42 protein-coding genes, 1 pseudogene and 1 riboswitch (1 of these 44 cut by a window edge) are annotated in these 48,409 nt (G+C 73.3%); of the genes and pseudogenes, 27 read left to right on the top strand and 16 right to left on the bottom strand.

Features of this window, described 5'->3' with window-relative positions:
* The 3 genes in view from recC to recD are tightly spaced (at most 49 nt apart) and all read left to right on the top strand, a layout consistent with a single transcriptional unit that may run on beyond the window.
* Positions 1-1,223: the end of an exodeoxyribonuclease V subunit gamma gene (recC, locus tag ETU37_RS21950; RefSeq protein ID WP_129989455.1), read on the top strand. The gene continues 2,221 nt to the left of window position 1, outside the view; only the last 1,223 of its 3,444 coding nucleotides appear in the window; the start codon falls outside the window, past its left edge; it ends in the stop codon at positions 1,221-1,223.
* The gene (locus tag ETU37_RS21955) at positions 1,220-4,624 is read left to right on the top strand and encodes a UvrD-helicase domain-containing protein (protein ID WP_165372641.1); all 3,405 of its coding nucleotides are present in this window, start codon (positions 1,220-1,222) and stop codon (positions 4,622-4,624) included. The genes recC and ETU37_RS21955 overlap by 4 nt, the downstream gene beginning before the upstream one ends.
* Positions 4,625-4,673: 49 nt before the next feature.
* Positions 4,674-6,431 (top strand): exodeoxyribonuclease V subunit alpha, encoded by a 1,758-nt coding sequence (gene recD / locus ETU37_RS21960; protein ID WP_129989456.1) that lies wholly within the window; start codon positions 4,674-4,676, stop codon positions 6,429-6,431.
* Positions 6,432-6,451: 20 nt separating this feature from the next.
* Here recD and ETU37_RS21965 read toward each other — a convergent pair whose 3' ends face one another.
* From ETU37_RS21965 to pepN, 3 genes are all read right to left on the bottom strand, one after another.
* Positions 6,452-6,859, bottom strand: coding sequence for a hypothetical protein (locus tag ETU37_RS21965; protein WP_129989457.1), 408 nt, complete (start codon positions 6,857-6,859; stop codon positions 6,452-6,454).
* 35 nt (positions 6,860-6,894) lie between these two features.
* Positions 6,895-7,003, bottom strand: a riboswitch (SAM riboswitch).
* Positions 7,004-7,033: 30 nt separating this feature from the next.
* Positions 7,034-7,531 (bottom strand): VOC family protein, encoded by a 498-nt coding sequence (locus tag ETU37_RS21970; protein ID WP_129989458.1) that lies wholly within the window; start codon positions 7,529-7,531, stop codon positions 7,034-7,036.
* 55 nt (positions 7,532-7,586) lie between these two features.
* Complete coding sequence (gene pepN / locus ETU37_RS21975; protein ID WP_129989459.1) at positions 7,587-10,055, bottom strand: aminopeptidase N; 2,469 nt, start codon at positions 10,053-10,055, stop codon at positions 7,587-7,589.
* Positions 10,056-10,169: 114 nt separating this feature from the next.
* Here pepN and ETU37_RS21980 point away from each other — a divergent pair, with 114 nt between their 5' ends.
* The 4 genes from ETU37_RS21980 (at position 10,170) to ETU37_RS21995 (ending at position 14,062) form a co-directional block, all read left to right on the top strand.
* Positions 10,170-11,795 (top strand): nuclease-related domain-containing DEAD/DEAH box helicase, encoded by a 1,626-nt coding sequence (locus tag ETU37_RS21980; protein ID WP_129989546.1) that lies wholly within the window; start codon positions 10,170-10,172, stop codon positions 11,793-11,795.
* A gap of 119 nt (positions 11,796-11,914) precedes the next feature.
* On the top strand, positions 11,915-13,285 hold the full coding sequence (locus ETU37_RS21985; protein ID WP_129989460.1) for a T3SS (YopN, CesT) and YbjN peptide-binding chaperone 1: 1,371 nt from the start codon (positions 11,915-11,917) through the stop codon (positions 13,283-13,285).
* Positions 13,282-13,479 (top strand): hypothetical protein, encoded by a 198-nt coding sequence (locus tag ETU37_RS21990; protein WP_129989461.1) that lies wholly within the window; start codon positions 13,282-13,284, stop codon positions 13,477-13,479. Before ETU37_RS21985 ends, ETU37_RS21990 begins: the two co-directional genes overlap by 4 nt.
* A gap of 31 nt (positions 13,480-13,510) precedes the next feature.
* The gene (locus tag ETU37_RS21995) at positions 13,511-14,062 is read left to right on the top strand and encodes a hypothetical protein (protein WP_129989462.1); all 552 of its coding nucleotides are present in this window, start codon (positions 13,511-13,513) and stop codon (positions 14,060-14,062) included.
* A gap of 10 nt (positions 14,063-14,072) precedes the next feature.
* On the opposite strand, the gene ETU37_RS22000 is transcribed toward ETU37_RS21995, so the two are convergent.
* Positions 14,073-14,600, bottom strand: a complete 528-nt coding sequence (locus ETU37_RS22000) for a ScoMcrA-related endonuclease (protein WP_129989463.1) — start codon at positions 14,598-14,600, stop codon at positions 14,073-14,075.
* Between the two features lie 64 nt (positions 14,601-14,664).
* On the opposite strand from ETU37_RS22000, the gene ETU37_RS22005 reads away from it, so the two are divergent.
* Together ETU37_RS22005 and ETU37_RS22010 are read left to right on the top strand one after the other, a co-directional pair.
* Positions 14,665-16,029, top strand: coding sequence for a M20 family metallopeptidase (locus ETU37_RS22005; protein ID WP_129989464.1), 1,365 nt, complete (start codon positions 14,665-14,667; stop codon positions 16,027-16,029).
* Between the two features lie 52 nt (positions 16,030-16,081).
* The gene (locus ETU37_RS22010; RefSeq protein ID WP_129989465.1) at positions 16,082-17,695 is read left to right on the top strand and encodes an AbgT family transporter; all 1,614 of its coding nucleotides are present in this window, start codon (positions 16,082-16,084) and stop codon (positions 17,693-17,695) included.
* On the opposite strand, the gene ETU37_RS22015 is transcribed toward ETU37_RS22010, so the two are convergent.
* On the bottom strand, positions 17,696-18,643 hold the full coding sequence (locus ETU37_RS22015; RefSeq protein ID WP_240755888.1) for a pirin family protein: 948 nt from the start codon (positions 18,641-18,643) through the stop codon (positions 17,696-17,698).
* 108 nt (positions 18,644-18,751) lie between these two features.
* On the opposite strand from ETU37_RS22015, the gene ETU37_RS22020 reads away from it, so the two are divergent.
* From ETU37_RS22020 to ETU37_RS22065, 10 genes are all read left to right on the top strand, one after another.
* Entirely contained in the window at positions 18,752-19,768 is a 1,017-nt protein-coding gene (locus ETU37_RS22020) for an Lrp/AsnC family transcriptional regulator (RefSeq protein ID WP_129989466.1), read from the top strand.
* Complete coding sequence (locus tag ETU37_RS22025) at positions 19,768-20,694, top strand: polysaccharide deacetylase family protein (RefSeq protein ID WP_129989467.1); 927 nt, start codon at positions 19,768-19,770, stop codon at positions 20,692-20,694. The genes ETU37_RS22020 and ETU37_RS22025 overlap by 1 nt, the downstream gene beginning before the upstream one ends.
* Positions 20,691-21,998, top strand: a complete 1,308-nt coding sequence (locus tag ETU37_RS22030; RefSeq protein WP_129989468.1) for an MFS transporter — start codon at positions 20,691-20,693, stop codon at positions 21,996-21,998. Before ETU37_RS22025 ends, ETU37_RS22030 begins: the two co-directional genes overlap by 4 nt.
* The gene (locus tag ETU37_RS22035) at positions 21,995-22,804 is read left to right on the top strand and encodes an SDR family NAD(P)-dependent oxidoreductase (RefSeq protein WP_206054115.1); all 810 of its coding nucleotides are present in this window, start codon (positions 21,995-21,997) and stop codon (positions 22,802-22,804) included. The genes ETU37_RS22030 and ETU37_RS22035 overlap by 4 nt, the downstream gene beginning before the upstream one ends.
* Positions 22,801-23,814: a ketopantoate reductase family protein gene (locus tag ETU37_RS22040; RefSeq protein WP_129989469.1), complete on the top strand. Its 1,014-nt coding sequence runs from the start codon at positions 22,801-22,803 to the stop codon at positions 23,812-23,814. Before ETU37_RS22035 ends, ETU37_RS22040 begins: the two co-directional genes overlap by 4 nt.
* A gap of 48 nt (positions 23,815-23,862) precedes the next feature.
* Positions 23,863-25,422, top strand: coding sequence for an AbgT family transporter (locus tag ETU37_RS22045; protein WP_129989470.1), 1,560 nt, complete (start codon positions 23,863-23,865; stop codon positions 25,420-25,422).
* Positions 25,419-26,588, top strand: a complete 1,170-nt coding sequence (locus ETU37_RS22050; protein WP_129989471.1) for a M20 family metallopeptidase — start codon at positions 25,419-25,421, stop codon at positions 26,586-26,588. The genes ETU37_RS22045 and ETU37_RS22050 overlap by 4 nt, the downstream gene beginning before the upstream one ends.
* A 91-nt stretch (positions 26,589-26,679) precedes the next feature.
* A complete protein-coding gene (locus ETU37_RS23525) occupies positions 26,680-27,306 on the top strand; it encodes an excalibur calcium-binding domain-containing protein (protein ID WP_206054116.1) in 627 nt (208 codons plus the stop codon).
* A gap of 13 nt (positions 27,307-27,319) precedes the next feature.
* Positions 27,320-28,363: a DUF4236 domain-containing protein gene (locus ETU37_RS22060; protein WP_129989472.1), complete on the top strand. Its 1,044-nt coding sequence runs from the start codon at positions 27,320-27,322 to the stop codon at positions 28,361-28,363.
* A 45-nt stretch (positions 28,364-28,408) separates the two neighbouring features.
* Positions 28,409-28,690: an excalibur calcium-binding domain-containing protein gene (locus ETU37_RS22065; protein WP_129989473.1), complete on the top strand. Its 282-nt coding sequence runs from the start codon at positions 28,409-28,411 to the stop codon at positions 28,688-28,690.
* Here ETU37_RS22065 and ETU37_RS22070 read toward each other — a convergent pair.
* A pseudogene (locus ETU37_RS22070) lies at positions 28,630-29,049 on the bottom strand (substrate-binding domain-containing protein); the annotation flags it as partial. The gene ETU37_RS22065 and the pseudogene ETU37_RS22070 sit on opposite strands and share 61 nt — an antisense overlap.
* Before the next feature lie 95 nt (positions 29,050-29,144).
* Positions 29,145-30,485: an ROK family transcriptional regulator gene (locus ETU37_RS22075; RefSeq protein ID WP_338068639.1), complete on the bottom strand. Its 1,341-nt coding sequence runs from the start codon at positions 30,483-30,485 to the stop codon at positions 29,145-29,147.
* 75 nt (positions 30,486-30,560) lie between these two features.
* On the opposite strand from ETU37_RS22075, the gene ETU37_RS22080 reads away from it, so the two are divergent.
* The 4 genes from ETU37_RS22080 (at position 30,561) to ETU37_RS22095 (ending at position 35,006) form a co-directional block, all read left to right on the top strand.
* Positions 30,561-31,844: an ABC transporter substrate-binding protein gene (locus tag ETU37_RS22080; protein ID WP_129989475.1), complete on the top strand. Its 1,284-nt coding sequence runs from the start codon at positions 30,561-30,563 to the stop codon at positions 31,842-31,844.
* Positions 31,845-32,008: 164 nt separating this feature from the next.
* Positions 32,009-32,923 carry a carbohydrate ABC transporter permease gene (locus ETU37_RS22085; RefSeq protein ID WP_129989476.1) on the top strand — a complete coding sequence of 305 codons (915 nt, stop codon included), beginning with the start codon at positions 32,009-32,011 and terminating at the stop codon, positions 32,921-32,923.
* Positions 32,920-33,807 (top strand): carbohydrate ABC transporter permease, encoded by an 888-nt coding sequence (locus ETU37_RS22090; protein ID WP_129989477.1) that lies wholly within the window; start codon positions 32,920-32,922, stop codon positions 33,805-33,807. The genes ETU37_RS22085 and ETU37_RS22090 overlap by 4 nt, the downstream gene beginning before the upstream one ends.
* Entirely contained in the window at positions 33,804-35,006 is a 1,203-nt protein-coding gene (locus ETU37_RS22095; protein ID WP_129989478.1) for an AGE family epimerase/isomerase, read from the top strand. Before ETU37_RS22090 ends, ETU37_RS22095 begins: the two co-directional genes overlap by 4 nt.
* A gap of 56 nt (positions 35,007-35,062) precedes the next feature.
* Here the strand turns inward: ETU37_RS22095 and ETU37_RS22100 are convergent, their stop codons facing one another.
* The 6 genes from ETU37_RS22100 to ETU37_RS22125 are packed head-to-tail and all read right to left on the bottom strand — an operon-like array spanning position 35,063 to position 40,659.
* Positions 35,063-36,250, bottom strand: coding sequence for an acetate kinase (locus ETU37_RS22100; RefSeq protein WP_129989479.1), 1,188 nt, complete (start codon positions 36,248-36,250; stop codon positions 35,063-35,065).
* The gene (gene pta, locus ETU37_RS22105; RefSeq protein ID WP_129989480.1) at positions 36,247-38,331 is read right to left on the bottom strand and encodes a phosphate acetyltransferase; all 2,085 of its coding nucleotides are present in this window, start codon (positions 38,329-38,331) and stop codon (positions 36,247-36,249) included. Before pta ends, ETU37_RS22100 begins: the two co-directional genes overlap by 4 nt.
* Before the next feature lie 9 nt (positions 38,332-38,340).
* Entirely contained in the window at positions 38,341-38,700 is a 360-nt protein-coding gene (locus tag ETU37_RS22110; protein ID WP_206054117.1) for a DNA polymerase ligase N-terminal domain-containing protein, read from the bottom strand.
* Entirely contained in the window at positions 38,697-39,746 is a 1,050-nt protein-coding gene (locus ETU37_RS22115; RefSeq protein WP_240755891.1) for a zinc-binding dehydrogenase, read from the bottom strand. The genes ETU37_RS22110 and ETU37_RS22115 overlap by 4 nt, the downstream gene beginning before the upstream one ends.
* Positions 39,747-39,760: 14 nt before the next feature.
* Positions 39,761-40,282: a 2'-5' RNA ligase family protein gene (locus ETU37_RS22120; RefSeq protein ID WP_129989482.1), complete on the bottom strand. Its 522-nt coding sequence runs from the start codon at positions 40,280-40,282 to the stop codon at positions 39,761-39,763.
* An 8-nt stretch (positions 40,283-40,290) separates the two neighbouring features.
* Entirely contained in the window at positions 40,291-40,659 is a 369-nt protein-coding gene (locus ETU37_RS22125) for a winged helix-turn-helix transcriptional regulator (protein ID WP_129989483.1), read from the bottom strand.
* A 131-nt stretch (positions 40,660-40,790) separates the two neighbouring features.
* On the opposite strand from ETU37_RS22125, the gene ETU37_RS22130 reads away from it, so the two are divergent.
* From ETU37_RS22130 to ETU37_RS22140, 3 genes are all read left to right on the top strand, one after another.
* Positions 40,791-41,669, top strand: a complete 879-nt coding sequence (locus ETU37_RS22130; protein WP_129989484.1) for an SDR family oxidoreductase — start codon at positions 40,791-40,793, stop codon at positions 41,667-41,669.
* Positions 41,670-41,768: 99 nt separating this feature from the next.
* Entirely contained in the window at positions 41,769-43,499 is a 1,731-nt protein-coding gene (locus ETU37_RS22135) for an NAD(P)/FAD-dependent oxidoreductase (RefSeq protein ID WP_129989485.1), read from the top strand.
* Positions 43,492-44,868, top strand: a complete 1,377-nt coding sequence (locus ETU37_RS22140; RefSeq protein WP_129989486.1) for an adenylate/guanylate cyclase domain-containing protein — start codon at positions 43,492-43,494, stop codon at positions 44,866-44,868. The genes ETU37_RS22135 and ETU37_RS22140 overlap by 8 nt, the downstream gene beginning before the upstream one ends.
* A 10-nt stretch (positions 44,869-44,878) precedes the next feature.
* On the opposite strand, the gene ETU37_RS22145 is transcribed toward ETU37_RS22140, so the two are convergent.
* Both ETU37_RS22145 and ETU37_RS22150 read right to left on the bottom strand, forming a co-directional pair.
* Positions 44,879-46,066 (bottom strand): SpoIIE family protein phosphatase, encoded by a 1,188-nt coding sequence (locus ETU37_RS22145; RefSeq protein ID WP_129989487.1) that lies wholly within the window; start codon positions 46,064-46,066, stop codon positions 44,879-44,881.
* Positions 46,063-46,875: an alpha/beta fold hydrolase gene (locus tag ETU37_RS22150; RefSeq protein WP_129989488.1), complete on the bottom strand. Its 813-nt coding sequence runs from the start codon at positions 46,873-46,875 to the stop codon at positions 46,063-46,065. Before ETU37_RS22150 ends, ETU37_RS22145 begins: the two co-directional genes overlap by 4 nt.
* A gap of 191 nt (positions 46,876-47,066) precedes the next feature.
* On the opposite strand from ETU37_RS22150, the gene ETU37_RS23385 reads away from it, so the two are divergent.
* Positions 47,067-47,213: a hypothetical protein gene (locus ETU37_RS23385; RefSeq protein WP_165372642.1), complete on the top strand. Its 147-nt coding sequence runs from the start codon at positions 47,067-47,069 to the stop codon at positions 47,211-47,213.
* Between the two features lie 81 nt (positions 47,214-47,294).
* Here the strand turns inward: ETU37_RS23385 and ETU37_RS22155 are convergent, their stop codons facing one another.
* Entirely contained in the window at positions 47,295-48,197 is a 903-nt protein-coding gene (locus tag ETU37_RS22155) for a glycerophosphodiester phosphodiesterase (protein ID WP_129989489.1), read from the bottom strand.
* Positions 48,198-48,409: the final 212 nt, after the last annotated feature.

Genomic DNA, 48,409 nt, shown 5'->3' on the forward strand with positions numbered 1-48,409 from the left:
GGGCGGAGCGGCCGCCCGCCGTACCCCTCGGCGAGCTGCTCGACGCCCTCGACACCACGGCGGCCACCGGCGAGGTCTCGACAGGCTCGACCGGCCGCCGGGTCCGCGACCACGTGGTCGTGCACCACCCGCTGCAGCCGTTCGACGCGCGCAACCTCGAGGCCGGTGCGCTGGTGCCCGACCGCGCGTTCAGCTTCGACCGGGCCGCCCTCGACGGGGCCACGGCCGCCCGCCGTCCGCGCGTGGCCGTCACCCGGCTCGTCACCACTCCGCTGCCCGCGGCGCCGAACGTTGACGTCGCCCTCGCCGACCTGCACGCCTTCCTCGCGCACCCCGTGCGCGCGTTCCTGCGCCAGCGGCTCGACGTCACCGCGCCGCTGGAGGCCGACGAGACGCTCGACGCCATCCCGATCACCCTCGACGGCCTGCAGACCTGGTCGATCGGCGACCGCCTCCTCGACCAGGTCCTCGCCGGGGTCAACCCGTTCACGGCCGCCCACGCCGAGCGGCTGCGCGGCGTCGTCCCGCCCGGTCCGCTCGGTGAGCGCACGCTCGTCGACGTCGACGCCAAGCTCCGCCCGATCGTGCGCTCCGCGCTCGGCCTGCGCCAGGGAGAGCCGCGCACGCTCGACGTCGACATCGACCTCGGCGACGGCCGCCGGCTCACCGGCACCGTCGGCAACGTCTGGGGCAACCGCCACGTGACCGTCACCTACTCCCGCCTCGCGGCCAAGCACCGGCTCGCCTCCTGGCTCGACCTGCTCGCCCTCAGCGCCGGGCGCCCCGACGAGAGCTGGACCGCCCACGCCCTCGGCCGGGGCCGCGCCGCGACGACCGTCGCCGAGGCCGGCCCTATCGACCACCGCGCCGAGACCTGGTTGCGCGAGATCGTCGCCCTCTACGACCGCGGCATGCGCGAGCCGCTCCCGCTGCCGGTCAAGACCGCCTGCTCCTGGGCCGAGGAACGCCTCAAGGGTGGCGGCCAGGAGTGGAAGGCGAAGCGCGACTGGGTCACCGACCGGTTCAGCCCCACCGGCATCCCCGGCGAGGACGCCGACCCCGCCCACGTCCAGGTGTACGGCGAGCACGCGCCGTTCGACGTCCTGACCGAGCCGGCGCGCCCCGACGAGGACTGGAGCAACGCGCCGCACAGGCTCGGGCAGTACTCCCTGCGTCTCTGGGGACCGCTCCTCGGCGGCGCCGAGCGGGTGAGCCACCTGTGAGCGACGAGAGCCAGGTGCCCAGCGTCTTCGACATCCGCGACCCGCTGCCCACCGGCACCACCCTGCTGGAGGCCAGCGCCGGCACCGGCAAGACCTGGACCATCGGCGCGCTGGTCACCCGGTTCGTCGCCGAAGGCGAGGCGCGATTGCCGGAGATGCTCGTCGTGACGTTCGGCCGCGCCGCCAGCCAGGAGCTGCGCGAGCGCGTCCGCGCCCAGCTCGTCGAGGCCGAGCGAGCCCTCGCCGACCCGGCGTCCGTGACCGAGCCGAGCGACCTGGTCGAGCTGCTGCTCGACGCCGACGACGCCACCCGCGAGAGCCGCCGGCTGCGGCTGCGCCAGGCGCTCGGCGACTTCGACGGCGCCACGATCGCCACCACCCACCAGTTCTGCCACCTCGTGCTGCGCAGCCTTGGCGTCGCCGGCGACACCGACGCCAACGCCACCCTGGTCGAGGACCTCGAGGACCTGCTCGGGGAGGTCGTCGACGACCTCTACCTCGCCCGCTACGGCGCGCGCGACACCGACCCGCCGTTCGACCACGCCTTCGCCCGCAAGCTGGCGCGCGCGGCGGCCAACGACCCGCAGGCCCGGCTCGAGCCCACGGACGCGCCGCAGGACCACACGGCGGGGGAGCGGGTCGCGTTCGCGTCTGCCGTCCGCGCCGAGCTCGACCGCCGCAAGCGGCGGCTCGGCGTCCTCTCCTACGACGACCTCCTGTCCCAGCTCGCGCACGCCCTCGCCGACGACGACGCCCCCGCGCGGCAGCGGATGCGCCGGCGCTGGAAGGTCGTCCTGGTCGACGAGTTCCAGGACACCGACCCGGTGCAGTGGCAGGTGCTCGACCGCGCGTTCACCGGCCACGCCCGGATGGTGCTGATCGGCGACCCCAAGCAGGCGATCTACGCCTTCCGCGGCGGCGACGTCACGACGTACCTCCAGGCCGCCGCCACCGCCACCACCCACCAGACCCTCGGTCGCAACTGGCGCTCCGACGCCGACCTGATCGCGCCGCTCCAGCTGATGCTCGGCGGTGCCGCGCTCGGCGACGAGCGCATCGTGGTGCGCGACGTCGAGGCCGAGCACCCCGGCACCCGGCTCGCCGGCGCCGGCGCACCGTTCCGGCTGCGGGTCGTGCGCAAGGACGTGCTCGGCGCCCGCAAGGACCTCACCGTCGCGCAGATCCGGCCGCACCTGTACGCCGACGTGGCCCGCGACATCAAGCGGCTGCTCACCTCCGGCGCCACCTTCGACGGCGCCCCGCTGCAGCCCGCCGACGTCGCGGTCATCGCCTATCGCAACAACGACCTGCAGGCCGTCCAGCGTGCCCTCGCCGACGTCGGTGTCCCGGCGGTGGTCGCCGGCAGCGGCAGCGTGTTCGCAACCCCGGCCGCGACCGAGTGGCTGCGCCTGCTCGAGGCGCTGGAGCAGCCGCACCGGTCGTCCCGCGTGCGCAGCGCCGCGCTCACGTCGTTCTTCGGGTACGACGCCGCGACGCTCGACAGCGGCGGCGACGAGCTCACCGACCGGGTCGCCGAGACCGTGCGCGACTGGGGCGAGCTGTTCTCCGCGCGCGGGGTCGCGGCCGTCCTCGAGGCCGCCGTCACGCACGGCCTCACCGCACGGGTGCTCGCCCGGGTCGACGGCGAGCGGCTGCTCACCGACCTGCGTCACGTCGGGCAGTCGCTGCACGAGGCGGCGACCGACGACCGGCTCGGCCTGCTCGCGCTGCTCACCTGGCTGCGCGAGCAGATGGCCGACGACAAGCTCGAGGTCGCCTCCGACCGCACCCGGCGCCTCGACAGCGACGCGGTCGCGGTCCAGCTCGTCACGATCCACGGCAGCAAGGGCCTGGAGTACCCCGTCGTCTACCTCCCGACCCTGTGGGACCGCTACCCGCAGGAGCCCGACGTGCCGCTGTTCCACGCCGACGCCGACGACCCCGAGGCGCCGGGCCGGCGCTGCATCGACGTCGGTGGCAGCGGGCCGCAGTGGTCCGCCAACGTCGCGCGGGCCAAGGCGGAGGACGACGGCGAGTCGCTGCGGCTGCTCTACGTCGCGATGACCCGCGCCCGCTCCCAGGTCGTGGCGTGGTGGGCGCCCGCCCCCAAGAACACCCCGCGGTCGCCGCTCCAGCGGATGCTGTTCGGCCGCCGCCCCGGCGACCTCACCGTCAAGCCGGCGCAGGACCTGCACGACGAGGCCGACGTGGTCCGGATCCTCGACCTGGTCCGCCAGCTCGGCGGCGCCTGCTGGGAGGAGTCGCGGCTCGCCGACCTCCCCGACGCCGACCTCCCCGTCGACACCCGGCCGCTGACCGTGCGCTCGTTCACCCGTGAGGTCGACACCGCGTGGCGGCGCACGTCGTACTCCTCGCTCAGCGCCGCCGCCGCGACCGAGCCCGTGGCCGGCCGCGCGGCCGCCACCAGCGAGCCCGAGGAGCCACCGCGCGACGACGAGCCCGACCTCGCCGTGTCGGTCGCCGACGGGTCCGGCGAGCAACCGGGTGCGGCGCAGGGCGTGCCGTCGCCGATGGCCGACCTGCCGGTGGGCGCGACGTTCGGCTCGCTCGTGCACGCCGTGCTGGAGCATGCCGATCCGGCCGCGCCCGACTGGCGGGCCGAGCTGCGCGCGAGGATCGACGAGCAGTGGGTCTTCTGGCCGGTCGAGCTCGACCGCGACGAGCTGGCCGACGCGCTGGTGGCGGTGTGCGACAGCCCGCTCGGCCCGCTCGCCGGGGAGGCGACGCTGCGGCAGATCGGGCTGGGCGACCGGTTGCGCGAGATGGAGTTCGAGCTGCCGCTGTCGGGCGGCGACGTCCGCGGCTACGCACGCGGATCCGGCGGGTCCCGCGACGCCGTGGTGCTGGGCGACCTGGCGCCGCTGCTGCGCAAGCACCTGCCCGAGGGTGACCCGCTGCTCGGCTACGCCGACGCGCTGGCCGACCCGGCGCTCGGCGGCCAGGACCTGCGCGGCTACCTCACCGGCTCCGTCGACGTCGTGCTGCGCGTGCCGTCGGGTCGGGGCGCCGACGGACACCGCTACCTCGTGGTCGACTACAAGACCAACTGGCTGGGCGGGGTCCCGGGCGAGGCCGGCGACGACGGACCCGTGCTCACCTCCGACGACTACCGGCCGTCGGTGCTCGCGGCCGCGATGGGGCACTCCGACTACCCCCTCCAGGCGCTGCTGTACGCCGTCGTGCTGCACCGGTTCCTGCGCTGGCGGCTGCCCGGCTACGACCCGGCGAGGCACCTCGGCGGCGTGCTGTACCTCTACCTGCGCGGCATGTGCGGACCCGACACCCCGCGGGTCGACGGTCATCCGTGCGGGGTGTTCGCGTGGCAGCCCCCGGCGGCGCTCGTGGAGGCGTTGTCCGACCTGCTGGACGGTGAGGGATGAGCACCCCACCACGCCACTCGCTGCGCTCGCGCCGCGTCGGGGACCCCGCATGACCGACCTCTTCGAGCCGCTCGACACCGCCGACCGGCGGATCGCCCTGTCCGCCGACGGCGTGCTGCGCGCGTTCAACGACGCCGGCGTGCTCGAGGCCGCCGACGTGCACGTCGCCATCCAGGCCGGCCGGCTGACCGGCGAGACCGACGAGCGCGCGCTGCTGGCGGCCGCGCTGGCGGTCCGGGCGGTCCGGCACGGCTCGGTCAGCCTCGACCTGACCGCCCTCGACGACCTGGTGGCCGCGGCGCCCGGCCTGCCGTGGCCCGACGCCGGTGACTGGCCGACGGCGGTCTCGGACTCCCGGCTGGTGGCCGAGGGCGTGCTGCGGTGGGAGCACGACCTGGTGTACCTCGACCGCTACTGGCACCAGGAGCGCCAGCTCGTCGCGGACCTCGACGCGCGCCTGACCCGCCCGGCGCCCACCGTCGACCCCGTCACGCTTGACGCCGGCGTGCAGCGGGTGTTCCCCGGCGAGACCTACGGCGAGCAGCGCACCGCCGCCCGCCGCGCGGCCGCCGCCTGGACGACCGTGCTGACCGGCGGACCGGGCACCGGCAAGACCACCACGGTCGCCGGTCTGCTCGCGCTGCTGGCCGAACAGGCAGCACGCGTGGGACATCCGCGGCTGCGGATCGCGCTCACGGCGCCCACCGGCAAGGCGGCCGCCCGGCTGCAGGAGTCCGTCGCGCGCGAGCTGCGCGCGCTGCCGGCGGAGGACCAGGCGCGGGTCGGCACCGTCCAGGCCGTGACCATGCACCGGCTGCTCGGCACCCGGCGCGACAACGGCACCCGGTTCCGGCACCACCGCGGCAACCGGCTCCCGCACGACGTCGTGGTGGTCGACGAGTCGTCGATGGTGTCCCTGACGATGATGACCCGGCTGGTCGAGGCGGTGCGCCCCGAGGCGCGCCTGGTCCTCGTCGGCGACCCCGACCAGCTAGCGTCGGTCGAGGCCGGCGCCGTGCTGTCCGACCTGGTGGCCGGCCTCGCCGACCGCGACGACAGCCCGGTCGTGCGACTGGCGACGACGCACCGGTTCGGGGCCGAGATCGGCGCCCTGGCCGACGCGCTGCGAGCGGGCGACGCCGATCTGGTGATGGAGCGGCTGCGGGCGGGCGGATCCGGGGTGGAGTACGTCGAGAGTGACGACCCGGCGGCGCACGTCCAGGCGCGCGTGGTCGACGCGGCGCTCGCCGTACGCCGGCACGCCGAGGCGGGCGACGCGACCGAGGCCGTGCGTGCGCTCGACGCCCACCGCCTGCTGTGCGCGCACCGCGACGGGCCCTACGGCGTCGCGCACTGGAACCGCCAGGTCGAGCACTGGCTGGCCGAGGCCACCGGCGACCCGCTGCACGAGCGGATGTACGTCGGCCGGCCGCTGCTGGTGACGGCCAACGACTACGGCCTCGGCGTCTACAACGGCGACGCCGGCGTCGTGGTCCGTTCCGCCGAGGGCACGCGGGCGGTGATCGACGGGGCGCAGGGGCTGGCCGACTTCGCGCCGAGCCGGATGGCCGACGTCGAGACGATGTTCGCGACCACGATCCACAAGAGCCAGGGCAGCCAGGCGCGCGAGGTGACCGTGCTGCTGCCGCCCCCGGAGTCGCGGCTGCTCACGCGCGAGCTCTTCTACACCGCGGTGACTCGGGCGCAGGACACCGTCCGCGTCGTCGGCACCGAGGAGGCCGTGCGCGCCGCCGTCGGGCGACGCGCGCTGCGGGCGAGCGGGCTGCGCCAGCGACTGGGCTCCTGAGCCCGCGCGACCTCAGCCGCTCACGGCCCGTCCGGCGCGTCCGGGACGTCGCGCACCCCGCGTCCGGTCGCCAGGTCGGCCACCACGACCGGAGCCGGTGTGTGCTGGCGCAGCCAGGCGTCGACGTCCTCGGGTGCGGGCACGGGTCCGACGCCGTCGGCCAGGGCGACGTTGAGCACCGCCGCGCCGGTCTCGAGCGCGTGCAGCCCCTCGTGCAACCGCACCGGGTACCCGACCGGCAGGTGGTCCAGCGCCTCGTGGTGCCACAGGGTGGCATCGCCGCCGTCGAGGTACGCGACGACGACGACCTCGCGGCCGAGCACCTCCGCCACGGTGCCCGCCCGCCAGCCCCAGGGCCGGCGGCCGAGCTCGCGCAGGTGCAGGAATTGCACCTGGTGGCCGGGTCCGTAGTGTGCGCAGCGACGCATGGTGACCTCCGGGTCTCGTGGACCCGCGCAGGGAGGGTCCGCTGTTCCGCGGCCGGGCGGCCGCGGCGGGTCGTCCTCCGGGGCACCCGCAGCGGTGCGGGTTGCCGCCCAGCCAGCCGGGGCTTCGCGCTGGGGCTCGTGACCTGGGGAGAGGCTAGCGGTGACCGGGGACGGTCATAGGACGACGAGGTCGTACATCTCCCCGAGCGGGTCCGCGATCAGCTCGATCCGGGCACCGTCGGGGTCGGTGAAGTACATCGACGTGCCGCTCTCCAGCACGTACCCGACGCCGGCCTCGTCGAGCTTGCCGCGCAGGTGCTCCCAGCGTTCGGGCTCGACGGAGATGGCGAGGTGGTGCAGGCCGCCCAGCACCTCGGCGTAGGGCCCGAGGTCGAGGCCGGGCAGGTCGAAGAACGCCAGCAGGTTGCGGTTGCCGATGTCGAAGAAGAAGTGCGTGGAGCCGGGGTAGTCCCGGTTCTCGACGACCTCGGTCAGCGGGAACTCCAGCACGCCCTGGTAGAAGCGGATCGTGCGCGCGACGTCGGCGCAGATCAGCGCGGTGTGGTGCAGTCCGCGCGCCGAGGACGCCGGTCGGTCGTCGGTGCGGAGGTGCTCGTCGCGCAGCCGGGTCCGGTTCCGCGCGAGCTCGTCGAGGTCGGCAGGGGTGAGCATGCGTCACGGTCGCACCCCGGAGCGGGTCGGCGGAATGGCCCGATCGAGCGGGTCGTCACCGACCGATCGCCCGGGCCGCCAGCATCCGCCGTACGACGTCGGCGCGCTCGCGCACGCGGTTGCGCACCACGTCGAGGACATCCGGGCGCGCGGCGGCGTCGAGCAGCCGGTCGAGGTACGCCGCGTCGACGCCGACGACCGGGAACAGCGTGACGGTGATGAACCCGGCGTACTTCGAGCCGAACCGCGCCAGCCCCGGCAGCGCGGCGAGGAACTCGTCGGGCAGGCCGGCCACCGCGGGCTCCTGGCCCGCCACCCACACGGCGTGCGCCACGGCGCGGACACCCGGGAAGCCCAGGCGGGTCGGGTCGGTGAGCACGGCTTCCCAGCCCTCCCGCTTCGCCGCGGCGGCGGGCCGGCTGACCCGCGCGACGAGGGCGGACTGCCACGCGTCGGGGTTGCGGTCGCGACGCTCCAGCGCGTCGGCCTCGGTGAGGTCGAGCCGGCCGAGCTCCGCCAGCCGGGTGAGCCGGCGCCACTGGAGGTCGACGTCGTCGGGGCGGTCGGCGGCGACGCGGTCGAGGGTGGCGAGCTGCTGCTCGGTGGTCGCGGTGGCGGCCAGGCCGCGGGCTGCCGTCTGCCGGTGGTCGGGATGGTCGAGCAGACCGGTCGAGGCGTCGGCGAGCAGGGTGGTGAGGCGCGCACGGTCGGGTGCGGGCGCCCACTGCTCGGCGGTCTGGCGGGCGAGGGTGAGGACGGGCTCGACGACGCTGCCGGCGGTCTCGGTGCGGAGCACGCCGGCCGCGGTGGTGACGACGGCGTCGGCGCCGAGGAGCGCTCGGTTCATCAGGCCCCAGGCGGTGGTGACGGCGAGCGCGCGGTCGACGGGCCGGGGGAGTGCGCCGGCGTGCCGGGTGAGCAGGGCCAGCGACGAGTCGTCCGGTTGGGTCGCCGCGAAGGTGTGGTCGCCGGCGTTGAGCAGCACCAGCGCGTCGGTGGGTACGTCGTCGATCCGGACCTGCCCGGACAGCTCCACGTCGTGCCGGGCCCGGAGGGTGAGCACCTCGTCGCGGACGTCGTACACCGCGACGTCGAGGCGGTGCGTGAGCGGCCCGCGGCCGGCCGGTGGCTCGACCTCCAGGGCGACGCTCTCGCCGTCCCGACACGCGACCACGAGGTCCGTGCCCGCGGTGCCGAGCCAGCCGTCGACCCAGGGGGTCAGGTCGCGCCCGGTGGCGTCCTCGACCGCGCCGACCAGGTCGTCGAGCGTGGTGTTCTGCCAGGCGTGCTTGGCGAAGTAGCCCTGCAGGGCGGCGACGAACGCGTCCTCGCCGACCAGGTGCACGAGCTGGCGCAGCACCGAGGCGCCCTTGGGGTAGGTGATGGCGTCGACGGTGCTGCGGGTCGCCTCCACGTCGGGGATGTCGCGCTGGATCGGGTGCGTGGTGGGTGCCAGGTCGGCGGCGTACGCCCGGACCTTGTCGTTCACGGCGTCCGCGGCCCACACGTCGGCGAACTCCGTGACCCGCTCGGCGGCCCAGTGGCAGGCCCACTCCGCGAACGACTCGTTGAGCCACAGGTCGTCCCACCAGCGCATCGTGACCATGTCGCCGAACCACATGTGCGCCATCTCGTGCAGCAGCACCCGGGTGCGTCGCTCGCGCTCGGCCGCGGTCGGCGGGGTGCGGTAGAGGAACGTGTCGACCCAGGTGACCGAGCCGTAGTTCTCCATCGCGCCCGCGCCGAAGTCCGGCACGAACACCTGGTCGTAGCGGCGCTGCGGGAACGGCAGCGCGAACTGCTCGCCGAAGAACGTCAGCCCCGCCGCCGTCGTCGCGAACAGCTCCTCCGCGTCGCGCTCCAGCGCCTCGACCAGGGAGCGACGCGAGAACAGGCCGAGGTCGTAGCCGCCGCGTTCGCTGCGCAGCTCGTGGAACGGGCCTGCGTTGCAGACGACGTTGTACGTCGACAGGGGCGGCGTGTCCGCGAACCGCCAGGTGCGCGTCGCGCCCTCGCCCGTCACCTCGGCGGCGCCGCTGTTGCTCGTCGCGACCCATCGCTCCGGCACGACGGCCGTGACGGCGAAGACGGCCTTGAGGTCCGGCTGGTCGAAGCAGGCGAACACCCGCCGCGCCTCGTCCGGCTCGAACGTGGTCCACACGTAGACCTCCCCGTCGACCGGGTCGACCACGCGGTGCACACCGAGCGCGCTCGACGTCTCGCGCTGGACCGAGCGGACCACCAGCTCGTTGTGCGCGGCCAGGTCGGTGAGCCGGATCCGGTCACCCTCCACGGCGCCGGCCGGCAGCGGTGCGCCGTTCAGCGACGCATCGACGACCTCCGCCTGGCAGTCAACGAACGTCGTGGCGCCCGGGGTGGCCGCGAACGTGACGCGCGCCGTGGTGCGCAGCGCGTCCCCGTCGAGCAGGTCGGTGAAATCGAGCTCGACGTCGTACCTCCCGACGTCGAGGCCGGCGGCGCGCTCCGCCGCCTCGGTCCGCTTCAGGCTCGTGGGTGCGCTCACCCGGCCGAACCTACGCGAGCCGGTTCACCGGACGCCGGCCGGTCGCGGCCGGTAGCGTCGGCGGTCCGCGAGGACGGGCCTCGCGACGGGGGAACGAGGTGGGTCGTGCCGATCATGGTCCCGGAGGCGCCGTCGTTCACGACCTCCAGCGAGCGCGAGGTCTGGGAGCTGCTCCGCGAGCAGCTCGGCGACGACGACCTGCTGATCAGCGGGCAGCGGATCTCGGCGCGCGACAAGGACCACGAGATCGACATCTGCGTGGCGTTCGCCGACGCCGGCATCGTCGTGGTGGAGGTCAAGGGCGGCCAGGTCTGGTACGACGACGGCTGGTGGATCGACCGGCGCGGGCGCGAGGACCGCATCGACCCGATCACCCAGGCCCGCGAGGCGCAGTACGCCCTGCGCGGCTGGCTCGACCGCGACCCCCGCTGGGGCTCCCGGTCCGGGCTGCGCTGGGGCCACGCCCTGGTGCTGCCGCACACCAAGATCGCCGAGGACTTCGGCACGCCCGACGCGCAGCGCTGGCAGGTCGCCGGCCGCGACGACATGGACGGCCTCGCCGACTTCCTCCGTCGCGTGGTCACCGGGCAGACCAACAACAAGCGGATGCTGACGTTGGACGACGTCGACGCGCTCCGCGAGGCGCTGGCCGGTCGCGGGCTCCCGCAGCGCGACCTGATCGGGTTCGCCGCCGAGCGCGACGACGAGGTCGAACGGCTCAGCGCCGAGCAGGCGGTGATCCTGAGGGCGGCCCGGCTGCTGAACCGGGTCGAGGTCCGCGGCGGCGCCGGCAGCGGCAAGACCTGGCTGGCCGTCGAGCAGGCGCGGCGGCTGAGCCGGGAGGGCAAGCGGGTCGCGCTCACCTGCTACTCCCGCGGCCTGGCCGCCTGGCTCGAGCGCCGGGTGGCCACGTTGCCGCGCCGGGAGCGTCCGGCGTACGTGGGCACCTTCCACAACCTCGGCGTGGAGTGGGGCGCGCCGACCGGCAGCGAGGACGACAGCCACTTCTGGGAGGTCGAGCTGCCCACCCGGATGGTCGACCTCGGCCGCGAGCAGCCCGAGGGCCGGCTCTACGACGCGCTCGTGATCGACGAGGCGCAGGACTTCGCCGACCTCTGGTGGCCGGCCGCGCTGGCCGCGCTCAAGGACGAGGAGACCGGCGGCCTCTTCGTGTGCACCGACGAGGGGCAGCGGGTCTTCTCCCGGTACGGCGGCCCGCCGCCCGGCCTGGTCCCGCTGGTGCTCGACCAGAACCTGCGCAACACCCGCCAGATCGCCGAGAGCTTCTCGACGCTCGCGCCGATCCGGATGCGGCTGGGCACCGCCAACGGTCCCGACGTCACCTTCGTCGAGTGCCCGACCACCGACGCGCTGGACGTGGCCGAGGACCACGTCGACTGGATGCTCGACGCGGGCTGGCGGCCCGAGGACCTCGCCCTGCTCACGACCGGGTCGCGCTCGGCCGAGCAGCGGCTCCGGCAGGAGGCCGGTGCGGACGCCTACTGGAGCACCTTCTGGGACCACGAGCAGGTGTTCTACGGCCACGTGCTCGGGTTCAAGGGGCTCGAGCGGCCGGCCGTGATCCTCGCGCTCAACGAGACCACGATCAGCGAGCGGTCGAAGGAGCGGCTCTACGTCGGGCTCTCGCGGGCCCGCGACCAGCTGCTCGTCGTCGGCGACCCCGACTTCGTCGCCGAGGTCGGAGGGCCGGCGGTGCTCCGGCACCTGCGCGGCGGCTGACCCGCTGACCCACCCCGTCCACGGTCGGCCCGCCTGCCCGAAACTGTCGGTGGTCGGGCCTACGGTGTAACCATCAGGGCCGGTCGGGGGGACCGGCCCGGGGTCGATCGGGGGGATCGATGAGCGTTTTCTGGACCCTGGACGGTGCCGGCGACGACGCCTGGGCGGCCTTCCGCCGGCGGCTGGCCGACCACGTCGCCGCGATGGCCGACCACGACATCCTGGTCGTCGAGGCCGAGCGCGGCGAGGACGTGCCGTTCGCCGACGACCTCGGCGGGGCCGAGCCCTACGTGCAGTTCCTGGGGCACGGCGACGGCCGGGTGCACGCCGAGGTGTCGTCCAACGCCTGGCTCCGCCCGGGGCGGCTGCTCGACGCGGCGTCGGTCGACGCGCTGGTCGCGCTCGGCTGGACGGCACCCGGCGACGAGGACGACGCCAACTTCACCGAGGACGCGCCGACCGGCGAGGCCGACCGGCTGGCGGTGATGGCCGTGGCGGCGCTGCGCGACGTGTTCGGCGTGCCGCACCCGGCCTTCCTGCTGGCCGAGGGCCTGGAGGTGGAGCGGGGCGCGACCCGGTACGTCGAGCACGACCCCGACGACGTACCCGCGACGGGCGACGAGCCGACGGCCACCCGTCCGGCCGACCGCGACGAGCTGGTCGCGCTCGTCGACGGCGCGCTCACGCCCGTGTTCGGACACGAGCCGCACCGCGACGACGACGGTGACATCCCGGTGACGGCCGGCACCGCGACGGTGTTCGTGCGGGTGCGCGACGACATGCCCGTCGTGGAGATCTTCTGCCGTGTGGTGCACGGGATCGAGGACCACGACGCCGCGCTGTTCGAGGTCAACGAGCTCAACAACGAGCACCGGCTGATCTCGTTCGCCGTGGTGGGCGACGCGGTGATGGCCGAGATCCTCGTCCCCGCGCTGCCGTTCGCGCCCGCGCACCTGCGCGACATGCTCGAGGTGATGTGCGGCACCGTGGACCGCGTCGCGCCGGCCCTCGCGCGCCGGGTCGGCGGCGGCGTCGAGCGCGAGCCGGAGGCCGAGGCGGACCCGGAGCTCGAGCCCGACGACGGCCTGACCGACGACGTCCTGCTCGACGAGGACGTCCTGGCCGACCTGTTCGACCTCGCGCCGCCCGAGCCCGAGGCGGTGCGGCTGCTCCGGCAGCTCGACCTCGACGCGCCCGGGACCCTCACGCCGAGCCTGGTCGCCGAGGTGTGCGACTGGGACCGCTCCACCGTGCTCGCGGTGATCGAGTGGTGCGAGGCGTCCGAGGACGACGAGGCCGCCGCGTGGCTGCGGCTGCTGCGGCGCACCCTTCGGCACGTCCTCGAGCGCCAGGCGGCCCGCCGCACCGGCGACCGCCCGCGGCGCCACCGGCAGCCCGACGTGACGCTGCCCGGCCTCGACGACGTGTCGCCCGAGGGGCCCGGCCTGTTCGGCGCGGGCACCACCTGGTCCGAGGGTGGTCGCGCGTGACCGAGTGGCCGCTGCCCGGCAGCTGTCCGGCCTGCGGCAGCGGTGACGTCCACGTGCTCGCCTTCGGGATGCCGCTCCCCGAGGAGGTGGCGGCCGCCCCACCGTGGGTGTGGTTCATCGGTTGCGTCGTCGACGGTCCCGAGGACCGGCACTGCCTGCGCTGCCGCAACCGCTGGGTGGCGTCACCGGCCTGATCACGGCGCATCCGCGGATTAGGGTCGACACATGGCCGGGCGCGACGACGAGGAACGGATCCGTCGTGCCCGCGAGCAGGCCGACCGCATCCGCGGGCGGGCGTCCCGGCGCGAGCGGGTGCCCGGACCGGAACACAAGGCCCGCGACCTCCCCGACGGCTGGTCGCGCGTCCGGGTGACCGCGGCGCAGCGACGCGCGGCCCGGGTCGACCAGGTGCTCGTCGGGCCCGGCGGCGTCGTGGTCGTGGCCGAGGCGCAGCCGTCGTTCGCGGCGCATCCCGACCTCGGGCACGAGCCGGTCACGACGTGTGCGGCCACCGACCTCGGCTCGACGCTCGCCGGCTTGCCGGCGGTGCTGGACAAGGCCCACGTCGAGGCGGCCCGGGTGCGCGTCGAGGCGGCCCTGCGGTCGCTCGACACCGGGTTCGCCGACCACCGCGAGAGCGCGACGGGGCGGTCCGCCGACGAGACCCGGTCCCGGGTGCCGGCCGTGGTCGCGGCCGCGCTGGTCGTCGTGCTCGTCGCGCTGATGGCGCTGGCCGCGTCCGGGCTCGCCGACCGGGTCGGCGAGCTGACCGGTTGACCGGCCGACGTCAGTCGCAGTTGTCGCAGATGCCGGTCGCCGGCAGCGCCATGAAGCAGGTCGGGCAGATCTTGGCCGGCGCGTCCGCGGGCTTGGCCCGCTTGGGGGCCGCGGGCGCCGCCGTGCGCGTCGCGCGGGGAGCACGCGGGGTCTTGGCAGCTCCCGACGAGGCCGACCCGCTCGCCCGGCCGGACCCGCCGGACCCGCTCGACCCCGTGCTCGACGACGCGCGCCGGGTGGGGCGGGGCAGGTTCGCCATCGCGTCCTCGTCCACGACCACGTCGAAGCCGAGCGTCTTCAGCACCTGGGCCGCGGCCGGCTCGTCGAGGTCCGCGGCGTCGACCCCGCGCCCGGACGCCTGGACGTACGCGACGCCCAGCACCGCGATCGGGTCGAACTCCTGCCCGCCGTACCAGAGGGTCGACGCCTTGGCCCGCCGGAACCGGTAGCGCGCCAGGAACTCCGACGGCCCCAACCGGACGCCCTCGGCGAGGACGGCGGCGACGTGGGAGCGGGCGACGAGGGACCAGTCGGGCATGGTCCCCAGCCTAGGTCGGGCGGACGGGTGGCGGTTCGGCGGCATCTCTCCTAGCGTGGCGGCGATGTCCGACCACGAACTCGGCGTGCCGGCACCGCTCGCCCCCTCCACCGCCTACCTCGACCGCGTCGAGGAGGAGACCGCCCGCCGTGCCGCGCGCACGGCGCCGCTGACGTCGCCGCACGCCGGCGCCCCGGAGCCGCTGACCAAGGCCGTCGCGGGCCACGTCGACGACCTGGCCGCGGACCTGCACGCACTGGTCCACGCGCTGCACGCGGAGCCGGAGACGGCGTTCGCCGAGCACGCCTCCGCCCGGCGGATCGCCGACCTGCTCGGGCGGCACGGGATCGACGCGACGGCCGGGGTGCACGGGCTGGAGACCGCGGTCCGCGCCGAGGTGACCAGCGCCGGGTTCGACCCGGCCCGGCACCGCACCGTCGCGGTGCTGGGGGAGTACGACGCCCTCCCGGAGATCGGCCACGGCTGCGGTCACAACGTGATCGCCGCGACCGCGGTCGGCGCGACCATCGCGCTCGCCCGGCTGCTCGACCAGGACCCGTCGGCGTTCCAGGGCCGGGTGGTCTTCCTCGGCACGCCCGCGGAGGAGGGCCACACCGGCAAGGAGTACCTCGCCCGCGAGGGCGCGTTCGACGGCCTCGACGCCGCGATCATGGTGCACCCGTACGGCGAGGACGTCGCCGAGCAGGTCTGGCTCGGCCGGCGCGTGCTGACGGCGACGTACACCGGGGTCTCGGCGCACGCCAGCGCGCAACCGTTCATGGGACGCAACGCCCTCGACGCGGCGAGCCTGGCCTACCAGGGCATCGGCGTGCTGCGGCAGCAGGTCCCGCCGGTCGACCGGGTGCACGCGATCGTCACCGAGGGCGGCGCCCGTCCCTCGGTGATCCCGCGGACCGCCCGGATGGACCTCTACGTCCGGTCGAAGTACGCCGAGACGCTCAAGGACCTCAGCCGCCGGGTCGAGGACGTGCTGCGCGGCGCGGCCCTGATGGCCGGGGTCGACGTCGAGATCGACTGGGACACCCACCCGCCCTCGCTGCCGGTCCGCGCGAACGACCCGCTGACCGAGCGGTGGGCGCTGACCCAGCAGGCGCGGGGCCGCGCGCCGCTGCCCGCCGGCGTCATCTCCGAGACGATCGCGGCCTCGACCGACTTCGGCAACGTGAGCTACCGGGTGCCCGGCATCCACCCGCTGATCAAGATCGCCGGCCTCGACACCGCGTTGCACACCCCGGAGTTCGCCGAGGCGGCGGGCTCCCCGGAGGCCGAGCGGGCCGCGACCGACGGCGCCTACGGGCTCGCCGTCACCGCCCTCGACCTGCTTCTCGACGACGACCTGGCCACGGCAGTGAAGGAGGAGTTCGACAGCGCCGGCGGCGCCATCGACGTCGCCCACTACTTCGACTGACCCTCGACTGGCAGTCGACTGACGCACCGCATCCATCTCGGGAGACGCGCACATGTCAGACACACGCTTCAACCAGTCCGGCCCGGACACCGAGCCGAAGGTCTTCGGCGACCGGTTCCTCTCCGCCCTCGAACGCGCGGGCAACCGGCTGCCGCAGCCGTTCAACCTGTTCCTCTACCTGTTCCTGCTCGTCGGCGTCGTCTCGACGGTGCTGGCCTGGGCCGACGTGACCGTCACCGTGCCCGGCACCGACGACCCGGTCGCGATCCAGGGGCTGTTCACCGGCCCCGGCCTGGCCTGGTTCACCGCGAACCTCGGCCCGAACTTCATCGAGTTCCCGCCGCTGGTCACCGTCGTCACGATCCTGCTGGCCATCGGCATCGCCGAGAAGACCGGCTTCCTCTCCGCCGGCATCCGCACCGCGATCGGCGCCTCGCCGCGCTGGATGCTGCCGTACGCCGTCGGCTTCGTCGGCGTGGTCGGCTCGATCATGGCCGACTCCGCGTTCGTGGTGGTCCCGCCGCTGGCCGCGATGGCGTTCAAGGCCGCGGGCCGGCACCCGATGGCCGGCCTGCTCGGCGGGTTCGCGGCCGTCGGCGCCGGCTACTCGACCAGCATCTTCCCGACGTCGCTCGACGCCCTCTTCGCGGGCATCACCACCGCGGTCGTGCCGACCGTCCCGCTGCTCGAGCAGTTCGCCGCGCCGGTGAACCCGCTCTCGAACTACTTCTTCAACGTCGTCGCCTCGGTCGTCCTCGCCCTCGTCGCGGGGCTGCTGATCGACCGCGTGCTGGAGCCCCGGATGACGCGGCTCGACGTGCCCCGCGACGAGATCGTCGACGAGGACGAGGACGGTACGGCGATCCGCGACACCGACGAGGTCACCACCACGCTCACGCGCGAGGAGCGCCGTGGGCTCGTCGCGGCCGTCGTCGCGCTCGTCGTGGTTGCCGTGGTCATGGTCGTCGCGGTCCTGCTGCCGATGTCGCCGTGGCGCAACGAGGACGGCAACTACCTGCCGGAGTCACCCCTGCTCGACTCGATCGTCTTCGTGGTCTTCACGTTCTTCGCCGTCGGCGGCTTCGTCTACGGCAAGGTCGCGCGGACGATCGACGGGCTGGGGGACGTGCCGCGGCTGATGGGCGCCGCGGTGAAGGACATGGTCCCGTTCATCGTGCTGGCCTTCATCCTCGGCCAGTTCATCGCGCTCTTCGACTGGTCGGGCGTGGGGTCGGGCATCGCCGTCGCGGGCGCCGACGGCCTGCAGTCGATCGGGCTGACCGGCGTACCGGTGATCCTGCTGTTCGTCCTGCTCTGCTCGGTGCTGAACCTGTTCATCGTGTCCGGGTCGTCGATGTGGACGCTGATGGCGGCGGTGTTCGTCCCGATGTTCGGGCTGATCGGCTACGAGCCGGCGTTCGTGCAGGCGGCGTTCCGGATCGGCGACTCGGCGACACAGATCATCACGCCGCTCAACCCGTACATGATCGTGCTGCTCACGTTCGTCCGCCGCTACGAGCCGGATGCCGGGCTCGGCACGCTGATGGCGCGGCTGTTCCCGTTCGTCATCCCGTTCTGGGTGGTGTGGGCGGTGATCCTGCTGGTCTTCTACGGCTTCGACCTACCGTTGGGGCCGGGCAACGACATCCACGTGCAACGCGGCTGATCAGCCCCAGGCGCTCGCGTCCGTCGCGGCCGGGTGCAGCTCGCGCGGCTTGAGCCGCACGCCCGGCAGCGGGGGAGCGGGCAGCCGCTGGGTGCCGCCGACGTACCCCTCGACCCGGCCGAACCGGTCCGACTCGCTCTCCCAGTCCTCACGTGCCTGCACGACCTCGTCGTGGGAGCCGCCGACGAAGTTCCACCACATCACCAGGTCGTCGTCGTACGGCGTCCCGCCGAGCAGCAGGGCGCGGGCCGGCTCCGGCCCGTCGTTGGCGACGGTGAGCCGGTCCCGGCCGGCCGGCAGGTAGCCGAGCTGGGCGCGCTCCAGGGTCGTGTCCTGAAGCCGCACGTCGTCGCCGGCGTCGACCAGCAGCCCGTGCTCGAAGGCCGGGTCGACCTCGAACGTCACCGCCGCGGCCGGCGGCAGCACGAGCTCCGCGCCCAGCAGCGGCGAGTGCGTCGGCACCGGCGACGTCGAGCCGGCCAGGCTGCCGAGCAGGACGCGCACGGTCACGCCGTCGACCTCGAGGGCCTGCGGCACGTGGTGCGCGAAGTCGCGCTTCACGCCGCGGGCCGCCGCAGGCAGGGCGAGCCAGAGCTGGACGCCGTGCAGCACCGTCGTGCCCGCGGTCGACACCTCCGAGTGCGCGACCCCGTGCCCGGCGGTCATCAGGTTGAGCTCGCCGGGCCGGACGGTCGCGACCACGCCGACGGTGTCGCGGTGCTGGATCTCGCCGGTGAACAGCCAGCTCACCGTCTGGAGGCCGGTGTGCGGGTGCGGCGGGACGTCCATGCCGCCGGTGGTCGCGACGTCATCGGGACCGTAGTGGTCGACGAAGCACCAGGCGCCGATGAGCGACCGGGCGCGCTGCGGGAGGGTGCGGCGCACCGTCATCGCGCGTGGCCCGCCGAGGGGCACGTCGCGGGCGGTGAGGATCTCGACGTCGTCCACGCGCCCATCGTGGCACGGCGGTGGCACGCCTCAGTCACGGAGGGCCGCGCGACGATTTCCCGCATCTGAGCATTGACAATGGGGATTCCAGTCACCCAAGGTAAAGAGATGCCCGGTTATCCCCACCTGGACGCCGCCGATCGGCAGATCGCGGCGGCGCTGCAGGTCAACGGCCGCGCGTCGTGGCGCCGGATCGCCTCCGCGCTGCACGCGCCGGAGTCGACGGTGACCCGGCGCGGCCAGCAGCTGCTCGCCGACCGGGCGGTGGCCGTGACCGGCGTGCTGGACCACCTGCGCTGCGGCCTGGGGGTGTCGGTCTACGTCCGGCTGCGGGCCCGGCCCGGTCGCGCGCTCGAGGTGGCCCGCGCCGTCGCGGCGCACCCGCGCCCGCGCTTCGTCGCCGTGGTCACCGGCTCCTACGACGTCACCGCCGAGGTCGTGGTCGACAGCCACCGCGACATCCTCCGGGTCATCGGCGAGTTCGAGGCGATCGACGACGTCGTGGAGACCGAGTCGGTCCTCGTGATCCGCAAGTTCAGCGCCTTCGAGGAGTGGTCGCCGCACCTGCTCGACGGCGCAGCCGTCGACGAGCTGCGCGCCGGCCGGGAGGTCGTGGACTACGCGCACCGCGCCTGGACCGAGCCCGAGCGGCTCACCGAGTCCGAGCTGGCGATCGCCCACGTGCTGGCCGCCGACGGGCGGGCGAGCTACGCGACGATCGCCCAGCAGGTCGGGGTCAGCGAGTCCACCGCCGCACGCCGGGTGGAGTCGCTCGTCGAGCGCGGCTGCCTGCGCTTCCGCACCCTGTTCGAGTCGCCGGTCCTCGGCTACGACGTCGAGTTCCTGCTCTGGCTCACCGTCGACCCGGCCCACATCGAGGAGGTCGGCGAGCGCCTGGCCAAGCACCCCTCGACCCGCTACGTCTCCGCCGCCACCGGCCGGCACACGCTCATCGCCCAGGGCGTCCTGCCTGGGTACGGCGACCTCTACCCGTACACCACCGAGATCGTCGGCCGGCTGCCCGGCGTGCAGGCCGCGGACCTGACCCTCCACGTCCAGGCCCTCAAGCGCGCCTGGGTGCCCATCGACGACGACGGCCGCCCGCGGCCCGAAGGGGTGCACTGATGACGAGCGACTCGGCGACGCGCGCGGAGCCCTGGCAGTGGGACGAGCCGACCTGGCGCGGTCACGTCGAACGCGTGCGCGCGGGTGCCTCGCTGACGCCCGACCGCTGGCCCGGCGACACCTCCGTGGCCGTGGCGATCTCGTTCGACTCCGACCACGAGACCATTCCGCTGCGGGACGGCGAGACCAGCCCCGGCCTGCTGGCGGCGGGGGAGTACGGCGCCCGCGCCGCCGCGCCGAGGATCCTCCGCCTGCTCGCCGAGCTCGAGGTGCCCGCGTCGTTCTTCATGCCGGGCGTGTCCGCGCTGCTGCACCCCGCCGAGGTCGAGGCGTACGCCGCCGGAGGTCACGAGGTGGCGGTGCACGGCTGGATCCACGAGCGCAACACCCTGCTCGGCCACGCCGACGAGCTGGAGCTGACCGGTCGCGCGATGGACACCCTGGAGCGGCTCTCCGGCACCCGGCCGACCGGGATCAGGACGCCGAGCTGGGACTTCTCGGACCACACGCTCGACGTGATCCGCGAGCTCGGCTTCACCTACGACTCGTCGCTGATGGCCGACGACGAGCCCTACCTCATCCTCGCCGACGGCCAGGACACCGGCGTCGTCGAGATCCCCGTCGAGTGGATCCGCGACGACGCGCCGTACTTCATGATGCAGCGCTACTCCGGCCTCCGGCCCTACATGCCGCCGCGGTCGGCGCTGCAGATCTGGATCGACGAGTTCGACGCCGCCCGCGCCGAGGGCGGCCTCTTCCAGCTCACCCTGCACCCGCACGTGATCGGGCACCGGTCCCGGCTCGTCGTGCTGCGTGCCCTGCTCGAGCACATCCGTGCCCACGACGACGTCTGGTGGGCGACCCACGCCGACGTCGCCGACCTGCTGCGCCCCGGTCCGTCCACCTCGGGAGGAGACCCGTCATGACCACGCAGTCCACCGCGCCCGCGGCCGCCAGTCCCAAGCTCACCGGAGAGCAACGCAAGGCGATCGTCGCCGGCTCGATCGGCAACGCCGTCGAGTGGGTCGACTGGGCGCTCTACGCCACGCTCGCCCCGGTCTTCGCGAGCCAGTTCTTCGGCAGCGACGACCCGGCCGTCAACCTCCTGTCGACGCTGGCGATCTTCGCCGTCGGCTTCGTGATGCGCCCGATCGGTGGCGCGGTGCTCGGCGCCTACGCCGACCGCAACGGCCGCAAGAAGGGCCTGACGCTGACCATCGCGCTGATGGCCGGCGCCGCGCTGGTGATCGCCGTGGTCCCGACGTACTCCGCGATCGGCATCGCCGCACCGCTCGTCCTCCTGCTGGCCCGCCTCGTGCAGGGGTTCTCGGCGGGTGGCGAGTTCGGGTCCTCGTCGTCGTTCCTGGTCGAGTCCGCCGCCCCGGGACGCCGGGCCTTCGCCGGCTCGTGGCAACAGGTGTCGGTGGCCTCCGGCGTGCTGATCGCCTCCGGCACGGGCTACGTGCTCACCTCGACGCTGAGCGAGGAGGCGATGGCGTCGTACGGCTGGCGGATCGCCTTCGCCGTCGGCGGCCTGCTCGGCCTGGTCGGGCTGTGGCTGCGGGTGTCCGTCTCCGAGACCGAGAGCTTCACGCGCGCCTCCGAGTCGGGGCGCACGCAGCGGAAGCACCCGCTGGTCGGCATCCTCAAGGACCACCCGCTGGCTGCGCTGCGCGTCGTCGGGATCACCATCGCCGGCACGCTGCTGTACTACATCTGGCTCAACTACATGCCGGGCTACGCCAGCACCACCGGTGACGTCGAGCTGCAGGAGGGGCTGGCCGCCAACTTCATCGCGGTCGCGTTCTTCATGGTGCTGCTGCCGTTCGTGGCGCTGCTGTCGGACCGGATCGGTCGGAAGCCGACGATGTTCGGCTTCGCGTTCGGGTTCCTGCTGTTCGCCTACCCGGCGTTCCAGCTGCTCGACGGCGCCGGCTTCGGCACGCTGCTCGTCGTCGAGCTGATCGGCGTCGCGCTGCTCACCGGCTACTCCGCCAACTGCGCGGTGATCATGTCCGAGCAGTTCCCGCCGGAGGTGCGCTCGACCGGCATCGGTCTGCCGTACGCCGCCGCCGTCGCGCTCTTCGGCGGGACCGCGCCGTACATCACGACCTGGATGGCGGAGAACGGCTACCGCGACCTGACCTGGATGTACGTCGCGGCCGCGGCGCTGATCGGGTGCGTGGTCTACGCGACGATGCCGGAGACGAAGGACGAGGAGTTCGCGTGAGCACCCGCGTGACCGTCGCGAGGCACGTGCTGGTCACGGGCGCCGCGGGCGGTGTCGGCGCGGCCTGCGCCGCAGCCTTCGGGGCGAACGGCGACCACGTCACCGGCGTCGACGCGCGGGCCGAGCAGCTCGAGGCGTTGATGGCACGCCTGGCGTCGGAGCACGGAGTGCGCACCGCGGCGGAGGTCCTCGACCTGGCCGACCCGGAGTGCGGCGCGGTCGTGGCGCGGGCCGCCGAACGGCTCGGCCCGGTGGACGTGCTCGTCAACGCCGCCGGCATCTACCCCGCGACGCCGCTGGCGGACATGACGGCCGCGGCCTGGGACCGGGTGCAGCAGGTCAACGTCCGTGCGCCGGTCCTGCTGACCGTCGCGTTCGCGGCGCAGGGCAGGGGCGGTGCGGTCGTCAACATCAGCTCGGGTGCCGCGACCCGGGCCCGTCCCGGCGCCGCGCACTACTGCACCTCGAAGGCGGCCCTCGAGATGGCGACCAAGGCGTGCGCCGTCGAGCTCGCGTCCTCCGGGATCCGGGTCAACGCGGTCGCGCCCGGCTTCATCACGGTGGACAGCCCGGTCAACCCGGTCACCGACGCCTACCGCGACGCCGTGTCGCGCAACCCGCTCGGCCGGCCCGGTGAGGCCCACGAGGTCGCCGCCGCCGCCCTGTGGCTGGCGTCCGACGCGGCGTCGTTCACCACCGGGGCCGTGCTCCGCGTCGACGGGGGAGCGACGGCCGGCACCACCGACCTGCCCCTGCACCACGACCACGCGACACCCCTGCAGGTCGGAGGTGAGCTCGCCTCGTGAGCCATCACGACTACGCGATCGTCGGAGGCGGTGCCATCGGCGGGACCCTCGGCCACCACCTGGCCCGGACGGGCCACCGGGTGACCGTCGTCGACGCCGACCCGGGGCACGTCGCGGCGATCCGGGAGCACGGGCTGGCGATCGTCCGCGACGGCGAGCGCTCGGTCGTGCCCGTCGCCGCCGCCGTCACGCCCGACGAAGGCGGACCCGAGGTCGTCGACCGGGTGATCCTCGCGGTGAAGGCCCAGGCCACCGACGCCGCTCTCGCGTGGGTCGTCCCCCGGCTGTCCGCCGACGGCTTCGTCGTGTCCCTGCAGAACGGCCTCAACGAGGCCGCCATCGCCGACAGGGTCGGCGCCGACCGCACCGTCGGAGCCTTCGTCAACCTGTTCGCCGACGTCACCGGTCCGGGGGAGATCCGCGACGGGGGACTGGGTGCCCTCGTGATCGGCGAGCTCGACGGCACCGGGTCGGCACGGGTCCGGTCGGTCGTCGACGACCTCCAGGCCTGGGGGCCGGCCCGCGCGACGGGCAACGTCCACGGCTTCCTCTGGTCCAAGCTCGGCTTCGGCGCCATGCTCACCGCGACCGCGCTCGCCGACGCCCCGATGGCGGACCTCATCGACCGGCACCGCCCGGTCATGCACGCACTCGCCGCCGAGATCTTCGCGGTCGCCGCTGCGGAGGGCATCACCCTCGAGCAGTTCGACGCCTTCGACCCCGCGTCGTACGCCGGGAGCGACGCCGGCGCGCGGGAAGCCGCCACCGACCGCCTCGTCGCCTGGCTGCGCACCCAGTCCAAGGACCGCAGCGGCATCTGGCGCGACCTGGCCGTGCGGCGCCGGAGAACCGAGGTGCCGACGCACTACGGCGAGGTGATCCGGGTCGCCGGCCGGCTCGGGGTTCCGACCCCGCTCACCGAGCGGCTGCTCCGGCACATCCGCGAGCTCGAGGGCGGCGGCCCGATGGGCGAGGACCGCCTGGTCGACCTCGCCGCCCACCTGGGCTGACCGCCCACCGCCCCTCAACCTGCACACCACATCTCGGGAAGGACGTGCATGTCCACCACCACTGCCACCGAACCGCAGTCGCGGGCGATGCGGGCGGCGTTCCGCTCGTTCAGCGCGATCGAGCGGGTCGGCAACAAGCTGCCGCACCCGTTCTGGCTGTTCTGGCTGCTCGCCGTCGTCGTGATCGCACTGAGCTGGCTGCTCGCGTCGCTCGACGTGAGCGCGACCGCGCCGGGCACCGACGACGTCGTCGCGGCCAAGAGCCTGGTCAGCCAGGAGGGCATCGCCTACATGATCGGGGAGGCGGTCACCAACTTCGCCGCCTTCCCGCCCCTGGCCACGATCCTCACCGTCATGCTCGGCATCGCGGTGGCCGAGCGCAGCGGCCTGATCACCAGCCTGCTGCACGCGATGGTCTCGCGCGTCCCGGGGCGCTACCTCACCTTCGCGCTGTCGATGACCGCGATGGTCGGGCACGTCGCGGGCGACGCGGCGTACGTCACCCTGATCCCGCTCGGCGCCCTCGTGTTCAAGGCCGCGGGGCGCAGCCCGGCGCTCGGCGCGATCGTGGCCTTCGTGTCGATCAGTGCCGGGTACGACGCGTCGCCGTCGCTGACCACCACCGACGTCCTGCTGTCGGGCATCTCGACCGCGGCGGCCCAGACCATCGACGAGTCCTACGTCGTCACGCCCGTCGACAACTACTTCTTCGGGCTGGCGTCGTCGGTGCTCATCGCGCTGGTGATCACGCTGGTGACCGAGAAGATCCTCTCGCGCCGCCCGGACCTCGAGACCGAGGACGACGACGCCGACATCGCCGCCGACGAGGCCAGCCTGGAGTCGACCCCGACGAAGCGTCGTGCCCTGCGGATCACCGGGCTCGTCGCGCTCGGCTACGTGCTGCTCCTGGTCGTGGCCGTCGCGCCTCCCGGATCGCCGTTGCGCGGCGAGGACGGCGCCGTCGTGAGCTCCCCGCTCTTCGTCGGGATGGCGTTCGTGCTGGGTGTGTTCTTCACGCTCGTGGGCGCGGTGTACGGCGCCGCCGCGGGCACCATCCGCCGCCCGCGCGAGGTCGTCGAGGCCATGGTCGACGGCATCCGCTCGATGGCGCCGATCCTGGTGCTGTTCTTCGCGATCTCGCAGTTCCTGGCCTACTTCAAGTGGACGGGCCTGGGGGAGATCCTCGCGATCAAGGGCGCCGAGTCGCTGCGCGACATCTCCGCGCCCGGCTGGGCCGTCCTGCTCGGTATCGCGGTCCTGGTGACCCTCATGAACCTGGTGATCACGAGCGGGTCGGCGCTCTGGTCGCTGGCGGCCCCGGTCTTCGTGCCGATGCTGATGCTGCTCGACATCAACCCCGAGACCACGCAGGCGATCTACCGCGTCGCCGACTCGGTGACCAACTGCGTCACGCCGATGAGCCCGTACTTCGTGATGGCCCTCGGCTTCGTGCAGCGCTTCCGCCGCTCGGCCGGCATCGGGACGCTGGCGTCGTACACGATCCCGCTGGCAGCGGTGATCTGGGTGGTGTGGGTGCTCTTCTTCCTCGCCTGGTACCTCGTCGGGCTGCCCCTCGGTCCCGGCGCGCCCGTGGGAGCGATGCCGTGAGCCGCGCGTTGCTGACCCAGGCCACGGAACGCGTCGACGCGATCCTGCGCGACGTCGTCGCCCTCGTCGAGGTGGAGACGTCCAGCTACGACAAGGCCGCCCTCGACCGCGGCCTCGACCACGTCGACGGGCTGCTACACGAACACCTCGGCGACCCCTCCGAGTCCCGCCGGCACGACGGCGGTGACAAGGGCGACGTCCTCACGGCGACGTACGCAGGCAGCGGTGGCGGGCACGTCTCCCTGCTCGCGCACTACGACACCGTCTGGCCGACCGGAACGCTCGCGGGGTGGCCGGTCACGACCGAGGAGGTCGACAGCGGGCTCCGCACGACCGGGCCGGGGATCTTCGACATGAAGACCGGCCTGGTGCAGGGGATCTGGGCGCTGCGGCTGCTGCGCGAGAGCGGCGCCCCGACCCCGACCGTCACGTTCGTCCTCAACGGCGACGAGGAGATCGGCTCGATCTTCTCGCGCCAGGTCATCGAGGCCGTCGCGACGGGCACCGACGCCACGCTCGTCCTCGAGCCGAGCGTCGGCGGTGCGGTGAAGACCGGCCGCAAGGGCATCGGCATCTTCGGGCTGGAGACCGCGGGCGTCGAGTCGCACGCCGGGCTCGACCCCGAGGCCGGTGCGAGCGCCATCCACTCGCTCGCCCGGGTGATCGGCGACGCCGCGCGGATCGCCCGGCCGGAGGTGGGCACCACGGTCAACGTCGGTCTCGTCGAGGGCGGCTCGGGGTCCAACGTGGTCGCCGGCCGTGCCTCCGCGCTGGTCGACGTACGTGTCGCCGACGTCGCCGAGCAGGACCGGGTCGACCGGGAGTTCGACGCGCTCGAGACCGGTGACGACCGGGTCAGCCTGACGGTGAAGCACGGCTGGAACCGGCCGCCCATGACCCTCGGGCCGGCGAGCCGGCCGCTCCTCGACCTGGCCCAGGCCGTGGCGGCCGACCTCGGCTCGCCGCTGCGCGACGTCAGCGTCGGCGGTGCCAGCGACGCAAACTTCGTCGCCGCCCTCGGCAAGCCGGTCCTCTGTGGACTCGGTGCGGTCGGACAAGGCGCGCACGCCCGGGGCGAGTACATCGACCCCGCCACGGTCCCGCACCAGACCGCGCTGGTGGCCGGGCTGCTCGGCCGGCTCGCGGAGGGGATGCGGCCGGTGTGATATGCAGCGCAAGCCGGTTTGGACATTCCGAGGACGCGCGGCCGGGACGGTAGCGAGACTGGGACTGTTCGTCTCAACGGGGGAGTCATCCATGTCCGAGCAGTCGCTGCCGCCTGTCCACGAGTACCCGGGCTACTTCAGCCGGAAGCCGCCGATCTTGCGCCGCCGTGGAACCCAGGTCGGCGGTGCCGCGGTCGCAGGTGTGGTGCTCGGGCTGCTCGTGGGCGCAGGTGGGTCGACCTCGGCCACGGCGACGCCGGAGCCGGCTGACATCTCCGCCGCCGTCGACCAGGCGGACATCGACCACCAGGTCGAAGCCGCCGTGGAGGAAACCGTCGACGCGGCAGTCGACGAGGCCGTGGACGACGCCGTCGCCGTCGAGCAGGAGCGCGCGGACGACCGCGTCGCCGAGGTCAAGCAGGACCTCCGTCAGGACCTGCGCCGCGTCCAGCGCGCCGCCAAGGCCGCCAGGACGCGCGCCGTTACGGCGGCGGTCGAGCGCACCAAGCGACAGATGCGCACACAGTTCGCTGCCACCGCTCCTGCCGCGCTCGGTGGTGTGACCAGTGGCTCGTCGTCCGGCGGTGGTGCGACGGACCCGCGCTTCAGCTACTGCTACGAGGCGAACGACAACGGTTACGGGCCGTACCGCCGTGGTGTCGACCCCGAGTACGCCTGGTACGACGACGCCGACAACGACGGCGTCGTCTGCGAGTGACGGGGAGACGTCCGTGCCGAGCTTCTTCTCGTTCCGCGTCGCACCCGGCGTCCGCATCTCCGCGTCCGGTCGCGGAGTACGGGCTCACCTCGGTCCTCGCGCCGCCCGGCTGCACGTTGGCGGCGGCGGCACCGGGGTCTCCACCGGCGCAGGCCCGTTCACGCACTACCAGTCCTTGAGTCGAGGCTCGTCCGGCCGACGGCCGGCCTCCGGCCCTTCGGCAGCGGAGCAGAAGGCTCGCGAGGCGCAACGGATCGAGGCCGTGCTGCGTGGCATCCGCACGTTGCACCGAGCGGAGTTCGCGTCGCCCGTCAAGCAGACGGCACCGCTTCCGTCGCTGCCGCCGTTCCGGTCCCTGGTCGAACGCGCCGAGGCGCATCACGTGCGCGCCGCGAGCCTGTTCCGGCGAGCGCAGCGGCGATCCGCCCGCAACCGCGCGCGAGCAGACGCGGAGATCCACGCCCAGCGCCTCCTGGGAGAGGCGCGAGCGGAGCAGCGGCGGGCGCAGGACGCGATGGACGAGTCCTGGCGCCTCCTCATGATCAACGACGAGGACACGTTGCTGCCCGCGCTCGAGGCGGCGTTCGAGGACAACCAGGCGCCTGCGGCAGCGCTCGGCGTCGACATCGACACGGTCAACGTCGTGGTGCTCGTGCCTGGCCTCGACGTGCTGCCGGACCGGATGCCGTCGGTCACGAAGGCGGGCAACCTCAGCCTCAAGGCGATGCCCAAGTCCACCCAGGCCGCGGTGTACCGCGACCTCGTTGCCGGCCACGTACTGCTCTCCGCGCAGGAGGCCCTTGCCGTCGGCGTCGGTCTCGAGGCGGCCGCGGTCGTCGCTGTCCGGCGTGAGGCCGATGGCGGACTGAGTGCCTTGCTGGCCACCCGCATCGAGCGGCACGCCCGGATCCCGGAGGGGACGCCGTGGGCGGTGCTGGAGCACGCGGGCCGGGACACGACGGTGAACCTGCGCGGCATCAGCAAGGCGTTGTCGCCGCTGAACCTTGCGAAGGAACCCGAGCTGCGCGCACTCGTCGACGAGTGCGCCCTCGACTGAAGCCACGCGTGGCGCTCGGCCACGCGCGATCCCTGGGAGGGAACCATGTCCAAGAAGATCACGCGCTCGCTCGCGGTGTCGGCCGTCGCCGCTGTCATCGCGCTGCCCGTCGGAGTCGGCACCGCTCAGGCCGCCGGCCCGGCGCCGCGGGAGTACGCCAATTGCACCGCGCTGAACAAGGTCTACCCGCACGGTGTCGGCAAGCTCGGTGCGCGCGACAAGACGTCCGGCACCCGAGTGACGACGTTCACCCGCAACAACAAGGTCTACAGCCTCAACACCAAGAGCGACCGCGACAAGGACGGCATCGCCTGCGAGAAGGCCTGATCGCCTCGCGCCAGCGCGTCGAGGGCCCGCACCCGTCGGTCAGAGGGTGAGGGCCTCGGCGCGCTGGTGTGACCGACCAACGGAGCGGTTCCGCGAAGGCCGACCATCGAGGGGTCCTTGTGCACCCGTTCGCCGGCGACGAGCCCGAAGATGTGACTCCTCGGCCAGAGCTGGCTGCTCAGCGCGCCGAGGTGGAGTACGACGAGCCGGGTGGGGAGGGTGATCGTCTTCGGCGCGCTGATGTCGCCGGCCAGCCGATGGAACAGCATGTGCGCGGCCTGCGCGCCGAGGGCGGCGGGGTCCTGCGCGCCGACGGTGACCGCCGGCACGAGCAGGTCGGCGAGCTCGAAGTCGTCGAAGCCGACGACCGCTCGACCCGGCCAAGGAGCCGGTGTCGCTGCGGCTGCCGAACGACCCGCGGTTGGAGGTCTACGCCCTCAACAGCCGCAACGGCTCAGGCTGACCGGTGGTCCGCAGCCGTGGGCAGCCCGGCGACCGCGGGGACGTCCTTGGCGAGCGCCAGCGCTCCCATGACGCCCGCGTGCTCGCCGAGGCTGCCCGGGATCACCCGCAGCGCCGAGGCGGTGTCGGGCTGGGCGTAGCGGGCCACCGAGTCGCGGATGCCGCGCAGCAGCGAGGGGGAGACGCCCACGGCGCCGCCCACCACGATGACCGCGGGGTTGAGGTGGTTGCTCAGGTCGGCCAGCACGCGCCCGATCGCCCGTCCGGCGTCGTCGAAGATCCGGTTGACGCCGGCGTCCTCGGCGCGGCTGAGCGCGAGCATCCGCTCGACGTCCAGCTCCACGCCGTACGCCGGACGGAGCAGCTCGACCAGCCGGGGCGCGGCCACCTGCGTCTCGAGGCAGCCGCGGTTGCCGCAGCGGCACACCGGCCCGTCGTCGTCGAGGCGCACGTGCCCGATCTCGCCGGCGATGCCGGTGACGCCGCGGTGCAGCCGGCCGGCCAGGATCAGCCCGGCACCGATGCCGCCGGCGACCTTGACGTAGATGACGTCGTCGTGGCCGCGCGCGGCGCCGTGCACGAGCTCGCCGAGCGCGCCGACGTTGGCGTCGTTGTCGGTCCGCACGTCGAGGCCGATCCGGTCCGCGAGCTCGACCGACGGCTGCAGGGTGACCCAGCCCGGCAGGATCGGCGAGACGATCGTGCCGGTGCGCGGGTCGATCGGGCCGGGGACGCCCATGCCCACGCCGACGACCCGGGACTCGTCAGCGCCGGCCTCGGCCAGGCACTCGCGCACCATCTTTGCGGTGAGGTCGAGGGTGGGCGGGGCCGGCTCGCGGTCGACGTCGTAGGCGACCTCGCGCTCGCTGAGGATGTCCGAGGCCAGGTCGCTGACCGCGACGCGTACGTGCCGGTGGCCGATGTCGACCCCGACCAGCACGCGTGGGTCGCCGGCGAGCGTCAGCCGGGTCGGCGGGCGTCCGGTGCCCTTGGGGGCGGGCTCGCCGGACGTCTCGGCGAGGTGGCCCTCGGTCATCAGCTCCTTGACGATGCTCGAGACCGTGCTGCGGGAGAGCCCGGTGCGCCGGGTCAGCTCGCTGCGGCTGAGCGGCTCGGAGCGGCCGAGCAGGTCCAGCACGAGGGCACGGTTCGTGGTCCGAAGAGCGCTCGGTCCGGATTCGTCCGTTCCGACCGTCTCGTCCGTATCTACGGCACCACGCGCACCGCCCGCCTCGGTCATGGTGACGAGGCTAACCGAATTATGCCGAAGTTGAACAGAAACAACTCGGTAAAGACACGGGTTTCTGCATTGACTGGTCAGAAACCCCGTCATACGTTGACTCGAAATGAAAGCGACCACCGCGGACCTGCTGCCGGCGGTCGAGCTCGTGCGAACCGGAGGAACGTCATGAGAGCAACCCCCAAGAAGCTGGTCGCGGTGCTGGCCACCGCCGGCCTGCTGACCCTGACCGCCGCGTGCGGTGGGGACAGCGGCAGCGGCGGCGGAGGCGGCGACAGCGCCGACGTCGAGGTCTTCACCTGGTGGGCCGAGGGCAGTGAGAAGGAGGGCCTCGACGCCCTCGTCAAGGTGTTCGAGGAGCAGAACCCGGACTTCAACTTCGTCAACGGCGCGGTGGCCGGCGGCGCCGGCTCCGACGCCAAGAACGTCCTCGCCTCGCGCCTGCAGACCAACGACCCGCCGGCGACGTTCCAGGCGCACGCCGGTGCGGAGCTGACCGACTACATCGAGCAGGGCCAGATCGAGGGCCTGTCCGACATGTACGAGGAGAAGGGCTGGAACGAGCTCTTCCCGGAGGGCCTGCTCGAGCGGCTGCAGCAGGACGGTGAGATCTACTCCGTCCCCTCGAACATCCACCGGGCCAACGTGGTCTGGGCCAACCCGGCCGTGCTGAAGGACGCCGGCCTCGACCCCGAGGCCACCTACGACACGCTCGACGACTGGATCGCGGCGCTGAAGAAGGTCGACGCGGCCGGCAAGATCCCGCTGTCCGTCGCGACCGACTGGACGCAGGTCCACCTGCTCGAGACCGTGCTGCTCGCCGACCTGGGTCCCGAGGGATACAGCGGCCTCTGGGACGGGTCGACCGACTGGAGCGGTCCCGAGGTCTCCGACGCGCTCGACGACTACGCCACGCTGATGGACCTCACCAACACCGACCGTCAGTCGCTCGACTGGCCCGACGCCACCCAGCTCGTCATCGACGGCGACGCGGCGTTCAACGTGATGGGCGACTGGGCCGAGGCGGCCTTCGCCAGCCAGGACAAGACCCTGGGCACCGACTACATGGCGTTCCCGGTGCCGGGCACCGACGGTGTCTTCGACTTCCTGGCCGACTCGTTCACGATGCCGGTCAACGGCCCGAACCCCGACGGCACCGAGGCCTGGCTCGACACCGTGGCCAGCGCCGAGGGCCAGGAGGCCTTCAACAAGGCCAAGGGCTCGATCCCGGCCAACCTCGAGGCGAAGACCGACGACTTCGGTGACTACCAGCAGACCGCCATCGAGTCGTGGCAGAACGACGAGATCGTGTCGTCGCTCGCCCACGGTGCGGCGGCGTCCGTCAGCTGGCTGACCGACGTCACGGCTGCGGTCGCGAAGTTCGGATCCGACGGCGACGTGGCCAGCCTGCAGGAGGGCCTGTCCGCCGCGGCGGAGAAGAACCAGTCCTGACCGGCTGACGCCGTCGTGACCCCGGCGCCGCCCAGCGCTGCCGGGGGCACGACCCCAGGAACACGGTGGCGGTCGTCTGCCTCGCGCAACGGCCGCCACCGTCCTTCCGCCGCCTTACCGGCGCGGTCTCGACAAAGGTCGACCACCGACGAAAGGCTTCACCCATGAGCACCCAGACCCCCGCGAAGCCGCGGCAGGGGTACCGGACCTGGGGACCGCCCCTGCTGCTGATCACCCCGACGATCATCGTCCTCGGCGTGTTCGTCTACGGCCTGATCGGCGCCAACCTCAACACCTCGTTCCAGGACCGGCACACCCGCGGTCCGGCCGAGGGCTACGTCGGGTTCGAGAACTACACCGCACTGTTCTCCGACGACACGTTCATCTACTCGCTGCGCAACCTGGTCCTCTACACCGGCACGTTCCTGGTCGGGACGCTGGTCCTCGGGTTCCTGTGGGCGTGGCTGCTCGAGCGCGGCGCCCGGGGCGAGTCCCTGTTCCGCGCCGTCTACCTCTTCCCGATGGCCGTCTCCTTCATCGCCTCGGGCGTGGTGTGGCGGTGGCTGCTGAACAACGCCGAGGGCGACCGCGCGTCGGGCCTGAACCGGCTGTTCGAGTCGCTCGGGCTCGGGTTCCTGCAGAACCCGTGGTGGACCGACCAGCGCTTCGGGATCATGGCGATCGCGCTCCCGGCGGTGTGGCAGCTGACCGGCTACGTGATGGCGCTGTTCCTGGCCGGCTTCCGGGGCATCCCCGAGGAGCTGCGCGAGGCCGGCCGCATCGATGGGGCGTCGGAGTGGCAGCTCTACCGGCACGTGCTGTTCCCGCAGCTGAGCCCGGTCGCGCTCTCGGCGACCATCATCATCGGCCACATGTCGCTGAAGGTCTTCGACCTGATCATGGCGATCGCCGGCCAGACCAACTACACGACCCAGGTGCCGGCCACCCAGATGTGGGTGGAGTTCACGCGCGGCGACTATGCCAAGTCCGCGGCCATCGGCACGGTGCTGCTGCTCATCGTGGCGGTGCTGATCGTGCCCTACCTCGTGGCCACCTACCGACAGGAGCGTCGCCGATGAGCACCGCCGTCACCACCGAGGCGCTGCCCGAGGCCAAGGGCACCGCTCCCGTCCGTCCCGCCTCCGGCAACGCCGTGGCCATGCGCACCCTGAAGTACGCCCTGCTCCTAGTGTTCCTGTGCATCGTGCTGATGCCGGCGTACGTCCTGTTCGTCACCAGCTTCAAGGGGATCGGCGACGCGACGCCGACCCGTGCCTGGCGGCTGCCCACCGAGTGGGAGACCGCCGGCTGGCAGCGCGCGTGGGAGACGCTGGCCCCGGCCCTCGTCCGCACGTTCTCGATGGTCATCCCGGCCGCGATCATCTCGGCGCTGATCGGCTCGATGAACGGCTTCGTGCTGTCGCGCTGGCGGTTCCCGGGTGCCGACATCGTGTTCACGCTGATCCTGTTCGGCATGTTCATCCCGTACCAGGCGGTGATGATCCCGCTGGTGCAGCTCGTGCAGTCGCTCGGTGTGCCGTCCGGCGTACCCAGCCTGATCCTGCTCCACGTCGTCTACGGCCTGCCGATCACGACGCTGATCTTCCGCAACTACTACGCCGGCGTGCCGCACGAGCTGATCGAGGCGGCCCGCGTCGACGGGGCCGGGCTGCTGCGCACCTACGCGTCGATCATCCTGCCGATCTCGATGCCGGCGTTCGTGGTCGTGCTGATGTGGCAGTTCACGTCGGCGTGGAACGACTACCTGTTCGCGCTGTTCTTCTCCAACTCGCGCAACGGGCCGGTCACCATCTCGCTGAACTTCCTGGCCAGCGGCCAGCTCCAGGACTACTCGGCGAGCATGGCGGGAGCGCTGATCGCCTCCGTGCCGACGCTGCTGGTCTACATCCTGCTCGGTCGCTACTTCGTCGGCGGGCTGATGGCGGGCTCGGTCAAGGGATGACCGCGCAGGTGGCGCGGGTCGACGCCGCCGCTGAGCTGCTGCGGCTGCTCGACTTCGCCCGGGGGGCTGCCGCCACGCCGGCCGGGTTCGCGTGGCTCGACGACCGCGGGGTGCCCGACCTCGCGCAGCACGTGCACACCTGGATCACGACGCGCATGACGCACGTGTTCTCGCTCGCCCACCTCCAGGCGGTCGGGGACGCGGCCGGGCTGGCGGCGCACGGTGTCCGTGCGCTCGCCGGCCCGCTGCGCGACGCCGAGCACGGCGGCTGGTACGCCGCGGTGTCGGCAGACGGGCGCGTCGTCGACGCCACCAAGGCGGCGTACGCGCACGCGTTCGTGGTGCTGGCCGGGTCGAGCGCGACGGTGGCGGGTGTGCGCGGCGGCGAGGCGCTGCTCGACGAGGCGCTGGAGGTCGTCGACACGCACTTCCTCGACGGCGACGGCCGGGTCGTCGACGCGCTCGCACCCGACATGGGGCCGGGCGAGGCCTACCGTGGCGCGAACTCCAGCATGCACATGGTCGAGGCGCTGCTCGCCGCCGGCGACGTCACCGGCGACCGGCGCCGGCACGACACCGCGCTCGGCATCGCCGAGCACCTCGTCCACGGCGTCGCGCGCGAGCACGACTTCCTGCTGCCCGAGCACTTCACCGCCGACTGGGTCGCCCTGCCCGACTACAACGCCGACGACCCGGCGGACCAGTTCCGCCCCTTCGGCTGCACGCCCGGCCACCTGCTGGAGTGGTCGCGGCTGCTGCTGCACCTCGAGGCGACCGTCGCGGAGCCGCCGGCCTGGCTGCTCGAGGACGCCGTGTCGCTGTTCGAGTCCGCCACCGAGGTCGGATGGACCGTGGACCTCGAGCCCGGCTTCGTCTACACCGTCGACTGGCAGCGGCACCCCGTGGTCCGCAGCCGGATGCACTGGGTGCACGCCGAGGGCCTCGCGGCCGCGGCGGCGCTGCACCGGCGCACGGGTGAGGCGTCGTACGCCGACTGGCAGCGGGTGCTCGAGGAGTACGTCGCGACGTACCTCGTCGACCGCGACCTCGGCTCGTGGCACCACGAGCTCGACGAGCACAACCGGCCGGCCGCGACGACCTGGCAGGGCAAGCCCGACGTGTACCACGCCTACCAGGCGCTGCTGCTCGCGAGCCGGCCGCTGGCGCCGGTGCTGTCGGTGCAGCTCGCAGGACGCTGACAGGCCACTTTCCGACCGACACGCCGGGCGTGTCGGTCGGAAAGTGGCCTCTCGCGCTAGATGACGGCGAGAGTCTGGCGGGCGATCTCCCACTCCTCGTTGGTGGGCACCACGAGCACGGCGACGTCGGCGCCGTCGGGGGAGACGGCGCGGGCGTCGCGGCTTCGGGCCTCGTTGCGGCCGTCGTCGACGACGATGCCCAGCCTGTCGAGTCCTGCGAGCGCGGCGGCGCGGACCGAGGGGGAGTTCTCGCCGACGCCGGCGGTGAACACCACCGCGTCGACGCGGCCGAGCACGGCGTAGTAGGCGCCGACGTACTTCCTGATCCGGTGCACGTAGACGTCGAACGCCAGCCGCGCGTCCTCGTCGCCGGCGTCGCGCAGCTCCGTGAGCCGGCGGAAGTCGTTGACCCCGGAGAGGCCCTTGAGGCCGGACTCCTTGTTGAGCGCGCGGTCGATGTCGAGCAGCGACCAGCCGAGCTGGCGGTTGAGGTGCGCGGGCACGGCCGGGTCGAGGTCGCCGGAGCGGGTGCCCATGACGAGGCCCTCGAGCGGGGTCAGGCCCATCGACGTCTCGACCGAGCGGCCGCCCTCGACGGCCGTGACCGAGCAGCCGTTGCCGAGGTGCAGCACGACCAGGTTGGTGTCCTCGACCGGCTTGCCGAGGAGGTCGGCGGCGGCCTGCGAGACGAAGGCGTACGACGTGCCGTGGAAGCCGTAGCGGCGGACGTGGTGCTCGTCCCGCCACGCCTTGGGTACGGCGTACGTGTAGGCGTGCTCGGGCAGCGTGGCGTGGAAGGCCGTGTCGAACACCGCCACCTGCGGCAGGTCCGGGAACAGCCGGCGGGCGACGCGCAGGCCCTCGAGGTTCGCCGGGTTGTGCAGCGGCGCGAGCGGCACGAGCTCCTCGACGGCGGCGAGCAGGGCGTCGTCGACGACCGTCGGCTCCGAGAACAGCTCGCCGCCGTGCACCACGCGGTGCCCGACGGCGCGGATGTCGGCGTCGGCGAGAGCGGGACCGTGCTGCTCGAACGCGTCGAGCACCGCACGCAGCGCGTCCTCGTGGTCGGTGAAGGCGCGCTTGTCGGTGTGCTCGCCGGACGGACCGCGGTGCGTGAGCGCGCCCCGGTCCTCGCCGATCGCCTCGACGATCCCGTCGGCCGGCTCGTCGCCGGTGGCGGCGTCGACGAGGGAGTACTTCAGCGAGGACGAGCCGGCGTTGACCACCAGCACGAGGTCGCTCATGCGTCGTGCCCCTCTCCCTGGGCCTGGATCGCGGTGATCGCCACCGTGTTGACGATGTCGCGCACGGTGGCGCCGCGGGACAGGTCGTTGACCGGCTTGCGCAGACCCTGGAGCACCGGCCCGATCGCGACGGCGCCGGCCGAGCGCTGCACGGCCTTGTAGGTGTTGTTGCCGGTGTTGAGGTCGGGAAAGACGAACACGGTGGCGCGGCCGGCGACCTCCGAGCCGGGCAGCTTGGTGCGGGCGACCGCGACGTCGATGGCGGCGTCGTACTGGATCGGTCCCTCGACGAGCAGGTCGGGCGCCTTCTGCTTGACCAGTGCGGTGGCCGCGGAGACCTTCTCGACGTCGGTCCCGGCGCCCGACGTACCGGTGGAGTAGGACAGCATGGCCACGCGAGGCTCGACGCCGAAGGCCGCGGCGGTGCGCGCGGACGACACGGCGATGTCGGCGAGCTGCTCGGCGGTCGGGTCGGGGTTGACCGCGCAGTCGCCGTAGACGAGGACCTGGTTCTCCAGGCACATGAAGAACACCGACGACACGACCGAGACCCCCGGCGTCGTCTTCACGATCTCGAGCGCCGGCCGGATCGTGTGCGCCGTGGTGTGCACCGCCCCGGACACCATGCCGTCGGCGAGGCCGAGCTCGACCATGAGCGTGCCGAAGTAGGACACGTCGGTGACCAGCGTGCGGGCGTCACCGAGCTCGACGCCCTTGTGCTTGCGGCGCTCGTAGTACTCCCGCGCGAACCGGTCCACGAGCTCCGCGTTTTGCGGGCTGACCAGCCGGGCGCCGGAGATGTCGACGCCGAGACCGGCCGCGGCGGCGTTGACCCGGATCGGGTCGCCGAGCAGGGTGAGGTCGACGATGCCGCGTCGCAGCAGGATGTCGGCCGCGCGCAGCACCCGCTCCTCGTCACCCTCGGGCAGCACGATGTGCTTCCTGTCGGCGCCGGCCCGGTCGACGAGCTGGTGCTCGAACATCAGCGGCGTGACCGCGTCGGTGCGCGCGACCTCGAACCGGTCGAGCAGCGTCTCGCCGTCGACGTGCTCGGCGAACAGCTGGATGGCGGTCTGCACCTTGCGCGGGGAGTCCTTGGTGAGCCGGCCCCGCACGCTGTTCAGCGCCGTGGTGGTCGCGTGGGTGCCGAGGTCGGTCTCGACGATCGGCATGGTGGTGCCGAGTCCGTCGAGCAGCCGGGACACCTGCTCGTGGAGGCTGAGCCCGCCGTTGAGGACGATGCCGGACATCTGCGGGAAGCCGGTGGACAGGTGGGCCGTGATCACGCCCAGGACGATCTCCGGCCGGTCTCCCGGGGTGACCACGACCGCGCCCTCGAACAACCGGTCGAGCACGTTGGGCAGCGTCATCGCCGCCACCACGAGCCCGGTGGTCTCGCGGCCGAGGAGGTTCTCGTCGCCGCTGACGAGGCTGCCGCCGCACGCGCGCATCAGGTCGGCCAGCGACGGAGCGCTGAGCAGCGGCTGCTCGGGCAGGGCGTAGGCGAGCGCGCTGTCGACGGTGATCGCCTCGGCGTCGGCCAGCACGTCGGCGGCGTCCACCCGGTTGGCGACGACGGCGAGGAGCGTCCCGTGCTGCGCACGCAGCTCCGCGACCGCGACCGCGGCCATCGTGCGGAGCTCGTCGGGGGTGCGGCCGTAGCCGTTGAGCACCAGCAGCACCGGGGCGCCGAGGTTGGCGGCCAGCCGGGCGTTGTAGGAGAACTCGGTCGGGCTGCCGACGTCGGTGTAGTCGGTGCCGACGATCACCACGACGTCGCACACATCGGCGACCTCGTGGTAGCGCTCGACGATCCGGTCCAGCGCCGCCGTCGGGTCCTTGTGCACGTCGTCGTACGTGACCCCGGCGCACTCCTCGTAGCTCAGCGTCACCGCCTCGTGGGAGGTGAGCAGGTCGAGCACGTAGTCGCGGCCGTCGGGGGAGTCGCTGCCGGACCGGACGACCGGCCGGAAGACCCCGACCTTGCCGACCCGGCGCGACAGCTGCTCGAGAAGGCCGAGCGCGACGGTGGACTTGCCCGAGAAGCCCTCGGCGGAGGCGACGTAGACGCTGCGTCCCATGCCGGGAGCCTAGTGTCCCGGCTGGTCCTTGGTGCGGTGCAGGAGCCAGTCGGAGCCGGTGTCGATCAGCGCGTAGCGCACGGAGCCGTCCCGCCCGTGCAGCGTGAACAGCAGCCGCTTGTCGTTGCTGCCCTCGTCCTCCCACCAGCCGATGTCGGCGATCGTCTTCTCGTCGTCCTCGTAGGTCAGGTGGTCGAGCTCGTGGTCGTCGACGGGCACCGCGAGGCGGTCGCGGCGCGGGTCGGTCGGCAGGCCCTTGGGCACCGCCCACGAGCGGAGCACCCCGTCCGCCTCGAGGCGCAGGTCGAAGTGCGGCTGCGGCTTGCGGTGGTCGTGCAGCACGAACGACGGCCGCGACGGGGCGCTCACGCCAGGTCCAGGTCGACGACGGTCATGCCCGCGCCTGCGGCGGGGGCGCTCATGGCGGCCAACGCGTGGCCGGCGTCGGCGAGCGGGATCGTGCGGCCGACGAGGCGCAGCGGGTCGACGGCGCCGGACGAGACGAGGTCGAGCATCGCGGGGTAGTCGCGCGCGGCCATGCCGTGCGAACCGTGGATCGAGAGCTCCTTGGCGACGACCGCGCCCATCGGCAGCGGAGGGGCGGCGTGCTCGCCGAGCAGCAGGCCGACCTGCACGTGCCGGCCGCGCGGGCGGAGCGAGTCGACCGACGCGACAGCGGTGGCCGAGGAGCCCACGGCGTCGAGCGACACGTGGGCCCCACCGTCGGTGGCCTCGTGCACCCGGCGTACGGCGTCCGGCCCGGCCGCGACGACGACGTCGGCGCCGAGGTCGCGGGCGAGGTCGCGCGCCGCGGGGGAGAGGTCCACGGCGACGACGTGGGCGCCGAGCGCCTTGGCGAGCAGGACCGCCGACAGCCCGACGCCGCCGCAGCCGTGCACCACGACGTGCCGGCCGGGCGCGACCTGGCCGTGCGCGGTGAGGGCGCGGAACGCGGTGGCGAACCGGCAGCCCAGCGACGCCGCGGCGACGAACCCGATCGCGTCGGGCAGGACCACGAGGTTGAGGTCGGCGGCCGGCAGCGCGACCCGCTCGGCGAACGAGCCGGGCATCGTGAAGCCGGGCTGCTGCTGGTCGGGGCACACCTGCGCGTCACCGCCCGCGCACCAGGCGCAGCGGCCGCAGCCGCACACGAACGGGACGGTGACGCGCTCGCCGACGTGGCGCGTGGTCACCTCCGGGCCGACCTCGACGACGACGCCGGCGAGCTCGTGCCCCGGCACCATCGGCAGCGGCACCGGGTCGTGCCCCTGCCAGGCGTGCCAGTCCGACCGGCACACGCCGGTCGCCCGGATCTCGACGACCGCGCCGTCGGGCGGGCAGACCGGGTCGGGGACGTCGACCACGCAGGGCGTCGCGCCGTAGGCGTCGTACCGGACCGCTCGCACGGTGGCCATCGTAGGAACCGGCCTCACACCGCGTGCACGTCGCCCGTCGTGGTGTCGACGACGACGAGCGGTCCGAGAGCGGCGTCGACCGGGAGGATGTCGAAGGCCAGCCCGGCCACGACCGGCAGCCGGTCGAGGTGCAGCCGCGGGGCGAGCGTGAGGTGCGGGGTCCAGGCGCCGGCCGCGTAGTTGCGGTGCAGCATGGCGTCGGTCGAGGCGGCGATGCCGGCCACCTGCTCCTGCCGGTCGAGCAGGGGCCGGGAGGCCTCCGGCACCAACCAGCAGCGGCTGCGCCGGAAGATGCCGAGGGCGTCGAACCGCAGCGTCAGGGAGGCGGCGTCACGGCAGGGCGCGAGCCGGTCCCGCAGCACCGGCAGCGTCGCGGGTGTGGCGTCGAGCAGGGACGCGAGGGTCAGGTGCGGCCGGTGCCGGCCGTGGGTGTGGGTCAGCAGCGAGCCGACGCCGACGTCCTCGAGCCGCTGCCACAGCGCCCGGACGGCGCGGTCGGCGCGCTCGTCGAGCAACAGGCAGACGGAGAGCGCCACGGCCGCGCTCAGTCCCGGCGGTCGACGTACGTGTGCAGCCACTCCAGCACCGGCGTCAGCCGGGCGACGACGTCGTGCCCGTCGGCGGTGAGGGAGTACTCCACGTGCGGGGGTACGACGGGCAGCGCCTCACGCCGGACCAGCCCGTCGGCCTCCAAGGTGCGCAGCGTCTGGGCCAGCATCTTCTCGGTCACACCTTCGATCGAGCGCCGCAGCTCCGCCCAGCGCAGCGTGCCGTGCGAGAGCTGGACGAGCACGAGGACGCCCCACTTGCTGGTGATGTGCTCGAACATCGCGCGGTAGGGGCAGTCGGCACTGGCCGCCATGAACGGAAGCGGCGGGGTCGACGCGGCGGGCTCGACGGTCCGGGCGGCCATGGCGTACCTACTTACCTGGAGGTGGGTACCGCACTTGGAAGTGGGTACCGGACATCGGGAAGGGTACTCCGTCTGCCGGGGTTGGGCACGGGTGAAAGCCCGTCCACCCCTTCCATCCCACCGGAGGACCCATGTCCGCACCGTCTCCCCGCTACGTCGTCACCGGCGCCACCGGCCACCTCGGCCACCTCGTCGTGGAGGAGCTGCTCGCCCGCGGCGTCCCGGCCGATCGGGTCGTGGCCACCGGCCGCAACCTCGCCAAGGTCGCCGACCTCGCCGAGCGCGGCGTCCGGGTCGCGCACGTCGACCTCGACGAGCCGGACACCCTGGCCGACGTCCTGGAGGCCGGCGACGTGTTCCTGCTCGTCTCCACCAACGACATCGCCCACCGGGTCCAGCAGCACGTCGACGCGGTCGCGCTGGCGGGCAAGGCCGGCGTCGCCCGGATCGCCTACACCAGCGCGCCGCGCGCCGGCGACACCCCGCTGGTGCTCGCGCCCGACCACGCGCGGACCGAGGAGGAGATCCGCGCCAGCGGGCTACCGTTCACGATCCTGCGCGACAACTGGTACATCGAGAACTACGCCCAGGACCTGGCCCGGGCCGCCGAGACCGGCGTCGTCGCCTCCAGCACCGGCGCGGGTCGGGTCGCCTCGGCGACCCGCCGCGACTACGCCGCCGCGATCGCCGGCGCGCTGGCGACGGAGGGCCACGAGGGAGCCACGTACGAGCTCGGCGGCGACACCGCCTGGACCTATGCCGACCTGGCCGCGGCGTTCGCCGAGGTGCTCGGCCGCGACGTCGTCCACCAGGACCTGACTCCCGCGGAGCACCTGGCCGCGCTCATCGCTGCCGGCCTCGACGAGGGCACCGCCGGGTTCGTCGTCGCCCTCGACGGCAACATCCGCGACGGCGCGCTCGACCTGCCCGGCGACGACCTGGCCCGCCTGGCCGGTCGCCCGGCGACCGGGCTGGTCCACAGCGTCCGGCTGCTCGAGCAGCAGGGGTAAAGCTTCGGCGAACCCGCTGCGCCATGCACCCCGGTTTCAGCGGGAACGCCCGAAAAATACGCGTCGCCCGCGCCGGGCCGGCCGCCCTACCGTCGCGCCATGGACGCGTCGGAGATCCAGGTGGGCACGGCGCGGCTGCGGCCCGTGCTGCTCGCGGTCGTGCCGGACCCTCAGCAGCTCGACCGCGTCGAGCACGAGCTGCAGCAGGCCTTCGGCACGGAGTTCCGGGTGCGCGGCGAGCGCACCTGCGCGGACGCGCAGCGGGTGCTCGACGACTGCCGGGACCTGGGCCAGCGCGTCGCGGTGGCGCTGGTGGACTACGCGCTCGATGAGGGGCCGCGCGCGGAGGTCCTCACCCGGCTGCGCAGCGACCACCCCGACGCGCGGCGCGCGATGCTCGTCGACTGGGGCTCGTGGGCCGACCGCGACGCGGCCCGCACGATCCTCCAGTCGATGGCGGTCGGCGACATCTCCTACTACGTGCTCAAGCCGTGGATCAACCGCGACGAGCTGTTCCACCGGACGGTCGCGGAGTTCGTGCAGGAGTGGTCGCGCAGCGACCCCACCAACCTCCGCGAGGTCGTGGTCGTGGCCGAGCGCACGTCGGTGCGCGCGTCGCAGATCCGCAGCCTGCTCACCCGCAACGGCATCCCGCACGCCTTCCGCGAGAAGGGCTCGGCCGACGCCGAGGACGTCCTCCGGTACGTCGACCTGGTCGGCTTCGACCGCTCCAACGCCGAGGTGCTCGTCTGGATGGCCGCCCTCGACGGGAAGGTGCTGCTCGACCCGACCGACGTCGAGGTCGCCGAGGCGTGGGGCGTCGCGACGACGCTGCCCCGGGACCAGCGCGACTTCGACCTGCTGGTCGTCGGTGGGGGACCGTCGGGCCTGGCCGCCGCCGTGTACGGCGCGTCGGAGGGGCTGCGCACGCTCGTCGTGGAGCGCGAGTCGCTCGGCGGCCAGGCGGGGTCGTCCTCGCTGATCCGCAACTACCTCGGGTTCTCCCGCGGGATCGGCGGCGCAGAGCTTGCCCAGCGCGGCTACCAGCAGGCCTGGGTGTTCGGCACCTACTTCCTCTTCATGCGCGAGGTGGAGCAGCTCAAGCCCGGCCCGGACGGTGTCTTCACCGCCACGATCGGCGGCGTCGGCGACGTCACCGCGCGGGCGGTCGTGCTGGCCACGGGTGTGAGCTACCGCCGGCTCGGGGTGCCCGACCTGGAGGCGCTGACCGGCGCCGGCGTGTTCTACGGCGCCAGCGTGTCCGAGGCGCAGGGTCTCACCGGGCTGCACGCGGTCGTCGTGGGCGGCGGCAACTCCGCCGGCCAGGCGGTGCTGCACCTCGCGCGCTACTGCGAGCAGGTGACGCTCGTGGTGCGGGGCGACGACCTCGGCGAGAGCATGTCGTCCTACCTGGTCGAGACGGTCGGCGCGACCGGCAACATCGGGGTCCGCCTGGCGAGCGAGGTCGTGGGCGGCGGGGGGTCGCCACGCCTCGACCACGTGGTCGTCCGCGACCGCAACGGGGGTGCGGAGGAGACGATCCGGGCCGACGGCCTCTTCGTGATGATCGGCGCCGAGCCGCGCACCGCATGGCTGCCCGACGACGTCGGGCGCGACCGGTTCGGCTACGTGCTCGCCGGCGCCGACGCCGCGTCGGCCGGCAGCTGGCCGCTCGCGCGGGCGCCGTACCCCTACGAGTCGACGGTGCCCGGGCTGTTCGCCGTCGGCGACGTCCGCTGCGGGTCGGTCAAGCGCGTCGCGTCCGCGGTCGGGGAGGGCTCGGTGGTGGTCTCGCAGGTGCACCAGCTGTTCAAGGAGCCGCATGGCTGAGCAGCCGTTCGCGTCGTCCCGCCGCATGCTGGTCCTCTCGGCCGGCGTGCTCGTGCTGCCGCTGCTGGGCTTCGTGCTCCTCATGCGGCGCCCCGCGCTGGACCTGCACTGGGAGCACCACCCCTCGCACTTCTGGCTGGTGCTCGCGACGGCGGCGCTCAGCGCGGTGCTCGCCTACGCGACCGGCACCGCCGCCCAGCGGCGTGGCGACGCCCGCGTGATGCTGGTGTCGCTCGCGTTCCTCTCCGCGGCGGGGTTCCTGGGGCTGCACGCCCTCGCCACGCCGGGCGTCCTGCTCGACGAGGCCAACGCGGGCTTCGCGGTCGCGACGCCGGTCGGCATCGCGATCGGCTCGCTGTTCGCGGTGGCGTCGTCGGCCGACTTCGGCGGCGACCGGGCCGTGCGCGCGGTGGTGCTCGCTCGCCGGGCCCGCGTCGTCCTGCTCGTGGTGATGGCGGCGTGGGCGGTCGCGTCGCTCGCCCAGCTGCCCCCGCTGCAGGCGGACCAGGTCGTGCCCGAGCAGGCGGGGGGCCTGCTCGGGCCGCTGGCGCTGGTCGCGATCCTGCTGTACGGCGTCGCCGCCGCGCGCTACCTGCGGCTGTGGCTGCTCCGGCCCTCGCTCATGCTGCTGTCGATGCTCTCGGCCTTCGTGCTGCTCGCGGAGGCGATGGTGGCGGTCGTCTTCGCCCGCAACTGGCAGCTGTCCTGGTGGGAGTGGCACGTCCTGATGCTCGCGGCGTTCGCGCTCGTCGCCCTCGGGGCCCGTTTGCAGTGGCACGAGGAGCGGTTCGCGGACCTCTACCTCCAGGACACCGTCGCCGGAGAGCGCGAGATGAGCGTGCTGTTCGCGGACCTGCAGGGGTTCACGACGTTCTCCGAGGCGCACGAGCCGGCCGAGGTCACGGCCATGCTCAACACCTTCTTCCAGGTCGCCGTACCCCCGGTCGTGCGTCAGTACGGCGGTGACATCGACCGGATCATCGGCGACGCGCTGATGGTCACGTTCAACAAGCGCGGCGACCAGCCCGACCACGCCGCCCGTGCGGCCGGGGCCGGCCTGGCGCTGCAGGAGGCGACGTCGCGGGTGCTGGCCGAGCACCCGGACTGGCCGCGGTTCCGGGTCGGCATCAACAGCGGCCCCGTGCTGGTCTCGCTGCTCGGCACCGAGGGCGGGCGCACGCACACCGTCATCGGGGACACCGTCAACACCGCCTCCCGCATCGAGGGCAAGGCGCCCGGAGGCGGCGTCGCGATCGGCCCGGCGACCAAGGCGCTGCTGCCGGCCGCGCGCACGGAGTCGCTCGGGCCGATGGAGCTCAAGGGCAAGACCGAGCCGATCGAGGTGCACCGGCTCCTGGCGCTGGGCTGAGAGCGGCCGGTCAGGTCGGCAGCAGGCGCAGGGACACGATCGCCACGTCGTCGCGCAGGTTGTCGCCCTGGAAGGCGACCACGTCCGCGAGCACCGCGTCGACCACCGCGGCGGCGGACTCGCTGTGGCGCTGGATGCAGCGCCGCAGCCTGTCCTCGCCGTACAGCTCGCGGTTCCGTCGTGCCTCGGTGACGCCGTCGGTGAACAGCGTCAGCACGTCGCCGGTGCGGAGGTCGATCTCGCGGTCGACGAACTCCACGGCGTCGAGGACGCCGACGAGCGGGCCGACGCCTCCCACCGGGACCGCGTCCTCGCCCGGGTGGGAGAGCAGGGGCGCCGGGTGCCCGCCGGAGCCCAGCGTGGCGTGCCAGGTCCCGTCCGGTCGGCGCTGGAGGCGCGCCATCGCGAGGGTGCAGTAGCGGTAGCCGTCCTGGCGGAGCAGCACCTCGTTGAGCGCCGAGAGCGCCTGGCTCGGGGCGTGCATCCCCACCACGACCGCCCGGATCGTGTGCCGCGCGAGGGCGGTCACGATGGCGGCCTCGACGCCCTTGCCGCAGACGTCGCCGAGCACGACCACCCAGTCGTCCGCTGCCACCTGGAAGGCGTCGTAGAAGTCGCCACCGACCTCGGCGCCCTCGCCGGCGGGCCGGAAGGCCGCGGCGAACTCGAGGCCCGGGATGCTGGGCGTGCTCGGGGGCAGCAGGGTGCGCTGCAGCGTCCGGGCGAGCGATCGAGCCCGCCGCTCGGAGTCTTCGGCCCGTTCCTTCGCGCGCAGGAGCTCGCGCTCGTAGGCGCGACGCTCCGTCGCGTCGAACACCACGATGCGGATCACGCGGGCGGCTTCGACCTCGTCGCGCTCGAGGACGGCGTTGACCAGCACGGGCAGCCGCGACCCGTCGGGCACCATGACCTCCAGCGCGATCTCGCGCACCTGACCCTGCATCTGCAGCAGCGGCATGTAGTGGGTCTCGTGGTAGAGCCGTCCGCCCGGGCTGAGCAGCTCGGCGAACCGCCGCCGCCCGACCAGGTCGTCGCGCTCCCAGCCCGTCCAGCGCAGGAAGGTGTCGTTGACGTTGACGATCGTGCCGGTCGGCGTCACGGACAGGTAGCCGCAGGGAGCGTTCTGGTACAGCTCCTCGGCGTCGTCCTCGGACACCGGCGGTACCAGGTCCCGCCGGCTCGTGGGAGGACCGCTCATGAGCGAGCCGGCACGGAGCGCAGGAAGTCCGCGATCGCCGCGGCCGTCTCCTCGGGTGCGCTGAGGTTGGGGCAGTGACCCGTCGCGTCGAGCACGGTCAGGACGCTGCCCGGGATCGTCTCGTGGACGTAGCGCCCCACCTCGATCGGGGCGATGACGTCGTCGCGGCACTGCAGCACCAGGGTGGGCACGGAAACGTCCGCCAGGTCCGCGCGGTTGTCGGACAGGAAGGTGACGCGCGCGAAGCGCTTCGCGATGTCGGGGTCGGTGCGGCAGAAGCTCGCCGTGAGCTCCTGTCCCAGCTCGGGACGGTCGTCGTTGCCCATGATCACCGGGGCGATGGCGCTCGACCAGCCGAGGTAGTTGCTCTCCAGCGAGCCGAGGAGCTCGAAGATGTCGGCCTCGGAGAAGCCGCCGACGTAGTCGTCGTCGTCGATGTAGCGGGGCGAGGGGCCGACCAGCACGAGGGCGCCGATGCGGTCGGGGCGGGCGGCCTGGGCGAGCACGCCGATCATCGCCGACACGGAGTGACCGACGAGGACCACGTCGTGGAGGTCGAGCGCGTCGCAGATCTCCACCACGTCCTGGGCGTACCCCTGCAGGGTCGCGTGCCGCTCGACGTCGTACGCCGCCGGGTCCACGGGACCGGCGCCGACGTGGTCGAAGAGCACCACGCGGTACTCGTCGGTGAACGCCGGCGTCACGTAGCGCCACATGTTCTGGTCGCACCCGAAGCCGTGCGCGAAGAGCAGCGGCCGGCCGTCGGAGGGCCCGTGCACCGTCACGTTGTGCCGAGCCAGTACGTCCACCCCCGCAGCCTAGTCCGGCCGCGCCGGCGTCTCGGGCGCGTCCGTGGCGCGCGGCGTGCCCCGCGGGTCGGGACCGGGGGCATGCTTTGTTGCCGTTGCGGGTTTTGCCCGGAACTTGCGCCGTCGGGTCGCGGATCGCCGTACCGTTTCGGGTACCGCAGAGGAGTTCGGGACAACCGGGGGAGATTCTGATGCAGGGACCATGGTCGTACGACGACAGCATGGGCGGCCGCGTGGTCGCGACGTCCGGTCCGCTCGGCAGCGCGGCGAGCGGAGACGGGGGAACGTCGCTCCAGGTGGTCGACGGGCAGCGGCCTGAGCCGCCGTCCGAGCGGTGAGGGCGTCCGGGCCCTCGCAGCGCACGGCCCTCGTGGTGTGGACCTCGCGTCCCTGCCACGGGGGCCGTGGCCGTCCGCAGGTCAGGAGGTCTCGGCGCCCCGCTGCTGGAGGACCCGGCCCAGGATGTTCGGCCGGTTGGTGACGACGGCGTCGACGCCCTTGTCGAGGTTGGCGTTCATGTTCTCCTCGGTGTCGACCGTCCACACCGAGCTGTCCATCCCGAGCGCGTGCACCGCCGCGACGTACTCGGCGTCGACGGTCTTGTGCCGCGAGCTGATCTCGTCCGCCCAGCGCGACAGGTCGGGCAGCTGGGACGGGTCCGGCGTGCCGAGCAGGGCGAGCTTCACCCGCGGCTCGAGCTCCTTGAAGGCGCGGGCGGAGTCGAAGTCGAAGGACTGCACGACGAGCTGGTCCGTCCGGATCGCCCGGCCGAGGTAGCCGTCGACCTGGCGCAGCGCGACCGAGACCTCTGACTCGATGCCGGGGTAGAGCTTCGGCGACTTCAGCTCGATCATGATCCCGGTGCCGGTGCGCTGGACCAGGCGCAGCGCCTGCTTCAGGCTCGGGATCCGCGTCCCGGCGTACCTCTCGGCCTTCCAGGACCCGGCGTCCAGCTTCTTCATGTCGCCGTAGGTGACGTCGCCGACGGCCCAGGACTTCCGCTTCGGGAAGACCTTCTCGATGTTGGTGGTGCGCGCCAGGTCGTTGTCGTGGATCAGCACCAGCCGGCCGTCCTTGCTGCGCTGCACATCGACCTCGACGAAGTCGACGCCCCTGTCGATCGCCGCCTTCAGCGCCACCAGGGTGTTCTCGGGCGCGACGTACCGGGCGCCGCGGTGAGCGACGGTCAGGACGGAGTCGGGGTCCTGGGCCACCAGTGACGGGGTCGCGGCGGCGCTGCCGGCCGTCGCGACCGGCAGCAGCGTGGTCGCGAGCAGGGACAGCGCGCCGACGGCGGCGGTCAGGGTGGGGGACAGGCGCATAGAGGGAGATCCCGAGGGGTCGACGGCACGGTCAGTCGTCCAGGGTAGGCGCCGGGTCGCTCCCGGGTCACCTTTACCCGCGGCTCCGGGCGTGGCGGGGCGCACCGGTGAGGCCTCTAGTTGTACCCGGCCACGAGGTTGGTAGCAGCGCGCCTGCTTGAACGAACGAGAACCCCCGAATGGGATGTGGCTTGTCTAAGGCCCACTCCCAC

Source organism: Nocardioides iriomotensis (assembly GCF_004168035.1).
Taxonomy (GTDB): domain Bacteria; phylum Actinomycetota; class Actinomycetes; order Propionibacteriales; family Nocardioidaceae; genus Nocardioides_B; species Nocardioides_B iriomotensis.

Bases quoted from the DNA above. Each gene is read 5' to 3' on its own strand.
- ETU37_RS22025 (WP_129989467.1), top strand. From the start codon at position 19,768: ATGACGAGCGACTCGGCGACGCGCGCGGAGCCCTGGCAGTGGGACGAG.
- ETU37_RS22010 (WP_129989465.1), top strand. From the start codon at position 16,082: ATGTCAGACACACGCTTCAACCAGTCCGGCCCGGACACCGAGCCGAAG.
- ETU37_RS22100 (WP_129989479.1), bottom strand. From the start codon at position 36,250: ATGAGCGACCTCGTGCTGGTGGTCAACGCCGGCTCGTCCTCGCTGAAG.
- ETU37_RS21965 (WP_129989457.1), bottom strand. From the start codon at position 6,859: ATGCGTCGCTGCGCACACTACGGACCCGGCCACCAGGTGCAATTCCTG.
- ETU37_RS22030 (WP_129989468.1), top strand. From the start codon at position 20,691: ATGACCACGCAGTCCACCGCGCCCGCGGCCGCCAGTCCCAAGCTCACC.
- ETU37_RS21995 (WP_129989462.1), top strand. From the start codon at position 13,511: ATGGCCGGGCGCGACGACGAGGAACGGATCCGTCGTGCCCGCGAGCAG.
- ETU37_RS22135 (WP_129989485.1), top strand. From the start codon at position 41,769: ATGGACGCGTCGGAGATCCAGGTGGGCACGGCGCGGCTGCGGCCCGTG.
- ETU37_RS23525 (WP_206054116.1), top strand. From the start codon at position 26,680: ATGTCCGAGCAGTCGCTGCCGCCTGTCCACGAGTACCCGGGCTACTTC.
- ETU37_RS22090 (WP_129989477.1), top strand. From the start codon at position 32,920: ATGAGCACCGCCGTCACCACCGAGGCGCTGCCCGAGGCCAAGGGCACC.
- ETU37_RS22140 (WP_129989486.1), top strand. From the start codon at position 43,492: ATGGCTGAGCAGCCGTTCGCGTCGTCCCGCCGCATGCTGGTCCTCTCG.
- ETU37_RS22155 (WP_129989489.1), bottom strand. From the start codon at position 48,197: ATGCGCCTGTCCCCCACCCTGACCGCCGCCGTCGGCGCGCTGTCCCTG.
- ETU37_RS22095 (WP_129989478.1), top strand. From the start codon at position 33,804: ATGACCGCGCAGGTGGCGCGGGTCGACGCCGCCGCTGAGCTGCTGCGG.
- ETU37_RS22125 (WP_129989483.1), bottom strand. From the start codon at position 40,659: ATGGCCGCCCGGACCGTCGAGCCCGCCGCGTCGACCCCGCCGCTTCCG.
- ETU37_RS22005 (WP_129989464.1), top strand. From the start codon at position 14,665: ATGTCCGACCACGAACTCGGCGTGCCGGCACCGCTCGCCCCCTCCACC.
- ETU37_RS22085 (WP_129989476.1), top strand. From the start codon at position 32,009: ATGAGCACCCAGACCCCCGCGAAGCCGCGGCAGGGGTACCGGACCTGG.
- ETU37_RS21980 (WP_129989546.1), top strand. From the start codon at position 10,170: ATGGTCCCGGAGGCGCCGTCGTTCACGACCTCCAGCGAGCGCGAGGTC.
- ETU37_RS23385 (WP_165372642.1), top strand. From the start codon at position 47,067: ATGCAGGGACCATGGTCGTACGACGACAGCATGGGCGGCCGCGTGGTC.
- ETU37_RS22115 (WP_240755891.1), bottom strand. From the start codon at position 39,746: ATGGCCACCGTGCGAGCGGTCCGGTACGACGCCTACGGCGCGACGCCC.
- ETU37_RS21985 (WP_129989460.1), top strand. From the start codon at position 11,915: ATGAGCGTTTTCTGGACCCTGGACGGTGCCGGCGACGACGCCTGGGCG.
- ETU37_RS22080 (WP_129989475.1), top strand. From the start codon at position 30,561: ATGAGAGCAACCCCCAAGAAGCTGGTCGCGGTGCTGGCCACCGCCGGC.
- ETU37_RS22020 (WP_129989466.1), top strand. From the start codon at position 18,752: ATGCCCGGTTATCCCCACCTGGACGCCGCCGATCGGCAGATCGCGGCG.
- ETU37_RS22145 (WP_129989487.1), bottom strand. From the start codon at position 46,066: ATGAGCGGTCCTCCCACGAGCCGGCGGGACCTGGTACCGCCGGTGTCC.
- recD (WP_129989456.1), top strand. From the start codon at position 4,674: ATGACCGACCTCTTCGAGCCGCTCGACACCGCCGACCGGCGGATCGCC.
- ETU37_RS21970 (WP_129989458.1), bottom strand. From the start codon at position 7,531: ATGCTCACCCCTGCCGACCTCGACGAGCTCGCGCGGAACCGGACCCGG.
- ETU37_RS22045 (WP_129989470.1), top strand. From the start codon at position 23,863: ATGTCCACCACCACTGCCACCGAACCGCAGTCGCGGGCGATGCGGGCG.
- ETU37_RS22130 (WP_129989484.1), top strand. From the start codon at position 40,791: ATGTCCGCACCGTCTCCCCGCTACGTCGTCACCGGCGCCACCGGCCAC.
- pta (WP_129989480.1), bottom strand. From the start codon at position 38,331: ATGGGACGCAGCGTCTACGTCGCCTCCGCCGAGGGCTTCTCGGGCAAG.
- ETU37_RS22065 (WP_129989473.1), top strand. From the start codon at position 28,409: ATGTCCAAGAAGATCACGCGCTCGCTCGCGGTGTCGGCCGTCGCCGCT.
- ETU37_RS22075 (WP_338068639.1), bottom strand. From the start codon at position 30,485: ATGACGGGGTTTCTGACCAGTCAATGCAGAAACCCGTGTCTTTACCGA.
- ETU37_RS22000 (WP_129989463.1), bottom strand. From the start codon at position 14,600: ATGCCCGACTGGTCCCTCGTCGCCCGCTCCCACGTCGCCGCCGTCCTC.